Origin of the sequence: Acinetobacter schindleri CIP 107287 (assembly GCF_000368625.1) — a bacterium.
GTDB lineage: Bacteria > Pseudomonadota > Gammaproteobacteria > Pseudomonadales > Moraxellaceae > Acinetobacter > Acinetobacter schindleri.
On record NZ_KB849576.1, the window covers coordinates 229,466 to 287,136 of the forward strand.

The window sequence follows — 57,671 nt, forward strand, 5'->3', positions numbered from 1 at the left end:
GAAGGCCGTAACTTCACTAAACCAGTGAAAGGTTTCTATGCGATTGGTGAATGTTCTTGTGTATCTGTACATGGTGCAAACCGTCTAGGTACAAACTCACTGCTTGACTTGGTTGTATTTGGTAAGGCTGCCGGTCAGCACATCATCGATTATGTGACTAAACACCACGGTGATGAATATGAACCGCTTCCTACAACTGTACTTGAGCAAACTGTTGCACGTATTCGTAAACTTGACGAATCAACTACAGGTGAAAATGCTCAAGAAGTTGCTGATGCGATTCGTGACATCGTTCAAGACCACGCTGGTGTATTCCGTACATCTGCACTTCTTGAAGAAGGTGTGAAACAGATTCTTGCAATTGAACCGCGCGTGCGCAACATTCACTTGAAAGACAAATCTAAAGTATTCAACACAGCACGTATTGAAGCACTTGAAGTTGAAAACTTGTATGAAGTTGCTAAAGCGACTCTAATTTCAGCTGCAGCGCGTAAAGAATGCCGTGGTGCGCATACGGTAGTAGACTTTGAAGAGTCTCCTGACCATCCTGCATACCCATACGGTCGTCGTGATGATGAGTGGATGAAGCACACATTATGGTTCTCTGCGGACAACCGTCTTGAGTATAAGCCAGTGCGTTACCGTCCATTGTCGGTTGATGCGATTCCACCTAAACCACGTACATTCTAATTCGGAGAAGTAAGATGAGTAGAGGTACTCGTACATTTAATATCTACCGCTACGATCCTGATAAGGATGCAGCACCGTACATGCAAACTTTTAAACTGGAATTGACTGACAAGCACCGTATGTTGCTTGATGCACTTCTGGCATTAAAAGTACAAGACGAATCTTTAACGTTCCGTCGCTCATGTCGTGAAGGTATTTGTGGTTCTGATGGTGTAAACATCAATGGTAAAAACGGTCTTGCATGTCTGTGGAACCTGAATGATTTACCAGAAACAATCACAATCCGTCCACTGCCAGGTCTTCCAGTAGTTAAAGACCTTGTTGTAGACATGAATCAGTTCTACGATCAGTACAACAAGATTCATCCGTTCTTGATCAACAATCAGCCTGCACCGCCTAAAGAACGTCTGCAGTCTCCTGAAGAACGTGAACATCTTGATGGTCTGTATGAATGTATTCTTTGTGCATGCTGTTCAACTTCATGTCCGTCATTCTGGTGGAACCCTGATAAATTCTTGGGTCCTTCAGCATTGTTGAATGCTTATCGCTTCATCATTGACTCACGTGATACAGCAACTCAAGAGCGTTTGGCTCGTCTTGACGACCCATTCTCGCTGTTCCGTTGTAAAGGCATCATGAACTGTGTATCTGTATGTCCTAAAGGCTTGAACCCTACGAAAGCAATCGGTCACATCCGTAACATGCTTCTAGATATGGCTGGCTAATTCAGACTGCGAATAACAGTTTGTCAAAAAAGCACACCACTTGGTGTGCTTTTTGCTTTATAGGGGCGCTGAAAAGGGTAAGACTAGTTGAAAAGCAGAAGTTATCAGCAGGAGCTCTGGTGCAATCATAAAAGGTGATGAATTATTTCAGAGCATTTTGCTCAGGTTTGTGCACTAATATGATGTAGTTCGATTTATTTATGATTTTTAGATGTAAAACTGACCTGAAAAAGATTCCCGATAATGTTATTATATAACGCAAGATTGCAAAGGGAGTGGATTGGAAGATTTACTCTCTTTTTGTTTATCAGTGGGATGGTAGTTGGATGTAGGACTTTAGTCTACGGAGATTGTGTTTTTCATTTAAAGCTCCCTATGTTAGAGTAATTTCTGGTTGATGTATTTGACTAAAAAACACACATTTCTCGTCAAAAAAATCAATTGATTAGTCGAGATCGTGATAGCATTTAGCATAAGACTATATCCAAAAAATGTAAGGATTAATGTACACTTTTTAAACACGGAAAAACCTACGACTGGTATATAAAGGTAAGTCAGAGTCGCTTTAGAAAAAATACAGCTTAAGCCTTTGTTTTTTCTAAGTCGATTTGCAAAAAATTGCTCGGTTTTTATCGGGTATTCGATGAGTGATGATGCCGCTGAGGGGCGTTATTGTTCATTAAACATATCAAGAGTTGCTCTTGGTGTGGTGATAGCGCCTCATGGCTTATGCCTTATGGGGGACTAATGTCATCTTACCAATTTGACATTACTAATCCTGGGTTTTGCTTAAAAAGCATCCTGAAAATGTTTTTGCAATAGGAAATGGGTCCACAAATGCAAGAAGTTGCTGACGCTCTGCGTCTTGACACTGAACTTAGCGCTGATAGTGCAGCGTATATTGAAGAACTTTATGAGCAGTATCTGACCGCTCCAGACTCAGTGGGTGCTGACTGGCAGGAATACTTCGGTAAGTTCCCTAAAGGTGACCAACCACACAGCAATGTACGTGAGCAATTCCTACTGTTAGGTCGTAATTCAAGCCGTGTTCAGCCTGTCATTCAAGCGACAGTAAGTTCTGATCACGAGCGTCGTCAAATTGGCGTATTACAACTCATTGCGGCTTATCGTAACCGTGGTCACCAGAAAGCCAAATTAGATCCATTAGGTCTTGCAAAACGCGAACAAGCATTTGACTTAGAACTGGATGCACATGGTTTAACCAAGTCTGATTTAGACACAGTATTCAATACTGGTAATCTTGCAATCGGTAAAGAAGAAGCAACGCTTGCTGAAATTCTTGCTGCATTAGAGTCTACATACTGCGGTACTGTTGGTTCAGAATATATGCATATCGTTGACACCAAGGAAAAACGATGGATTCAACAACGTCTTGAAGGTGCACGTGGCCAGTTTGGTTTCAACACACAACAGAAAAAACATGTACTTGAGCGTTTGACTGCAGCGGAAGGCTTGGAAAAATACTTAGGTAATAAATTCGTTGGTGCAAAACGTTTCGGTGTTGAAGGCGGTGAGTCTTTCATCCCGATGGTTGATGCATTGATTCAACGTGCAGGTTCTGTTGGCTGTAAAGAAGTTGTAATCGGTATGCCACACCGTGGCCGTCTGAACCTTCTGGTTAACATCATGGGTAAAAACCCGGCTGACCTGTTTGGCGAATTCGAAGGTAAGTCTCTTCATAAGAAAGGTTCTGGTGACGTTAAGTATCACCAAGGTTTCTCGTCTAACGTGATGACTCCAGGTGGCGAAGTACACTTGGCATTGGCGTTTAACCCATCACATCTTGAAATCGTTGGGCCCGTAGTTGAAGGTTCGGTACGTGCTCGTCAGGTACGTCGTAAAGACATCGGTGGTGATGACGTATTACCAATCATCGTTCATGGTGATGCAGCATTTGCAGGTCAAGGTGTCAACCAGGAAACCTTCCAGATGTCACAAACGCGTGGTTACACCGTTGGTGGTACAGTGCACATTGTTGTGAACAACCAGGTTGGTTTCACCACTTCTGATCCACGTGATGCACGTTCTACAGAATACTGTACTGACATCGCGAAAATGATTCAGGCACCGATCTTCCATGTCAATGGTGATGATCCGGAAGCTGTATTGTTTGTTGCTCAGCTTGCACATGATTTCCGTCATACTTTCCGTAAAGACGTGGTTATCGACATGTTCTGTTACCGTCGTCGTGGTCACAACGAAGCGGATGAACCGGCTGCAACTCAGCCAATGATGTACCAAGTAATCAACAAGAAAGCGACGACTCGTACTTTGTATGCTGACAAACTTGTTCAAGAAGGCATCCTTGACCGCGCAACTGCAGATCAAATGGTTGAAAACTATCGTTCAGACCTTGAAGCAGGTAAACACGTTGCCAATGCCTTGGTATTAGAGCCGAACAAGAAAATGTTCGTAGACTGGTCTCCGTACTTAGGTCACGACTACACAGACGAGTGGGATACAACTTGTGATCTAGAACGTCTTAAAGAACTTGGTCGTAAAATGCGTGAGCTTCCAGAAGGCTTCGTCATGCAGCGTCAGGTTTCTAAAGTGATTGATGACCGTCTGAAAATGCAGACTGGTGAAATGCCACTGAACTGGGGTGCTGCTGAAACTCTAGCCTATGCATCGCTTCTAGATGATGGTTATCTGGTTCGCTTAACTGGCGAAGACGTGGGTCGTGGTACATTCTCACACCGTCATGCAAAACTGCATAACCAGGTAGATGGCTCAACTTACATTCCACTTTGCCATATCAAAGAAAACCAGCCACGCGTTGCGATCTATGACTCATTATTGTCTGAAATGGCAGTGCTGGCATTTGAATACGGCTATGCGACGACTCTTCCTAAGAGCTTGATCATCTGGGAAGCTCAGTTTGGTGACTTCGCGAACTGTGCACAGGTCGTGATCGACCAGTTTATCTCATCTGGTGAAACCAAATGGGAGCGTGTATGTGGTCTGACTATGCTTCTGCCACACGGCTTCGAAGGTCAAGGTCCAGAGCATTCATCTGCACGTCTTGAGCGCTTCCTGCAGTTATGTGCAGAAGACAACATGCAAGTGATGACTCCAACTACACCTGCACAGATCTTCCATGCATTACGTCGTCAGGCAATCCGCCCAATCCGTAAGCCAATGATCATCATGTCGCCGAAATCATTACTGCGTCACAAGTTAGCTGTGTCTAACCTTGATGAACTTGCAAGCGGTACATTCCAGACTGTGATCGATGAAGTAGATAACATTAACAAGTCGGACGTAACCCGTTTGGTACTTTGTGGTGGTAAGGTTTACTACGACCTAGTTGAAAAACGTCGTGAAAAAGAATTGAACAATACTGCGATCGTTCGTATTGAACAATTGTATCCGTACCCAGAAGCACGTCTTGCTGAAGTTCTTGCTCAGTATCCAAACCTGAAAGAGCTGGTTTGGGCTCAAGAAGAACCGAAGAACCAAGGTGCTTGGCTGTTCATCGCGCCACGTCTGTATGACGACGTGATGAAGTCTGGTAAACAGGTTCGTATTAGCTACGCTGGCCGTGAAGCTTCTGCTGCACCGGCGTGTGGTTCACCATATTTGCATGCAAAACAACAAGCTCAGCTCGTTAACGACGCTCTAGCGATCGATGCTGAATAATCCAGGAGATTCTAAGTAATGGCAACCGAAATTAAAGCACCGGTATTTCCAGAGTCAGTTGCGGACGGTACGATCGCAACTTGGCACAAACAACCAGGTGAAGCAGTATCACGTGATGAAGTGATCTGTGATATTGAGACTGATAAAGTTGTTTTAGAAGTTGTTGCTCCTGCTGACGGTACAATTGCATCAATCATCAAAAATGAAGGCGACACAGTGCTTTCTGCTGAAGTGATTGCTCAATTTGAAGAAGGTGCTGTTTCTGGCGCTACACAAACTCAAGCAGTTCAATCTGAAGAGAAAGTTGAGCAAGCTGCTGCACAAACTGAAGCGGGTAATTCGCCGATCGTTGAGCGTACTCAAGTTGCTGACCAGGCACCTGCAGTACGTAAAGCTTTAACTGAATCTGGTATTGCTGCATCTGACGTATCTGGTACAGGTCGTGGCGGTCGCATCACCAAAGAAGATGTTGCGAACCATCAAGCGAAACCAGCAGCACCTGCTGCTGCACCATTAAGCGTTGCAGTTGGTGAGCGTATTGAAAAACGTGTACCTATGACTCGTCTGCGTAAACGTGTTGCTGAACGTCTGCTTGCTGCAACTCAAGAAACAGCAATGCTGACGACGTTCAACGAAGTCAACATGAAACCAATCATGGAAATGCGTAACCAGTACAAAGATGCGTTTGAAAAACGTCATGGTGCGCGTCTAGGCTTCATGTCATTCTTCGTTAAAGCGGCGACTGAAGCGCTTAAACGCTACCCAGCGGTGAATGCGTCTATCGATGGCGACGACATCGTTTATCACGGTTACTATGACATCGGTGTAGCGGTTTCTTCTGATCGTGGTCTGGTGGTTCCTGTACTTCGTGATACAGACCGCATGAACTACGCTGAAGTTGAAAATGGTATCCGTGCATACGCTGGCAAGGCACGTGAAGGTAAACTTGCAATTGAAGACATGACTGGTGGTACTTTCACAATTACCAACGGTGGTACTTTCGGTTCATTGCTTTCAACTCCAATCTTGAACACGCCTCAAACTGCGATTCTGGGTATGCATAAAATCCAGGAACGTCCTATGGCAGTGAATGGTCAAGTTGAAATCTTGCCAATGATGTACCTAGCGCTTTCTTATGACCACCGTCTAATCGATGGTAAAGAAGCTGTAGGTTTCCTTGTAACAATCAAAGAATTGTTAGAAGAGCCAGCACGTCTTATCCTTGATCTATAATTTTAGTTTTTAAGAATAATCAAAGCGAGTTCGAAGCGATCCTTTGAACTCGTTTTTGGAGATACAAATGTCTCAGTTTGATTTAGTTGTAATCGGTGGTGGTCCAGGCGGCTATGAAGCTGCTATTCGTGCAGCTCAACTTGGTTTTAAAGTTGCGTGTATCGAAAAACGTATTCATAAAGGTAAACCTTCTCTAGGCGGCACTTGCTTAAACGTAGGTTGTATCCCTTCTAAGGCACTTCTGGATTCTTCTCATCGTTATGAAGATACTGTTCATCACTTAGATGATCACGGTATTACGACTGGTGAAGTCGCATTTGATTTGTCTAAAATGCTTGCGCGTAAAGATAAAATCGTAAACCAATTGACCATGGGTATCGACGGTCTGCTTAAAGGCAATGGCGTTGAATGGTTAAAAGGTACTGGTAAATTACTTGCTGGTAAAAAAGTTGAGTTTGTTTCACATGAAGGCGAAACTCAAGTTTTAGAACCTAAATACGTGATTCTTGCAACTGGTTCTGTGCCGGTAAATATTCCTGTTGCTCCTGTAGATCAAGACATTATTGTTGACTCTACTGGCGCGCTTGAATTCCAGGAAGTGCCTAAGCGTTTAGGTGTAATTGGTGCAGGTGTAATCGGTCTTGAACTTGGTTCGGTATGGCGTCGTCTGGGTGCTGAAGTTGTTGTATTTGAAGCAATGGATGCATTCTTACCAATGGCTGATAAAGCATTGGCAAAAGATTACCAAAAAGTATTGACGAAGCAAGGTCTGGATATCCGTGTTGGTGCGAAAGTATCTGGTACTGAAGTTAACGGCCGTGAAGTTACTGTTCAGTACACTCAAGGTGGCGAAGACAAAACTCAAACTTTCGACAAGTTGATCGTTTGTGTAGGTCGTCGTGCTTATGCTGAAGGTCTATTGGCTGAAGATTCAGGCATTAAATTGACTGAACGTGGTTTAGTTGAAGTAAACGATTGGTGTGCAACTTCTGTTGAAGGCGTATACGCGATTGGTGACTTGGTACGTGGTCCAATGCTTGCACATAAAGCAATGGAAGAAGGCGTAATGGCAGTTGAACGTATTCACGGTCACGCTGCACAAGTCAACTACGACACGATCATTTCTGTAATTTACACACACCCAGAAGCGGCGTGGGTAGGTTTAACAGAAGAGCAAGCGAAAGAAAAAGGCATTGAGGTAAAAACTGGTCAATTCGGTTTCGCTGCGAACGGCCGTGCAATGGCTGCTGGCGAAAATGCTGGTTTCGTGAAGTTTGTTGCTGATGCGAAAACAGACCGTCTACTTGGTATGCACGTGATTGGACCTGCTGCGTCTGACATCGTTCACCAAGGTATGATCGCACTTGAATTTGTATCTTCAGTAGAAGACCTACAGTTGATGACTTTCGGTCACCCAACTTTCTCTGAAGTCGTACATGAAGCTGCTCTGGCAGTGGATGGTCGTGCAATTCACGCGATCCAGCGTAAGCGTAAATAATCTAAAAAAGAGCGGCTCCGGCCGCTCTTTTACATTTGGTGGTTGTTTTTGTATGAATAATCATCTAAAAATAAAGATAAGAATCAAAACATCGTTTTAATAAATTCCAATATCGATGTTGCAGCGCCACAGGATATTGGACGCAGTAATAACAAAGTGAAAAAGTAGTAAAAGGTCAATCAATGAATTTACATGAGTATCAAGCAAAAGCGTTATTAAAAAAATATGGCATGCCAGTTCAGGAAGGTATTCTTGCGACAAATGCTGAAGAAACCGTGCAGGCTTTTCAACAGCTGGGCGGAAAATTTGCCGTATTAAAAGCCCAGGTGCATGCCGGGGGGCGTGGTAAGGCGGGTGGGGTAAAGGTAGTTAAATCTGCCGACGAAGCCGCTGAATATGCCAATCAAATTATTGGCTCACGTTTAGTGACTTATCAAACCGATGCCAATGGTCAACCAGTCAACAGTATTCTGGTCTCTGAAGATGTTTATCCGGTAGAGCGTGAACTTTATCTGGGTGCTGTGGTAGACCGTTCAACTCGCCGTATTACCTTTATGGCATCGACTGAAGGCGGTGTTGAAATTGAAAAAGTGGCAGAAGAAACGCCTGAAAAAATTATTAAAGTTGAAGTTGATCCACTCGTTGGTTTATTGCCGTTCCAGGCACGTGAAGTCGCATTTGCTTTAAACCTTAAAGATGGACAAATCAATCAATTTGTTAAAGTCATGACTGCAGCTTATCAAGCCTTTGTGGAAAATGATTTTGCCCTGTTTGAAATCAATCCGCTATCAGTCCGTGAAAATGGCGACATTCTTTGTGTCGATGCCAAAGTAGGGATCGATTCGAACGCGCTGTATCGTTTGCCTGAAGTGGCGGCACTACGCGATAAATCACAAGAGAATGAGCGTGAGCTAAAAGCCTCTGAATTTGATCTGAACTATGTTGCCTTGGAAGGTAATATTGGTTGTATGGTCAATGGTGCAGGTCTTGCGATGGCCACCATGGATATTATCAAGCTTTATGGTGGTCAGCCAGCTAACTTCCTCGATGTCGGTGGTGGTGCAACCAAAGAGCGGGTGATTGAGGCGTTCAAAATTATTTTGGCAGATACTTCTGTACAAGGTGTGTTGATTAATATTTTTGGTGGAATTGTACGTTGCGACATGATCGCTGAAGCAATTATTGCAGCAGTTCAAGAAGTAAATGTCACTGTGCCGGTTGTGGTTCGCCTTGAAGGGAACAATGCTGAGCTTGGTGCCAAATTACTGGATGAATCTGGTTTGAAATTAATTTCTGCAAATGGCCTGGCCGATGCTGCAGAAAAAATTGTTGCTGCAGTGAAAGCTTAAGGAGTATCACAATGAGCGTATTAATTAATAAAGACACCAAAGTTTTAGTTCAGGGCTTTACTGGTAAAAACGGAACTTTTCATTCCGAGCAGGCAATTGCTTACGGTACTAAAGTGGTCGGTGGGGTAACACCGGGCAAAGGTGGTCAATCACATCTGGATCTGCCAGTATTTAATACCATGCGTGAAGCGGTAAAAGAAACCCAGGCTGATGCTTCTGTAATTTATGTACCTGCACCATTTGTATTAGACTCTATTGTGGAAGCGGTTGACTCAGGTATTGAGCTGATTGTAGTGATTACTGAAGGTGTACCAACACTGGACATGCTAAAAGCCAAGCGCTATCTGGAAACCAATGGTAATGGCACGCGTCTGATTGGCCCAAACTGTCCGGGTATTATTACGCCTGAAGAATGCAAGATCGGAATTATGCCAGGCCATATCCATAAGAAAGGCAAGATCGGGATTATCTCTCGTTCAGGTACCCTGACTTATGAGGCTGTATCGCAAACGACTAAATTGGGTTTAGGTCAATCGACTTGTATCGGTATTGGTGGTGATCCAATTCCAGGTATGAACCAGATTGACTGCTTGAAACTGTTTGAAGAAGACCCTGAAACAGAAGCTATTATCATGATCGGTGAGATTGGTGGTACAGCTGAAGAAGAAGCTGCTGAATATATCCAGTCTAATGTAACTAAGCCTGTGGTGGGTTATATTGCGGGTGTGACAGCACCGAAAGGAAAACGTATGGGGCATGCAGGTGCGATTATTTCAGGTGGCAAAGGCACCGCGGAAGAAAAATTTGCAGCCTTTGAACGTGCTGGCATGGCTTATACCCGTAGTCCTGCTGAGCTTGGTTCGACCATGTATCAGTTGCTGAAGGATAAAGGGTTAATCTAAACAATAAAAATCCAACATAAAGCCCTCTTATTGAGGGCTTTTTTTAGAAGAAATACATAATAGTTTGGTCTGACAGGATGAAATTGTGAGCTAAATCGCACTTTGTTATAATGTTTGTATAAATAAAATACATAACAAGACAAATGCCAATGCTAAACAACAATAACTATTACTCAATCGCCTATGTGTTGCTTGCCACAGGAATCAGCTTGAATCCTTTATATGCAGCTATTACAGACACGCAAAGGCATCAGGTGGTCAAGCAAATTAAGTCTGGGGATACCCAAAAAGGTCTTAAAATACTCGCAGAAATGGTACGCAAAGATCCTGCGAACATGAACCTGCTGGCTGACTTTATTTTGTTAAGCCGACAATATAATTCCCCCCTAATTCAGCAAGATTACAATCTGAATCACTTAAAAATTTCAATATATCCAGTCTATGGGCAACTGCCTCTGGTGATGTTATTGCGTGATCAGGGTAAATTTTTGCTGGCTGAACAATATGCAGCAAAATTTCAGAAAAACAGCACAAGTGATATTCCATGGGATTTATACCGTGGCATGTTGCTCGCAGAAAGTGGTCAATTGGAGCAGGCAGAGCAACAAATCAGAAAAGTTGACCAGAAACAGTTGAATGCTGATCAGCTGGTACAATTGGCTTATACCTATCGCTTATTAAGACAACCTATACAGGCACTGAATACCGCAACTCGCGCTTTATCGATGAGTCGTTCGGAAAGCGTGCAGGAACAGTATGTGCTGGCTTTGGCAGCCAGTGCTGATTATGACAGTGCAAACCGTTATTTACAGCAGCAGGGTAAAGGGCAAAGTCGTCTCAAGCATGAAGTACAGCTGATCAAGTTTAGTCAACATATTCGTAATGCCATTGATTTCTATAAAGTACAAAGTGAAAAGGATCAGGGCAAGATTGCCTATACAGAGCTGGATCAGGTGATTTCGGAAATGCAGGCTTATGAAAATGAGCTAGCCCAATATCCCGAGTTACGTCAAAGATTTTATTATGAATATATTTTTGCCTTAAGTGCACGGCAACGTTCTACTGAAGCTTTGGGCCAACTGGCTAAAATCAATCAGCCGGTAGAACAGATGCCTGCCTATACCAGACATGCACTAGCTGATAGTTATTTGCGCAACCATAAACCAAAGCAGGCGGAAATATTGTACCGCAGTCTGTTTAAAGAAAAGAATTATGTAGACTATGACGTTTACGCAGGTCTGTACTATAGCTTGATTGAACAAGAAAAATTTAAAGCCGCTGATGAAGTAATTAAGGAAATGGATCAGCGCTTACCAATCTTCTTCTATAGTCAGGCTAAAGGTGTAGACCGTACGATTCATATGGACCGTGATGAGTATGTGATCTTAAGAGGTCTTCATTATAGTTATAAAAACCAGCTGGATAAGGCAGAACTGTATTTTCAGGACCTGGTAAATAAATCTCCAGGAAATCGTAATTACATCAATTATCTTGCGACTATACAGCGTTGGCGTGAAAAACCTTTGCAAGCACAAGCAACGGTTTCCTTACTCAATGGTACAGAGCCATCAACACAAGCCACCCGAATTAATAGCATGCAAAATGCACAAGCTGTCTTTGATGTGCAGACATGGCGTAGTAGCAATACTGATCTTTTAGAGCGGGCAGGAACTGATACCGGGGTAGTACGTAGTCATAAGGAGCTCAAAGATCGTGAGCGGTTTACCATTTCACATAATAGTCTTTATGCGAAAAGTGAAACGGATGATCAAGATCTGGTCAATAATCTGAATGGTTCTCGTGAGAAACAAAGCTGGACGCGACTCAATACCCCATGGTTTTCAGATTATTACCGGGCCTTTGTGGAGCATCAGTACCGTAGTGGAGAGTATGAAGAAGGTAAGCGAGATGATCAACGGATCGGTGTAGGACTGGAATGGGTCGATAACCGTAAGTATGCCACTGTAGCACTTTCACAAGCGACCGAGGGTGATCGCTTTGGTGTGAATATAACCTGGAATCATTGGTTAAGTGATCACTGGAATTATGGTCTGGCTTATAACAGCCAGGCAGAGATTCCATTGCAGATACAGGATGAACATGAAGGGCAGTCTTATCGTTTCGACTTAAACTGGCAACAGCATGAATCTACAAAGGCTGGATTGAGCTATCAGCTTACTGATATTGATGACGGAAATGAGCGTCAGGAACTAGGTACCTATTTCAAGCAACGTATTTTCCAGGCTCCACATCATTTAACCCATCTGAACTTATATGGATTTTGGGCATCGAATAAAGATGATGTAGAAACTTCCTATTTCAATCCATCTTCAAGTTGGAGTGCAGAAGCAGGTCTGGAACATGATTGGGTAACCTGGCGTAGTTATGATCAGTCGTTGACTCAACGTTTTTCATTAAATCTTGGTGTATTTGACCAGGAAGATTATGACTCAGGCCTGATTTATTTGGCGAAATATCAACACCTCTGGCAAATCACCAGAACTTGGTCCCTGAATTATGGGGTGTCCTATGGGCAACACCCTTATGACAGTGAAGATGAAAATAGACTCGAAGCAAGTTTTGGATTTGAAGGGAGATTCTAATGAAAACAATAAAAAATACACTCGCTCTATTAGGATGCTTAACTCTTTTTATGGCATATAGTCATGCTGAAAATAAAGCGATGGATCTGCCTGAAAACCAGTTCGTAACACTCACTTTTCATGATGTCAGGAATGATGTAGCACGTCAGGGTGATCGTGATCAATATGCAATTAGTACTGAATATTTGGCGCAATATTTTGCTTGGTTAAAACGTGAAGGTTGGAAAACTATTTCTTTGGAAGATATCCGCCGTGCCCGTGAGAAAAAAATTCCATTACCAGAAAAATCGGTACTTTTGACCTTCGATGATGGGGCGCTAAGCGGATATACCCAAGTATTTCCTTTATTAAAGCAATATAAATTACATGCCGTTTTTGCTATTCCAACCAGCTGGATTGGTACCAAGCATAAAGATGCCATAGAGTCCTATGGGGCAAATAATCTGATGAATTGGGACCAGATGCGGGAAATGCAAAATAGTGGCTTAGTCGAGTTTGTATCGCATTCACATAATTTGCATCGTGGAGTTATTTCGAATCCACAAAGAAATATGCAGCCTGCTGCAACTGCACGTATATATGATTTGACAAAGGCACGTTATGAATCTGACCTTGCTTATAGGCAGCGTGTGCTGGAAGACTTAAAGCGTTCTAAAGCCATTCTGGAACAGGAATTGTCAGTACCGACTCATGCTATTTTCTGGCCCTATGGTGCTGTAACAGCAGAAACAGAAGATATTGCTAAGCAGGCAGGACTAAGCATGTCTTTTAGCCTCGGGACTATGGCGCCATTGGCTGATTCAGTAAAAACCTATCAGCGTGCCTTGATTATGAATAACCCGAACCTGGCAGAAATTAAAGAGGCAATGTCTGAGTTTTTGTATCACACCAAGCAACCCTATCTGGAGCAGAAGAGCTTTATTCAGTTTAATTTGAAAGATCTTGCGCAGCCCAGTATAAAACAGGCTGATGAAAAACTCGGTCAGTTCCTCAACCAGTTAGATGCGCTGAAAACCAATCAGCTGATCTTGAAACCTGTTGCCGATCTCGATGGTAATGGCACGGTCGATGTGGCTTACTTCCCGAACAGCCAGTTAAAAATGCAACAGGATTTACTGAACCGTACTTTATGGCAAGCACGTACCCGTACGTATCAGCGTGTTTATGCAGAGTTACCGCTCAGTATGATGAATCAGGGCTATAATATGGTCCAGCTGGTTGAAGATATATTCAAATATAACAGCAATCTGGAAGGCTTGGTGATAGACGCTGGCCAAGAGTTAAATTGTGCTGTAGAGAGTACACAGTGGTCGGCTGAATGTAAGAAACAGATTGAGCGAGTCATTAACTTAAAACAAAATACGAGTCGACGTGCCAAATACTATGCCAATATCAGTAATGTCTATTTGGCAGTACTGAAAATAAATACCCATAAAACTATGGGGCTGAAGGCCTTATTTGAAACCCTGGCAGATGATTCAGACTATATCTATCTGGTTTTGGATCAAAAAACCAGCAAAGCTGAGCATAACCAGTTGCTCAAAAATATTCAGCAATTGACCTCCGTACAAAAACAACGTTTGATGATCGGTTTTGATCTGTCAGGTCAATCAGAACAAGATCAATGGATTACTAATAGTATTGCGAATTTACGTAGACAAGGTATCCAGAAAATTTCGCTTGAAAATTATAATTTTAAAAATGCCGGGCAGGTTCAACAAAGACTTTATGCATCGATTAGCTTAAACAGTAATCCTTTCGTTTATCGTGATCCCTTTCAGGCTCAGCAGGGAGAACGTAAATGATTAATAGTATCAGTTTACATGATGTCATCTTTGGCTTTGCTTTTTTCTATCCATTGTTTATGGCGTGGATGTGGATTGCTGGCGGAATCTGGTTTTTTATAAAACGCGAACTGAATCAGAAAGCATTACCTGAACCCAAAGAAGCAGGTTGTAGTATTTTAATTCCCTGTTTTAATGAGGCTGAACAGGTCAAGCAGACCATTCGCTATGCCATGCAAAGTCAGTATCCAAAATTTGAAGTGATTGCGATTAATGATGGCAGTTCGGATCAGACAGGAGAGATTCTGGATGAACTGGCAGAAAAATATCCAAAATTACGTGTAGTACATTTGGCCGAGAACCAGGGTAAAGCGTATGCACTACGTGCAGGCGCAATGGTAAGTGGTTATGAGTACCTGATCTGTATTGATGGCGATGCGTTAATGCATCCACATTGTGTACTCTGGATGATGCATCATTTAACCATGTTCCCGCGTGTCGGAGCGGTAACGGGTAACCCGCGAATTATCAATCGCTCCAGCATACTAGGCAAAGTTCAGGTTGGAGAATTTTCTTCTATTATCGGATTGATTAAGCGGGCACAACGTACTTATGGTCGCATTTTCACTGTCTCTGGTGTCTGTGCCGGATTTAGAAAAACTGCTCTGGATCGTATTGGTTACTGGCGTGATGACATGATTACTGAGGATATTGATGTGTCATGGCGTTTGCAGTTTGATCATTGGGATGTGCAGTATGTCCCTCAAGCACTCACCTATATTTATATGCCCGAAACTTTTAAAGGGTTGTGGCAGCAGCGATTACGCTGGGCACAAGGTGGTATTGAAGTACTCTTTGCGTATATTCCTAAAATATTTAAATGGCGTTTGCGCCGCATGTGGCCGATTGCACTGGAATCTGTAATTAGCGTGTTATGGGCATATACCATGTTTGGTGTATTCGTCTTGTTCTTTTATGGTTTGTTCTTTCCTGTGGCCCCAGAGTGGTATATCAATTCTCTGTTGCCGCAGTGGTATGGTGTGATTCTCGGCGCAAGCTGTTTGATTCAGTTCATGGTCAGTCTATGGATTGACCGTAGATATGATAAAGGTCGAATGTTCAGAAGTTATTTCTGGGTAATCTGGTACCCACTATTTTTCTGGATTTTAACCATGTTAACGACCGTTGTATCGTTGCCGAAGACCATTTTTAAAACCCAAACCCGTGCACGGTGGATCAGTCCAGACCGAGGCTTCCGTGGTGAAACAGAGGTAAAATAAGGTGAAAAACAATAAAAATATTCCTGCCAAGCCGCAGGTTAAAATTGCCGAGTATATGGAGCTCCCAACAACTGTTGAACTTTCTGAACTCAGTGTCGCAGCAACTGTTAAAGAATCTAAACTCGATATTCCGGAGTATATCGATGTTCCAGAATATGTAAGTGGTCGAACGAGTGGTTATAGTCTGATGGCAATAGGCTGGATGGCATGGATATGGTTATTTATGCCATTGGCCTCCCTGGGTTTATGGTGGTTTGAATCGAGTCTGATTGTTGATCATGTGTTAATAGACCATAAACCTTATCAGGGAATGACGCTATTTGAGCTGGCCCTACTGATTATTATTGCTTTTTCAAGCTTGTTGTTATGGGCATGTTATAACTGGATCCGATTCAATCGAGTAGATCGACGTTCGGCACCTAGACCGGTTGAACTTCAGGAGATTGCTTATAGCTTTGAGGTTGAAAAGCATGCTCTACTGGAAATGGTACAGGCCAAACAATTGACCCTGTACTATAATCAGGAGGGGAGATTAGAGCAATACGATATACAAGGCAGGCCTATGAAAATTTCTTTGGCTTAAAAATCGTTGCATGTGGGTGTGGCATAAAAGGATCTTCTGGATAATAGCCAATATGCTGCACTCCTTGTTCTTTTAATAGATGTACAGTTTCTAATAACTCCTCATTTGAAAGTTTGTGCTGTGTATTCCAGTCTATGGTTTGAATTTCAAAAATGGTCCGAGATAGAGTAGGGTCATACTGCCGTGCTTTTTCTACCAAATTAAGATAGAACTTGGAATGGTCTGGGGCTTTTTCCATATAAGGCATAGCCATAACAGCATTATAATCATAATGCTGTAGAGTACTTGAGGTTGATTGTGCAAACCATTTCTCGCTTTCAGGATTTAACATCACAGGCGCATAAGAGTTTCGGGCAAATTTGAGTGATGGATTGGTGATTTTAAGCTTATTACTCAATTTTAAAGCAAGATTATCTAAATAGGCGGTTTTAGCTTTAGCAAACTTCATTTGTTCTGGATGTTGAGGATGACGTAATATTTTTTCAGCATCTTTAAATCCCCAATATTTATATACTTGCATGGCAGAGGGGGAACTATCCTCATAGTCATTCAAGGTAATATCATCATGATACAAAATACCGTCCACAGTTATTTTATCTGTTAATGCTTTATAGATATCATAGACATAATCAAAGTTTTTTGGATCAAATGGCGACAGGCGAATATAACCTTTTATGTTCGAGTTTGTAGTTTCTACATAATTTGCCCGGTAGTGCTTTGGCAGTTCCCAGGCCCACATGGGTAACCAGGCATAGATTTTTTTAACAGTTGTACGATTTCGAATCTGTTCAGTGACTTTTTTAAATAAATCTTCCCTGACAGGCATATGGGGATTAGGGAAATACACTTCATTCGCTGAACCATTAGCATCCTCATCAGCATAAGCCTGTAAAAAAATTGTATTAGGCTGGACAGTCTCTATACGCTTGATTAACTGGTTAATATTACGTGTCATCTGACGTGGATCAGGGTCATAAATATAGTCTAAATCAAGATGCATAATTGACATCTCTAATTGTTGGTTCTTCTGGTACCTTTCAATTAATGATGAAAAAGATAAAGGTTTGGTCAGTGCATTTGATGAGCTAGAAAAGGTGCTAAGTAAACTTAAAGAGGTAATTAAACCTAAGCTTAAAGTTATATTGAGTGCAGATTTTCTGGAGTAAGTTGTATTTTTCATTATGCTATCCAGTAATTATCATTGTTATAAATTTTCTTATCTTAATAATCCATCATGAGAATGATGCTTATTCGCTTTCTTTACTGATAGCATGTTTATTTGGAAATATATGTGTAATTTTTGAAAAAAGCTTCCATCTTGGAAGCTTCTTTGTTTTTAAATTTTAGCGATAAATTTTTAGGTTTTCGTTTTTAGACTTTGTGTCATCCCATTAATATCACCACCCTGAATGCCTAACTCACTCATCAGACTGTCAATGAGCGGAGCTTGACTGCGGTAGCGCAGGGCACTATTTACAACTTGGTCAGAGAGAGCAACATTACTACTTTCATGATGGGCATCTGCCTGACAAGAACCTGTATGTGCTCCGTGAAGGCCATTTACCTGAAGAATCTTTATATCATCAATGTTTTCCATTGGCTTGACACTTTCACGGATAATTTCAGGTAAGTATTTGAGCATAGCCAGACGGATCTGCATTTCTACCTGCTCTGAAGACAGTACATTGTTAGCTTCATTCACTGCACGGGTACCTTCAGCATCGACCTGATACTGTTTTTCCATTGCCTGAGCGAGGAGAACTTTAGCATCTGCTTCCCCCTTGGCTTTTAAACGAACTTTTTCAGCTTCTGCTTCAGCGGCAATACGAATCGCTTCTGCATCATCAGCCGCTGCCTGTTTACCTGCTTCAGCAGCCACGGTAATCGCAATTGCATCTTTCTCAGCCTGTTCTTTAGCAGCCACCAGTTCAACTGCTTTTTGACGTTCTGCCTGCTGAATCTGACGTACTGTCACGACTTCTTCTTCAGCTTTTACTGCTTGAGCACGGGCAAGATCTGCTTGTGCTTTGGCCTCAGATTCGGCACGAGATTTTTCAGCAATCGCAATTGCACGATCCTGTTCAGCCAGTTCAATGGTTTTCTTTTGTTCAACCTGAGCTTTTTGAATAATCTGTGCTTTCTGGATATTTTCATTTTCGACATCACGGGCAGCCAGAATGCGTTTTAATTCAACTTCGCGTTCAGCCGCAATACGTGCTTCCTCTGCTTCACGTTTTTTAGCAGCTTCTTGGGCTGCAATCTCAGCCAGCTGTTCAGCGCGACGAATCGAAATTTCACGTTCCTGTTGCAGTTTGGCGTATTCTTCTTCACGAATAATCTGTAAGCGTGCCTGTTCAGCTTCAAGATTCTTGGTTTTAATTGCCAGATCGGTATCCTGTTCAATATGGTTGCGTTTACGGCGACGGTCTTCAATGGTTTCAGTAAGTTTAGTCAGACCTTCAGCATCGAAAGCATTTTGTGGATTGAAATATTTGAAGCCAGTCTGATCCAGACCTGTTAAAGAAACAGTTTCGAGTTCAAGACCATTTTTATGCAGATCTTCCGACACGACTTGCTGTACTTTTTGTACAAAGTCGACACGCTTTTCATGCAGCTCTTCCATCGCCATTTCAGCAGCTACAGCACGTAACGAGTCCACGAATTTGCCCTCTACCAGATTTTTCAGCTCGTTCGGTGACATGGTTTTTTGACCAAGGGTTTGTGCTGCCGTTGCAATTGAATCTGCGGTTGGTTTAACCCGGACATAGAATTCAGCCATAACATCGACACGCATACGGTCGCGGGTAATCAGTGCCTGATCATCAGCACGGCGAACTTCCAGACGCAGGGTATTCATATTTACCGGTATAATTTCATGCAATACCGGCAGAACTAGCGCACCACCGCCTAGAATGACTTTCTCTCCGCCAAAACCGGTACGGACAAAAGAAATTTCCTTACTTGAACGACGGTAAAGGCGAGCAATGATCAGACCAAAGGTGATCAGGCCGGCGAAAATAACCCCAGTAATGATTAAAATGTTATATAAATCAAAATTTAGCATTGTTGTTTGTTCTCTGTTTTAGCGTATTTGAAAATATAATTTTGGATTAAATAATAAATATAAAGTAAGAGAGAATAAGTATTTAGACTTTCATGGCCTGGAAGCCATTACGGGTTTTATCCATTAAAATTACAGATTGGCCCTGTTTCAGGATTTCACCATTGGCAGGTTCGACCAGCACATAATGGGTATGGCCATACTGATCCTGAACTTTGGCTTGTGCTGGTGAGTTGGCACGAGCATCGCCGAGGATAATGATTGCAGTTCGGCCAATCAGTTCTTCGATATGAATCGCAGTGGTTTCATCTTTTGGCAGGATCTTTTCAGCTATTTTGGCATTAAAACGGACCAAGGGCATGCACAGGAACAGGCAGGCGGGAGAAATGATCCAGCCATTAATTAAATGGCCAGTAAAACGTTCAAATATACCTTGAATCAAAAGACCGCTTAAGCCATAGGTGGTCAGGAAAATGATCAGCCAAATAAAAAGAGGAAGTTGTCCCAGATACAACCAGTCAAATACCTTGCTAAAGATATTAGGGTTATTGGCGGGATGAAAGTCTACATGATGCGAGTCTTCAGGTAAGAGTTGGTCAAAAACACTTTGTGAACCACCACCCAGAAACAGCAATATACATTCCAGCGCTGCAAACATCAGCATCAGGCCAAGACTAATGCTGAAAACAACATTTGACGGTTCGGTAAAAAGCTCCCACATTCCTTCGGGTCTCTATCTATAATTATGTTTGGCAAAATGAGTAAGAATAATTCTTGCTTATAAAAAGATAACATTGATTATACATTTTGCAATCTAAATACACAAAAGTAGCGGATATGAAACTTGAATAATTTTAAATATTTGGAAATTAGATTGAATTCTTGTATGAGTTATCAAATTAATATTTTAGAAAACAATAGCTTCAAAAAGATGACAGTATCTTAATAAATTTATGAATAAATGGATAAAAAATTAACGTGGTCACAGTTTTGTTGAAGCTGAAATTCGAATGAAACAGGCATTTAGGTCAGTGACAATGACTTTATTTGATCGAAGGATATCTTAATAAGCACTTTCTAGTATCGGATAGGAGGTAGGTAGTAATGAATGCGAGAAAGCGCAACATTAAACATTTTTAATGTTTATCTTTCTTTTTAAAAAGTATATGTCTGTTATGCTGATCTGAAAACAATTGATTTATATAAATATCTCAACCTGAAGATTGCCGAAAGAAGGCTAAATTGAATTGAGCTGATCGCATGTGTATCGACTCTACGATTAATTCAATTAGCCTAAGTAGAATTACAACAATGACGTCTGAATACGTACTTTCATATCTAAAGCTTGCTGAAGAATATACGCTTTCATCCATTGTACCTGTTCACCCATTGGATTAGTTTTTACCGCCGTATTCAGGAAATCCAATTCGGGCTTGCTAAACAGCTGATCTTCAAGTTCCTGTTCAAGTGTCTGGCTATTCGCGGCTAAAGGTAGGGCAACCAGATAAAATGCTTTAGGGTAGTTATAAAAAGCATATAAAAGGTTGAAGGCCTTCTGGTCACCTTTCAGATTACCTGCACCAATCTCATATTTCGGATTCTGGTTACTATGCGTCAGGCCGATAACGTATTCAGCATTATTGTCTTGCAGGCGCACTCCGAACTGTAGACCAATCTGATCTGCAGTCAGTTCATGCTGTATATAGACATTTAAAGTATTACCATCATCAGAAAAGGGGCCTTGTAAAATCAGCATGTGTTGTTGATGCTGATAGATATAGCCAGCCAGGTTGGCCCGTTCAAGACGGGTTTTTAACGTTTCTAGGGTATATTGAGTAAATGGCATGTCTAAATTTAGATCCATAGGTACTAGGATTACTCTAGGTGGTTTTGCTACCGTTGGGAACAGGTACTTTAGATGATTTATCTATGAAGTTATTGCTAAAAAATAGTAGGTTTAAAAAGCTAAATAGAAGAAAATACTAAAATTCAAAGCATTAAAAATCACTAGATTGAATAAAACTAATAATACTTATCAGTGAAGTTTTATATGATGTTTTGATATATGGATAGCACAAAACAAGAAAACGTTATGAAAACTTAATCACTATAATGAATATAAATTTTATAAAGTGTAATAAGTACACGTGTAATACGCAGGTTGTCCATGTCATTAAATGAGGAAAGACTTACTCATCTTAAACAGCTTGAAGCTGAGAGTATTCACATCATTCGCGAAGTTGCTGCCGAGTTTGAAAACCCAGTCATGCTTTATTCGATTGGTAAAGATTCCGCAGTAATGCTGCATCTAGCATTAAAAGCGTTTTACCCTGCAAAACTTCCATTCCCGCTACTTCATGTAGACACGGGCTGGAAATTCAAAGACATGATTGCCTTCCGTGACAACATGGCAAAAACTCATGGCTTTGATCTGATCGTGCATCAGAACAAAGAAGGCCGTGATGCGGGTATTAACCCATTCGATCACGGTAGCTCAAAATACACCGACATCATGAAGACTCAAGGGCTAAAACAGGCACTTGATAAATATGGTTTCGATGCTGCCTTCGGTGGTGCACGCCGTGACGAAGAAAAATCTCGTGCCAAGGAGCGAGTATACTCATTCCGTGACTCGAAACACCGTTGGGATCCTAAAAACCAGCGTCCAGAACTTTGGAACCTTTACAACGGTAAAGTCAACAAAGGCGAAAGTATTCGTGTATTCCCATTATCAAACTGGACTGAGCTTGATATCTGGCAATACATCTATCTTGAAAGTATTCCATTGGTTCCACTATATCTTGCTGCTGAACGCCCAGTCGTTGAGCGCAGCGGTACACTGATTATGGTGGACGATGAGCGTATGCCTTTAAAAGAAGGTGAAGTTCCACAAATGAAATCGGTACGTTTCCGTACTTTAGGTTGTTACCCATTAACGGGTGCAGTTGAATCCACTGCCAACACCTTGCCGGAAATTATCCAGGAAATGTTGCTTGCAACCAGCTCTGAGCGTCAAGGCCGTATGATTGACCATGATGAGGCAGGTTCAATGGAGAAGAAGAAGCAGGAAGGCTACTTCTAAGCATCTTCAAATCTTCCCCTAACCCCTTCTTTAATAAAGAAGGGGAACTCCCAACGGAACGGAGCCAAGTCTCCCTTTACCAAAGGGAGACTTAGAGGGATTCAAGATTAAACCGATTTCTTAAGCATTTGTGGAGTTTGAGCGATGTCTCATCAATCTGAATTAATCAGCCAGGATATCCTGAGCTATTTAAAACAACATGAAAATAAAGACTTACTGCGTTTCTTAACTTGCGGTAACGTTGATGATGGTAAATCTACTTTAATCGGTCGTTTGCTTTACGATTCAAAACTGATTTATGAAGATCAGTTGCAAGCTGTGACGCGTGATTCTAAAAAAGTCGGTACGACTGGCGATGCACCTGACTTGGCTTTGCTGGTAGATGGTCTGCAAGCGGAACGTGAGCAGGGGATTACCATTGATGTCGCTTACCGTTATTTCTCTACTGAAAAACGTAAGTTCATCATCGCGGATACTCCGGGACATGAGCAATATACCCGTAACATGGCGACAGGTGCGTCTACTGCAGATCTTGCAATTATCCTGATTGACGCACGTTATGGCGTACAGACTCAGACTCGCCGTCATAGCTTTATTGCCAGCCTGCTGGGTATTAAGAACATTATTGTTGCGATCAACAAAATGGACCTAGTGGAGTTCTCTGAAGCTCGCTTCAACGAGATCAAGGCAGACTATACTAACTTCGTGAACCAGTTAGGTGACCGTACGCCAGCGAATATTATCTTCACACCGATTTCTGCCCTGAATGGCGATAACGTGGTGAACAAGTCTGAAAATACGCCGTGGTATACAGGCCAGACCCTGATGGGTACTCTGGAAACTGTTGAAATTACCCACAGCGCAGATAAGGAAGAATTCCGTTTCCCGGTTCAGTATGTTAACCGTCCTAACCTCGACTTCCGTGGTTTCTGCGGTACTATAGCGCTGGGTGAAGTGGCTGTAGGCGATGAGATTGTTGCTTTACCATCAGGCAAGAAATCTACAGTTAAGGAAATTGTAACTTTTGACGGCAATTTGCAACGTGCATTTGCAGGTCAGGCAGTGACTTTAACCTTGAACGATGAGATTGATATTTCTCGCGGCAATATGCTGGTTAAAGCGGGTGATCAGCCTTTAGCTTCACGTTCGGTTCGTGCTTCTGTGGTATGGATGAATGACCAGCCATTGGTTAAAGGTAAGTTGTATAACGTTAAGCTAGGTACGCAAACGGTTCCTGCAAAAGTTGCAGAGATCAACTACCGTGTAAACGTCAATACACTTGAGAAAACTCAGGTAGAGCAGCTGGATCTGAACGCAATTGCTGATGTTCAAATCGAGTTTGATGCGCCAGTGGTATTCGACCGTTACCGTGAAAGCCGTCATACTGGTTCGTTTATCTTCATTGACCGTTTAAGCAACGTCACTGTTGGTGCGGGCATGATTGAAGATGCAATCGAATGGACTGCACATACCAATCCTGTGACTGCTGAAGATCGTGCTGCACGTTTGGGTCAAAAACCAGCTGCGGTATCTGTATCTGCTAAAGCGCTTGAAAATGCTCAAGCACTTGAAAGCCTGTTAATTCAGCAAGGTGTGGTTGCGATTGCAAAAGTCGGTCTTTCAGCTGATCAAGTTGCGCTGGTTCGTGAAACTGGTGTGGTTGTGGTGACTGAGGTAACTGAAGGTACAGATGTGACTTTTGCTCAGGAATCTGCTGAAGAACTTGCTGAGAAAATTGTGGAACTGGTTCGTCTATAAGACTGGACTGGTTTTAGAGAAACCCGCTGTAAGGCGGGTTTTTTATTGCCTAAATTTGTTTGCATGAAAATCATTCGATTAGTCAAAATGTGATCTTTCAATTTATTAGTTACTAAATACAATTCTCCCTAGATGGGGGATTTATGAAAAAATTATTATTGCTGGCTGGCTTGTGTATGACTTTTGGAGTTGAAGCCAAACAGAGTAGCCAAAGCGTTGAAGCAATCAAGCAGAAGATTATTAAAGAATCAATTGAGAGTTATCCGGGTAATTGCCCATGTCCTTATAATACAGCGAGTAATGGTAGTCGTTGTGGTAAGCGTAGTGCTTATAACCGAGCGGGTGGATATGCGCCACTTTGTTATCCGGAGGATATAAGTGACCGGATGGTAAGGGAATATAAACGTTAAAATTCTAATGTGTGAGATTATCAATCATCCACATTTAAGCATTCATATAAGGCGGTAACAATACACATTATGGGTTTTCCATTAATTTTTCAATATTGATCTTAACTAGGAATGAGCCTGTATATTGATGTTCTTCAAAAAACATTTTTTGTCGAATTTCTTTATCTTTAAATCTGACTTTTATCGCTTTGCTTAAGTATGGTAAGATATATCTTAATTAATTTTAAGATATATCTTTGCTATGTCTATAATTCCTAATTCTGTCCTAACAGAAGAACAAGAGAACTCTCCAAAAACTCGCAAACGTCTGTTTGAAGCAGGTGAAATGAAATTGCTGGTGCTGCATTTTATTGCCCAAGCACCCAAATTTAGCTACGACATTATTAAAGAAGTGGCTGCTTTAGTGGGTGGGAACTATAAGCCGAGCACCGGCACAATCTGTCCAACCATTAGTTATCTTGAAGAACAGCAATATACGCAAATGACTATGAGTGCTGATGAGCGCAAGCAGTATCACATTACTGACAAAGGTCAGGCACATCTCAAAGAACATCAGCAAACCTTACAAAAGGTACTAGACCGTTTTAATACGCGCAAACAAATTCAATTGAATGAACAATATGTCGATATTAAGCATGCGATGGAAAATTTAAAAACCTCACTGCGTTTAAAGATTCAACATAGCGAACTTAATGAAATCCAAATACATGAAATTGCAGAACAGATTAATCAAGCAGCCATAAACATCACACGTCTGTAATCCGATTCACGATTTAAAAATCAGGTAAAATGATGAAAAAAATAGTTCCCAAATTTCATGTCAAACATTTGAATTGGCTCATGCCTTTGATCCTTTCCGGCATTATGAGTGGTGCAATTTCCTGCTTTAACATGCTACTCAATAAGGGCTGGAGTGATCAGTTTATTTCATTATGGCTGCATGCCTGGAGCATGTCATGGCTGATGGCATTTCCATTAATTTTGGTGATGCTGCCCTTAGTACGTCGTACCCTAATGAAATTCGTGGATGTGCCTAAAGGAAATCTTTAAATGAAAACACCCAATTTGTGAATTGGGTGTTTTGCTTATAAAACTATTATTGGATAGTGACAGTTACAGGTTCTGCATACAGGGTGTATGTATAGTTTGGAGCGATTGTATAGTCATAACGCGGCATAACATAAGCTGTGCCTTTCTCTGCAAATGTTACACTCTGACCATTTTGCGTATATTTAGCCGAGCCAGGCAGAACCAGCATATTTTTAAAGATATAAGAGGATTTACTGCCAACTTGTGTCTGAATCTCACCCGGAATTTCCAGAGCTTGACCTGCTGTAGCATTGAGCTGTTTTGGCGTATTCAGTTTTACCACAAAATTAGATGCATCATGTGCATAATCTGTGGTGAGACCATGTGTTCCTTGGACATACATACGATTAAAATCATCTTTGTTTAAACGGAACGTCCACGGCCAGAAAGTGACTCCGCGCTGGGAGGCAGTACGCATTAAATTCGCACTCAAGCCGCTAAAAGACGGATTGAAAGTGGATGAATACTGTTGAGTCGCATCCAGAATTCGCCGTGTATTGACCAAATCGCTTTGTGCGGCTGGAGTACTGGTAAGGAAACCGGTTGATACACCTGGAAGCACATTCTTCATTTGTAAAATCTGGTCGCCACTAAAACTGATCACAATAGCTTGATCATAGGCATCATGTTTATCTAGCAGTGCTTTGATCTTTGGTACGATCTCGGGCTTGTAGCTTTTAATTTCAATAAAGTTGGTGACATGTGGGTACTTTTTCACCTCAGCCAGCACTTCATCCATGGTAGGAATCTGACGGTTATAGTTCAGCGTTCGGAGCTCACGTACTTCTGCCAGTGTCATGTCCTCAATATTGCGATTGACACCAGTCGTGCGTAGCACAGAGGTATCATGCATAAGAATGACATGGTCATCTTTAGTCAGATACACGTCGTATTCCACTGCATCAGCTCCTACAGTGATCGCTTTGAGAGTGCCCTCCAGTGTGTTTTCATCGTCTTGCGCCGGGATACCGCGATGTCCGGTAATCAGCGGCTTACGCAACAGGGTGTTGGGTGCCATGCGCTGCATAATTTCTTTATATAGGTCAGGATGGTTGCTATAAATTCCATTAACACCTGTAGCTAGAATTTTTGCTGCGTCCAAGACCTGTGTACTGTCACTCTTGGCCCAAGGTGTAATCAATAAACGTTGTAGATGACTAACTGCTTCACGTGTTAGTAATTGTGGTGGCAAGATGACGATTTTGGATAGCGATACATTGGTATTGTGGGCGATGGTCACGATATCTTTGCTGTTATAACCCAGCCCGGTCTGCTTGGAATAATCCAGAGCTGTTCGGAGCATCGGTAAATCAATACGGGCCTGACGCAGTAAATCTACATTATCGGAAATGAGGGTGATATCAGCCAGATCATAATCTTCTGTCAATCCTTTCAGTGCCTGAATGGTTGCTGAATTTTGGAGAGTGAGTAAAGGTAAAGTTCGACGCTGAGTATCTTTAAGATAATCAGTCAGGTGGCTTACTTTCTGATTGTTGCTTAGTAAATTAAGATCTGCATCAAGCTGATAAGCAACATGGGTAGCCGCGGTCGAGACTGGGCCATTAAGCGGTGCAGCCTGGGCTAAAGTCGGTGCCATTGAAACCGGGAGTTGCTGGTCAATAATGTCAGTGACTTTATTGGATTCAGGCAAGGCATCGAGTTGTTCAGTGACTTTGAGGTGGCTTACTTTCATCAATAAGCCGGCACTAGATAAACCAATGCTGCCTTGAGCCAGGTTATAAGGCAAGGTGCTATCCAATACCAGTTGATCATCCAGATAATGCCGTACACGATTTCCATACACTACAACGCTGGCCTTGTGAGTTTTCTGAAGGCCAATATCTTCGCTATGAGCAGATTTCTGAAGCACATTCCAACTATTGGTCGGCATGCGTAAAGATAGTTCCAGACCACTAGCACTGGTGGTAGCAACCCGCATGGCAAACTGGTAATAGGGGGTAAAAGACGGATCAGCGAACTGATCTGCGCCTCGGTAGATGATACTGCCCCAGCGGGCTTCATTGAGTGCTTCTTCAAATGAAAATTCCATATCGATACGGTAATTGCGTAATTGCTGGAATTTCTCTGGCAGAAGCAGGGTTGTCATTTGTGTGCTATGGGCACGACCATCGATATACAAATCGCCATTTTCAAGATATACCTGGCCTGCGTTATTTTTAGGTTGTATCCAGTCACCAGAAAGAGCCGTCCATTTATCAAAATTTTCATCCAGCAGAACTTCTGGAATGGGAACTTCTTCATCAGGAATATTGGGCTCAGGAACTGGCTGATCTGGCTGGGTTACCGGTGGCTGAGAGGAGCCTGAATTCTTGTCGTCATCGTCCGAACATGCGGTGAGGCCCAAGGACAGCAAAATAGAGAGGTAGAGATGAGCAGGTTTCATACTTTTAATATTCTCAAGTCATTTATATTTGAATTTGAGAAATTAAAAGCAGAACATGACATTTATATGGATTTGTCATAAATGAAAATAATTCTTACAGATTAAAATTTCTTTTTTTAAAGAATAAGGTGAGATCTCGATGCCATACATTTTTCTTAATGATGGCTAGGTCTTCGACATAAGTCCGACTTGGCTTTAAAGCGGGAATTATCTATGTTCAAATAGGGTTAGGAAACAGTTAATACATGCGGAACGATCTATGTCACAAAAAACTATGCAACACGTCATCATTACAGAACCGGGTGGAGTGGATAAACTTGCTTATGAAACGGTTGTCATTCCTGAACCGAAGGCCGATGAGGTGCTGGTCAAGGTTCATGCCTTTGGAATTAACCGTCCGGATATCTTGCAGCGTCAGGGCTTGTACCCAATGCCAAAAGGGGTGACACCTGTTCCAGGTCTGGAAGTAGCCGGTGAAGTGGTTGCAGTTGGAAGTGACGTAAATCAGTTTAAAGTTGGTGACAAGGTGTGTGGCCTGACCAATGGTGGGGGCTATGCAGAATATTGCGTCGTACCTGAAAGCCAGACTTTAAATATTCCTGAAGGCGTGAGCTTTGTACAGGCTGCTGCGATTCCTGAAACCTTCTTTACGGTGTGGGCAAATGTGTTCCAGATGGGTAAAGCCAAGGCGGGAGAAACGGTATTGGTGCATGGCGGAACTAGTGGGATTGGAACCACGGCACTCATGCTATGTAAATCCTTGGGTATTAAAACCTTTGCCACAGCAGGTAGTGACGAAAAAATCCAGTCGATTTCACATCTGACCACAGGAATCAATTACAAGACTCAGGACTTTGAGCAGGTCATTAATGAAGCAACGGATAATGCGGGTGTAGATGTGATTCTGGATATGGTCGGTGCGCCATATTTAGAGCGTAACTTGAATTTGCTCCGTCGTGATGGCCGTCTGGTATATATCGCATTTTTGGGTGGTGCCAAGGCTAAAGAAGTGAAACTGGGTCAGATCATGATGAAACGTCTGACGATTACCGGTTCAACCATGCGTGCACGTAGCACGGCTGAAAAAGCCGAAATTACACAAGGTTTGAAAACGCATGTGGTACCCTTATGGGCAAAAGGCGAATGTCTGCCAATGATTTATCAGACCTTTAAGTTTGACCAGATTCAGGAGGCGCATACAGCCATGGATACGGGTGAACATATCGGGAAAATTGTGGTAGAAGTGATCTAGTTCACATATTATTAAAATACTTAAAGGAGAGGGATCTATTGGTTTCCCTCCCTTTTTTTGTGCAAAAAATGACAAGGTATGTCAGTTTTTAGCAATATAATAACAGCTGAAATTTATAGCATTTAAACTTGAAAGAAAACATACTTATTTATGTGAAAATTTTCTCACAGTCCTTTTTTATAAAAATATATAAATAACAAATATTTAGATTTTTTATTTGAGAGCTATTTTATTAATTCCGATGAACGGTAGTTATGTTTTTGAACTTTAAGTAAAAAATGGTCAGGTTTTTGCAATCCTTATAGAGACTGTTTATCCAATAGTCACCTTGTTCTCCTTTATCCAAGAGAGTAATAGCGATGATGATTGCAAAAGGACCATTTAAACGGATCCATCAAACTCGAGCACTAACACAAGTGATTCAAGCCAGATTATTTAACCGGGTTACGACACAGCAGGCTAAAATTTTCTATTTGGCATTATTAAATCTTGAAAGTTATATGACCAAATTGTCTAAGCCTAAACGCAAACGTCGTTAAGCCGATTCAAGCTATCTTAGCCTCGCAGAAGGCAAATCTATTTTATTGATTTCGGCTGTAAATAGATTTCACTAAATTTCAGGCATAAAAAAACCAGCTTTCGCTGGGTTCTTTATTTGCACCATCTTCAGTAGTAGAAGAATGGTGCCCGAGGCCAGACTCGAACTGGCACGCTTTGTGGGCGGGGGATTTTAAATCCCCTGTGTCTACCGATTTCACCACTCGGGCTTTAACAAGATGGAGGCGGAGGTCGGAATCGAACCGGCGTCCACGGAGTTGCAGTCCGCTGCATGACCACTCTGCCACCCCGCCGCGTCTTGTTGATGCGTATATTATCAAGCTCTCAAAAAAAAACAATAGTGTATTCATTCATATGCGCATAAAAGCAGCATATGGCGGAAAATATTGAGAATTATCATGTAGAATGTGCAAAATTGATTCATATCAACACTTGGGAGAAGTGCCGTGGCATTAGTTCTAGACGGTCGTGCATTGGCGAAGCAAATTGAAGCTGACTTGTTAACTCGCGTGGAAGCGCTGAAAGCAAAATCAGGTCGTACTCCAATTCTTGCGACTATTTTGGTAGGTGACGATGGTGCATCTGCAACTTATGTTCGTATGAAAGGTAATGCTTGCCATCGTGTCGGTATGGATTCATTGAAAGTTGAGCTTCCAAAAGAAACCACAACTGAACAACTTCTTGCAGAAATTGAAAAACTCAATGCAAATCCTGATGTTCACGGTATTTTGTTGCAACACCCAGTGCCTGTGCAAATTGATGAGCGTGCTTGTTTCGATGCCATCTCGCTGGAAAAAGATGTGGACGGTGTAACTTGCCTTGGCTATGGCCGTATGGCGATGGGTGAAGCGGCATATGGTTCTGCAACACCTGCTGGTATCATGACCATTCTGAAAGAAAACAATATTGAAATTGCAGGTAAACACGCTGTTGTTGTTGGCCGTTCTGCAATTTTGGGCAAACCAATGGCAGCGATGCTGCTTGAAGCGAATGCCACTGTGACGATTTGCCACTCACGTACTCAAAACCTGCCGGAATTTGTGAAACAAGCGGATATCATTGTTGGTGCGGTAGGTAAAGCTGAACTGATTCAAAAAGACTGGATCAAACCAGGTGCAGTAGTGGTTGATGCTGGCTTCCATCCACGTGATGGCGGTGGTGTAGGTGATATCCAGTTAGTTGGTATCGAAGAAATTGCTTCTGCTTACACGCCAGTTCCAGGTGGTGTAGGCCCAATGACGATCACAACATTGATTCGTCAAACAGTTGAAGCTGCTGAGAAAGCTTTAGGTTAATTGAGATTAAAAGTAGTTGCGGTGGAGTCTTACCGTTGTGACTACAGATTTAAGAAGCTCGATCGTTACTTTTGTTTCGGCAAAAGTAACCAAAACCATTTGTCATTCGCAGAACTCGTCTTATTCCTTTAGCGATGAATAAGTCGCAGAAACAGAGCGAATCAAATTTTAGGTGGCCTCGGACAGCTGCGAATGACATGGTCATGTATTCTGGTTAATTTATAAATTCCAATAAAAGATTTTTTGCACCAAGGCTTTTATATGAGCTGTACTTTCCAATTTCCTAAAGCTCCTGAGCATCTTCTACAAGCCTTGCATGATGTGATTCCACATTGTGAACTGCATGCACAGCAATTGCCGGATACACCTATTTCACTTTGGCTAATTCCGCCAGTATTTCCAACTGATAAGCTGGATGATGAAGTCATCCGTCGTATCTGGAATGATACGCCGTATTGGATCTTTTGCTGGGCATCTGGTCTTGCGATGGCGCAGTGGCTGCTGGCAGAACCACATCATGTAAAAGATAAAGTCGTGTTGGATTTTGGTACAGGTTCAGGTGTCGTTGCAATTGCAGCAAAAATGGCAGGTGCTAAGCGTGTGATTTGCTGTGACATCGATCAAGTGAGTTTAGATGCATGTCATGCCAATGCTGAGTTGAATGGTGTTGAGCTTGAATACTTGAATGATCTGTATAAGGCAGAACAGGTGGATATCCTGTTAGCCGCCGACGTACTTTATGACCAATGCAACCGTTTCTTTCTGGATGAGTTTTTAAAATTTGCGCCTGAAGTGTGGGTTGCAGACAGTCGCGTGAAAAACTTTAGTCATCCCCAATACGAAAAACTGGATGAGCGTAGTGCTACGACTTGGCCGGATCTGGATGAATCTCCAGAATTCAGAAACGTCAGTTTCTATAAGACACTTTGAATCGGAAAATAAAAAAAGGGCATTAAGCCCTTTCTTATATTTCAAAGATTAAGAACAGGTAAATTGAATCACGCGTAATGTGCTTGGGCGGGCATTCAGGGCATCACGCGCGCCTGGATTTTCAGTATTGTACAGGTCAGGTGTGTTGCTTAAGCTGATTTGAGTACGGCTATTGCCGAGCTGGCGACCATACTGTTCATCTGGTAATGCAGTATTACTAATCTCATTACTGCTGAGTACGCTTACATTCCAGTTTTTAGAAGTACCAAGTGCCTGTCTGCAAGCAGCCTGCAATTTTCCTTCATCCTGACTGGTACGACCAGAAAGTGTATAGCGCAATGTTGCAGTATTTGCACTTTGCTCAATGACTTCGTAACCAGATTGACCGTTATAAGGTTGAGGTGTGCTTTGGCAGGCAGTAAGCACCAAAGTGCCGAAACCCAAACCTAGTAGAAAAACTGTTTTTTTCATCATGATGATTTCCCATTTTTTTATACAGCAAGTATGCCATAGCATTGAAAAGACAAAATGGCAGTAAACTTAAAAATCCAATAAAAAAGCTTTCTGAATGTTTCCACTCAGAAAGCTTAAACAGCTCAAGCATTAATTAGTCATCAGTAATCATGCTGTATTTTTTAGTGTCTTTCATGAAGATATAAGTCAGCAATATGCATAAATTCCCATAATCCATGCGCCAATCGGCGCATTAAAAAAACTAAGGTAAAACAGCAACAGCTTTACGGTGTCATCGTCCTTAGGGGAAACTTACGAAGCAAAATATAAAGTAAAGGCTGCATAAACATACCAGTCGTGCATTCGACCAGGTTTCCTGTGAAACCACCGAGAATAGAGTTGACACATGTTTTATCGAAGTAAAGTTAAATAATTACAGTGTCTTATGCTGATGTGGTTTTTAATTTTTTATAGAACTTGAGTCTTAATAAAACAAGAGAGATAGTTTTGATAATTCAAAACATTAAATTATTTAATTTTATATTAAATTATTGATTTTTAATATAATTTTTATTGATCAAATGTTGTTCTTGAATAATTTAAGAGGTATTAGAGAGATCTAATAACTACAGAAATTGGAAAAATGAAAGTACTTAAATTTAATGAATAACCAGCAATAAAAAAAGGCCGCTTATGCGACCTTTTTTAAATTAAACCAGCAATTATGCAGATTTAACAGCTTCCAGTAATTCAGCTTGGCGTTTTTTCAACGCTTCTGGCATACGGTCACCTAGTTTTTCGAACAATTCAGTATGGCTTTCAAGTTCTTTGATCCATTGATCTTTATCTTGAGAAGTTACAAGGTCAAACTGCTCTTTAGAGAAGTCGGTACCAGTCCAGTTCAACTGTTCGTAAGTTGGAACACGGCCAATTGGAGTGTCAACAGCAGTTGCACGACCTTCACAACGATCGATGATCCACTCAAGAACACGCATGTTTTGACCGAAACCAGGCCATACGAAGTTGCCTTCAGCATCACGACGGAACCAGTTCACGTTGTAGATACCTGGAAGCTTGTTACCAGCAGCAGCAGCTTTCTCGCCAACTTTCTCACCCATTTCTAACCAGTGAGTGAAGTAGTCAGCCATGTTGTAGCCAGCAAATGGAAGCATGGCGAATGGATCACGACGAACAATACCTTGTTGACCAACAGCAGCAGCAGTAGTTTCAGAGCCCATAGTTGCAGCTTTATAAACACCGTCTACCCAGTCAAATGCTTCTGAGATTAGAGGCACTGTGTCCGCACGGCGACCACCGAAGATGAACGCAGAAATTGGAACGCCTGCTGGATTTTCCCAGTCAGCGTCGATAGAAGGGCATTGACCCGCAGCAACGGTGAAGCGAGCATTCGGGTGAGCTGCTTTTTCTTCGCCAGTGTGTGGTTGACCTTTCCAGTTAGTCAGGTTTGCAGGCGCTTCTTTAGTCAGACCTTCCCACCATACTTCGCCGTTGTCAGTCACAGCAACGTTTGTATAGATCACGTCTTTATGAAGTGTCGCCATACAGTTCGGGTTAGTTTTGGTATTTGTACCAGGCGCTACACCGAAGAAACCAGCTTCAGGGTTAATTGCATATAGACGACCGTCTTCACCTGGTTTGATCCAGGCAATATCGTCACCTACAGTTTCAATCTTCCAGCCTTCGTAGCCCGCTGGTGGAATCAGCATCGCGAAGTTTGTTTTACCACACGCAGAAGGGAATGCAGCTGCGATGTAATGTTTTTCGCCTTGTGGATTCGTCACGCCAAGGATCAGCATGTGTTCAGCTAACCAACCTTGTTGACGACCCATGTAAGATGCAATACGTAAAGCTAGACATTTTTTACCTAGCAATGCGTTACCGCCGTAACCGGAACCGTAAGACCAGATTTCACGCGTTTCTGGATAATGTACGATCCATTTGTCTGGGTTACATGGCCAAGCAACGTCTTTTTGACCTTCTTCCAATGGTGCACCAACAGTGTGTACACATGGAACGAATTCGCCGTCAGTACCTAAAACGTCATAAACCGCTTTACCCATACGCGCCATTTTAGACATGCTAACAGCAACATAAGGAGAGTCAGTCAGTTCGATACCGATGTGTGCAATATGAGAACCTAAAGGACCCATAGAGAAAGGAACAACGTACAAAGTACGACCTTTCATTGAACCGTCAAATAAGCCATTTAGGCGGGCACGCATTTCAGCTGGAGCTTCCCAGTTATTTGTCGCGCCAGCGTCTTCTTTGTTTTCTGAACAGATATAAGTACGACCTTCAACACGAGCAACGTCAGAAGGATCAGAATTTGCAAGGTAAGAACCTGGATGAGTTTCCTGGTTAAGCGCTTGCATTGTGCCGTTAGCGATCATCAAGTCGATATAACGTTGATACTCTTCTGCGCTACCGTCACACCATTCAATTTTTGCTGGTTTTGTTAATTTAGCAATCTCTTCCACCCAAGCAATAAGCTTAGGGTGACGAACGAATTCTGGTGCGTTCACTTGGGTCATGGTGAGGCCTATCTCAAAAGTGTACAAAACTATGTACAAAGTATAGTCTGGGTGATGAAAACATCGCCCAGATGAAATATGAAAAAAAAGTGGCTGTATTAAAGCATAAAATGACAAAAAAAATAAGACCAAAGCAGGGTTAGAGTTAAATTGTCACATAATGCAATATTTTAAATAAGTATTTAAAAAACAGTAGTATATAAAATAACATTGCAGAGTAATCTTGTATTTATTTTAATTATGGTTAATATTTTTAATAAATATAATTATAAAAAACATTTACTTATTATTTTTCTAGGAATGACTCTTATCATTGATTAAATAAATGAGGGTAATTTGAATTTTGCATAGTACTGAATGACATCTGTTTAGCATTTAGACAGTTTGCCAGAAAAATAATCAATGCTGATGATTTTCCGAACTATTATAAACCATATATATCTAATTTCTATCACATAAAAGGCTGTGGTTATAGAATGTTGGAGTCATTTCTATTTAAGATCATGATTGAACTTTGCTATATAGCTTATTGTGATTTTAAATTTTTGATTTTAAAAATAAAATTTATAATTTCTGCTTTCTTAAAGCGCCTAAGAAAAACCACTTTAAGATTAATTTTTAATTGGTTAGTAACTTACGATTGGTAGGTATTAGAAAGTCAACCTTGATCTTTTAGGCTTAGCTCTATGAAGCCAATAACAGTATTCTCCAGGTAAGTATCTTCAACGAATGTGGGCATAGAAATGATCATCCTGTACAAGGCTGAAGCACTATATAAATAGTATTCATTATGTGGAAAAAATTATCTATATAACTAGGTCATTCCAAGAAATAGCTTTATATAGAAGATGAGTTTAAGGTGTTTGCACTGCTTATTTTAAATTATTTATCAGATAGGAAAGAGGAGTAGCGCTGTATCTACTGACTGTTCAAATATAAGCACTATTATACTTCACCACGTTCTTAAAGAAGCTTATAGAAAGATGAAAAATTCTGAAAACTGAAGGCTATGCTCTAATTTCAGACTGGCCTTGAAGAAAAAAGCAGCAAAAGTATATGCACATGATAAAAAAATAAAAAAAAATGAATTTTTTTTCAGTTTTACCCTTGAAGCGATTTATTCCATCTCCATAAAAGTGACATCTAAAAGTTTTGATGACGACCAGGGAATAACTAAGTCGTCATCAGTAATCAAAAAGACTTAGTCTGATGGAGTTAAAAATGAGCAACATTCGTCCATTACATGACCGCGTTGTTATTCGTCGTGTTGAAGAAGAAACTAAAACAGCTGGCGGTATTTTACTTCCAGGTTCTGCAGCAGAAAAACCAGCGCAAGGGGAAATTATTGCAGTTGGTAATGGTCAAATCACTGACAATGGCGTACGCGCGTTAGACGTTAAAGTTGGCGACAAAGTATTGTTCGGCACTTATGCAGGTACAACTGTAAAAGTAGACGGGGAAGAACTACTTATCATGAAAGAATCTGACATTTTAGCGGTTCTTGAAGGTTAATCTTCGCTAAAACAGTCTTACATATTCCATATCAGATTTTGTAAAGCTATTAAAAATACTCGGAGTCAAATATGTCAGCTAAAGACGTAAAATTTGGTGATTCAGCTCGTGCGAAAATGATCGCTGGTGTGAACATCCTTGCAGATGCTGTAAAAGTTACCCTTGGTCCTAAAGGCCGTAACGTTGTCATCGACCGTTCTTTCGGTGCACCACATATCACTAAAGATGGTGTAACTGTGGCGAAAGAAATTACTTTAAAAGACAAGTTCGAGAACATGGGTGCTCAACTTGTTCGCGAAGTATCTTCAAAAACCAATGACATCGCTGGTGACGGTACCACAACTGCGACTGTTCTTGCTCAAGCAATCTTAAATGAAGGTATCAAGTCAGTAACTGCGGGTATGAACCCAATGGATCTGAAACGTGGTATCGATATTGCAGTGAAAACTTTAGTTGCTGAAATCAAGGCGACTGCTCAGCCTGCTTCTGATTCTAAAGCAATTGAGCAAGTAGGTTCGATCTCTGCTAACTCTGACACTACTGTTGGTAAACTGATTGCGCAAGCAATGGAAAAAGTAGGTAAAGAGGGTGTGATCACTGTTGAAGAGGGTTCAGGCTTCGAAGATGCACTTGACGTTGTAGAGGGTATGCAGTTTGATCGTGGTTATATCTCTCCATACTTCGCAAACAAACAAGACACGCTAACTGCTGAACTTGAAAATCCATACATCCTATTGGTTGACAAGAAAATCAGTAACATCCGTGAATTGATCACTGTACTGGAAGCAGTTGCGAAAACTGGTAAACCACTTCTGATCATTGCTGAAGATGTTGAAGGCGAAGCGCTTGCAACTCTGGTTGTCAACAATATGCGCGGTATCATTAAAGTATGTGCTGTTAAAGCACCTGGCTTCGGTGACCGTCGTAAAGCAATGCTGCAGGACATCGCGATCCTGACTGGCGGTACTGTGATTTCTGAAGAAATCGGTATGCAGTTAGACCAAACGACTCTTGAACACTTGGGTACTGCGCACAAAGTAACAGTTTCTAAAGAAAACACAGTGATTGTGGATGGTGCTGGTAATGCAGCTCAGATCTCTGACCGTGTTCAACAGATCCGTGCGCAAATCGAAGAATCTACTTCTGAATACGACAAAGAAAAACTTCAAGAACGCGTAGCTAAATTGGCTGGCGGTGTTGCTGTTATCAAAATCGGTGCTGCAACTGAAGTTGAAATGAAAGAGAAGAAAGACCGTGTAGACGATGCACTTCACGCAACTCGCGCAGCGGTTGAAGAAGGTGTTGTTGCGGGTGGTGGTGTTGCACTGGTACGTGCTGCAGCTGCACTTGACGGTGTGAAGGGTGCAAATGATGACCAGAACGTAGGTATCAGCATTCTTCGTCGTGCAATTGAAGCGCCACTTCGTCAAATCGTATCTAATGCTGGTGATGAGCCTTCAGTTGTGATTAATGCAGTGAAAAATGGCCAAGGTAACTTTGGTTACAACGCTGCAACTGGCGAATACGGCGATATGCTTGAAATGGGTATTCTTGATCCAGCAAAAGTAACACGTTCTGCGCTTGAGCATGCTGCTTCTGTTGCTGCATTAATGTTGACAACTGAATGTATGATCACTGATATCCCAGAAGACAAACCTGCTATGCCTGATATGGGCGGTATGGGTGGTATGGGCGGCATGATGTAATTCATCAACCGGTCATTGATCTAAAAAATCCCCGCATTTGCGGGGATTTTTTTCATTCAGGTTAGCTTAAAAATATTAATGTTTGATTAATCTGTAATTCAGATTGCTGTTAATTTTCTCGCCAGTTTGAATATCTCGAGCTTCTAAGAAATTTTCACCGACAAAGAATTTACGATTTTCACCTTTTTCATCCAGTGTAATAATTGAAGTCATTTTAGGGTCAAAGCTAAAACTTCCTTTGGTTTTGGTTTCTGTGCTTTTGGTATCGGAAACATACTCTTCTTTCAACTCATAAGTTTTGTCAGGATGAAGTTCTAACTCAACTTTAATGGCTTCACAATCCGCACATGGGAAAGTTCCTTCGTATTCGCCCGCCCAGTCAAGAGAAGTTTCTGCAGTATCGCCTGCAGGTAAGCTGCGTGATGTCGCTGGCGTATTCATCTGAGCAGAATTTTCTGAATCCATATTTTCATTGCTAGAGGGTTCTTGGGTTTTAGAACAGGCACTTAAACCTAGCGTGATTGTGGTCATTGCGACGATAAGGAGAGACTTTTTCATTTTTATGCCCGTTTTGCATTTGCTAATATTCAACATAAAAATTTAAAAATCATAAGGGTAGTACAACTTTGTAAATGATGTATTGATTAAGTGAAATTCACTCTGCACGTGTGATGAGGTAAAGGAATTGCTAAAATAATAAAAAATAAAATCACTATCATCTCAAATAAATAGTGCTTTCACAGGTTTAAAAAAATAATAATGAGGGCAATGATGGATTTGGATAAAGAAAATAACATTATTGCGCATATCTATGATGCAGCACTGGATCCTCAGTTATGGACTCAGGTTATGCATGAGTTAGTGGAATACACACAAAGTAAGACAGCCATCTTTACTGCGATGGATCAGCTCAACCCAGCTTACAACTTTGTCCATACCTATAATATTCCTTATGAAGGTCTAGCAGCTTATCGGGATGAACGTATTCAAGTCATTGATATGAAGCTGCACTTGCCGCTATGGAATGAGATTGCAGTGGGAGAGGCTTTACAGATCAATTGTCAGCATTATCCTTCCATGAAAGGTTCAGAAGAGCATATCTTTTATGAAAAATGTTTAAAGCCTACCGGTATTTTACATCTTGCAGGTGTATTGCTGGATCGTGGTGATTTTAGTTGGGCGGTACTGGGAATTCACCGAGCACCTGAAGCCACCCCTTATGGTAAAGAGCAGCTGGATTTTCTGGAGCGTATCAGTATTCATTTAAGGCGAGCGCTACAGATTTATCGTCAGTTCAGTTTAGTTATTCAGGATAAGTACAATGCTTATCAGGCCATGAACGCTCTAAAGGTCGGGATTGTATTATTACTTGAGAATTTCGAGATACAGTTTGCCAATATTGAAGCAAAAAAAATGCTGAGGCAGAATCAGGAAATTGAAATAGATCAGTACAATTATCTGAAGCTTAATAGAGCCTATCATCTGCAACTAGAACAACTTATCAGAGGGTCTTTACAGCAGGGAAGTGGGGGAATAAGTAAAATCGGTGGAGTAATGGCTGTAGAGGATGCAACAGGTCATTGCATCATGCTGACAATCGTACCTTGGTCGAAACAGTCAATAACATCTATTGAAGAATCGAGACAATATCAAGTTGCAATATTTTTGACGGACCGAAATCAATACCATATCTTGTCACAAAGCTATTTAAGGCAGCATTATCAGTTGACATGTCGGGAGATCGCATTATGTGAATACCTGATCAATGGTTATAAACCTGAAGAGATTGCTGAACAGATGCAACTCAGTATTCAAACCATTAGAACTTATATGAAAAAGATTTATGAAAAGCTAGAAGTGAATAGCCAGATTGAGCTGATACATAAGTTGATGAACTGTACGTTACAGTTTCAGCATATTGCATAAAAAGCCAGGTTAATTACCTGGCTTTTTAAAGTTATACCAAGAGATATTACGTTGTTGGCTGTGGCTGTGGCTGTGGCTGTGGCTGTGGCTCAGGAGTGGGTTCTGGATCACGCTGGAAATCAGCCCGAGTGAAAGTGACAGCAGGTTCACCTGTTGGAGTTAATGTCATGGTAGTTGCATTAACTGTATAGGTTCCAAGAACGAATGGAGAGTTTTGACCATCATATAGACCACAACTTTCATTTGTATCGAACAAGTTATCGGTGACTGTGAGGGTGTTGTTCGAAGTAGTGTATTGACCATATTCAATACCCTCTGGGCCACAATCCTCTCCTCCTGTAGTATCAATCAGGAAGTAGTAGCCGTCGTTCAAGAATACCAGTACATGGGTATCATCCAGCTCCCACGTACCTACGAGGCCATTGGTTGAATTTTCTACTCGTGTAAGGGTAGAGGTATCATCTTCATCCAAACCAGTTTCAGTAAGAACTAAGTTTGTACCGTCAAAAGTTAGAGTGTAACCTTCGTCACCTTCTGAATCTGAAAGCCCCCATGATCCATTGGTGTCACCATTTTCATCAATCACAGGTGTGATAACACCACCTTTCCAGTTCCACTGAAGATTCCCAAGTTCATAACCTGGTTCTCCATCATCATCTGCATTATCAGCTTCGCCCAGTTTGTAACTACCATCGGTATAAACCACTAGAATGACTTTGTCCGATTTATCTGCAGAGCCTAATTGCCATGTGCCAGCAATATCTTTATAGAAAGCTTCTTGAATATTAGCTGCAGCTTCATCAGGAGTAACTGGAGTTACGTCGCTAAGCTGTAATTGGTCTTGAATAAGGGTTGTTATACTGTTATCAGAATCCTCTAGTGCTGTCTCGAATGTAGTTGCAGAGGTGAAAGCTGTGTTAATTCGATTAATGACATCTTGAGTAATTTGAATACCATTATCATGAGCATTGTAATCTGCGGGAGCACCTGTTGGCGGTGTAATATAATCTGCATCAATCGATTGCAGGAAGATTGTTAATGCTTCTTCTAATTCTTCATCTTCATTTCCAGGTATGTCCGGATCATTCTCATAAAGATCTGTCGGAGTAATCCGTGCTTGAGCTGGAACTCCATCCTGTTCACCTAGCTGAAGGTTTCCGATAAAGAATCTAATTGTATCACCTGTATTATAATTAAATTTACCTTCCGCATTGGTAGAGCCTTTTACACCACTTGATGTTTCATAGCGGACGTTTTCAATTGGGCCATCAGTCAAGATACCTTGCTGTGTTCCAGGTGGGTTGCCACCATTTCCTGGTGAGTGATGGTCATCGTCATCATCATTACATGCGGTTAATGCAAGGGTGGAAAGCATTACTGCGAGTATAGTTTTTTTCATCATTGACCCCATGGGTGGTTTATAATTGTCCACCTGAGTCTAGGGAAGCCAATGATTAAGGAATATCCCAATATTGGGAGGTTGATTGTATAAAAAGTGCATCAAATAATGTATTTACAATCGATTACAAAGCGAATTAAACTCTAATATTGGTACACTATCACATAATTTTTTATTTATTTTGCGATTGAATTGTGTTTGAAAATTTAGCTGAAAAAGCACTTAAATTGATGGGCTGGGAGACAGACAATCACTGGCCTGAAAACCTGAGCCAATGTGTCATGATTGCTGCGCCGCATACCAGTAATTGGGATGCATTATATGCACGGCTAGCGTTGAAGGCATTAGGTGTCAATGTGCGTATTACCATTAAAGACAGCTACATGCAGTTCCCATTGGGTCCTTTTGTACGTGCGATGGGGGGAATCGGAATTGATCGCCGTCCCAAGCAGGCAGGTGAGCCGCGTCCAAGTATGGTTCAGGTGATGACAGACCTGTTTAAGCAGCATCCTGAACTGGTCATGTTGGTTACACCTGAAGGAACACGTGCCCGTCAGGAGCAATGGAAAACCGGTTTTTATTATGTTGCGGTAAATGCTGGCGTCCCGATTGCATTGGCTTATATGGATTATGAACAAAAGAAGGCAGGTGTAGGAAAAATCATTCATCCCACAGGAAATTTTGAGGAAGATATGGCTGAGATCATGGATTTCTATGCAGGCATCCAGGCCAAATTTCCTAAAGAATTTAGTGTAGATCAGCGATATTACAAAGCGAGTTAAAATGAAAAAACAGGAGAATACTCCTGTTTTTTTAGCATTAAGATTTTATTTCATATTGCATTAAAGATCAGAATGCTTCTTTGGCTGGAATGCCCCCCAGATTTTGACAGGCTGATTTGTATAGTTCATATTGCTGATTCACGATTTCAGAGAGCGGGATTTCAAAAGATTCCTCGCCATTTTTATACTGTTCTATATAAGCCTCTGCTTTGCTTTTTGAGCTATACAGAGAATGCTCATAATATTGAGTCACACTATTATGCTGCATTTGCGAAGGTTCAATACCCTTACAGTGGAAGAGTTTTAAAATGTGTTCGGCTTTTTGGGCATCATGTGACATACAAGCTGTCAGTAGCAGAGTCAGGCTCAATACTGCTAAGGCTTTCATAGGGAGAAGTTAAACGGTTTTGAAAGGTCTCGATATTTTAAAAGGTATTTCGAGTTTCAAAACCGTTTTTTTTGAACAGTTGGTTAAAATGTGAGGTATCGTACAATCGGAGTCAGTATTGAACGATTCTATGATCATGTATCAAGATTGATTAACCTTTGACTAAGCCTCCATCTACAATCAGGTTTTGCCCCGTGACAGCGCGTGAATAAGGAGACAGGAACATCAAGATTGCCGACGCGAATTCTTCAGGGGTAATGACACGGCGTAATGGCGTTGACTGAGCAATCAGATCAAACACAAAATCAGGTGTGGCTTTGCTGGCATCTGTGGTTTGTAATAGGCCGCCTGAAAGCATATTTACATTAATTCCATATTGACCAAGATCCTGCGCAGTAGTACGGGTAAATGCCAGTAGCGCGGCTTTAGCAGTCGTATAGTCATGATAAGGCACCACCGGATTTTGAACTAGATTGGTACCGATATTCACAATCCGGCCAAAATGTGCCTGTTTCATATCTTCTAGCGCCGCCTGAGTCGTATTGAGGCAAGCCTGAACAGCACCACTGAATTGATGCGACATCATCTCCCAAGACAAATCTTCTACCTTGGGACGATTATCACCATTAAATTCAAACTGTACCAGGGCATTGTTCACAACCGAATGAATGCCTTCACCAAAATGTGCTTTGCTTGCGGTAAACAGGGCTTTGACCTGATCTGCTTGAGTAACATCTGCCTGATAGCTAAATACCTGATCGGGATACTGCTTCTGTAAAGCTTCAGCCTGCGTTTTACTACTAAGATAGTTCACCACTATACGTGCACCTTCTTCAATCAGAAGCTGGCTAATTGCCAGGCCAAGTCCACGTGCACCGCCAGTCACAAGTACAATTTGATCACGAATTTGCATAGCTCATTTCTACAGAAAAATCATTCAAGTTACCTTAGCAGTAAACTGGCTGAAAGCAAAGTAGGACAAGGCTTTGGCCTTTTTGGAACAGTTTAATGGATCAACTCTTTAAGCAGCAGGAAACATCCTGAACTGAAAAGTAGTCCAAGAACAATTTGCTTAAAGTGCAGTGCTGAAATGCGATGGAATAGGCGCGCACCCAAAATAGCGGGAATACTGACTGCAAGAATCAGTACAGCCATATAGGGCAAGTGACTCTGATTTAAATTGCCCTGATATAGATAGGCTGCCAAGGTAAACATCTGAATGGCGAAATTAAAATGACGTAAAATATAGCGCTGCTGATCTTTAGGGAGCTGTTTGAGCATTAACCAGGCAGAAGGTACGGAACCGCAAAACCCTCCCAAGCCACCTAAAATGCCACCTACCAAACCGATACTGGCATCTGCAGTTTTGCCTGAATGTTGAATCAGTCGGATCTGAGGATTCAACAACATGAGTGGACACCAGATAACGAGGAACATACCCAGTAAGATACGGAAAGTATGTGCCTCAATGATATTCAGTAACCAGGTGCCGAGCGGGACGCCGATCAGTCCGGCAATTAAATACGGTAAGTAAAGTGCTTTATACAAATGAACATGCTTTTTTATCATTCGATAATGAAATGACATGGCTCCAAATCGAAGCAAACACAAGGAGGGGGGCAGCAACTTGAGGACTGAGTACCCATACCCAAAATGACATGGCAATTAAAGCGAAGGCAAAACCGGTAAGACCTTGTACAAATCCTGCGATCATTGCGCCTAAAATAAATAACAGCCAAGTCATTCTGATCAGTCAATAAATAAAGCCAGCAGTATTCAAAAGATTGCTGAAAAAGCCAAGCTAATATTTAGCTGTATTTGTGCACAGCTTAGTCGAAGTTCAGATAAATAATTTATTTGAAGATAGTTGAATTATTTTAATGGTGAATAAAAGCAAACAAATCGGTACAGGAGACCAACAATGGCTGCGTGCACTCTCCATGAAATCGCTTGATACTGGCAGAGTGCAGAAAGGAAGAGGTGATGAAAATGAAAAAAATGATATTACTGTCATCTGTGCTGGCAGTGGCTTTAACCGGTTGTATGGTCGATCCTTGGGATGATGATTATCGTGGCCATCGAGACCGTAATGGACATTATGACCGTAACCATGGTGACCGGGACTGGAAAGATAGAGATCATCGTGATTGGAAACGTGATCGGGAAGACCGTGACTGGCGTGATCGCCGTTAAGAGATCAGCTATTTATAACTTACATTTCACAAAAAAGGATTCCATACAGGAATCCTTTTTTAATACTTATTGTGCAAATATTCATTTACTTTTTCTGATATAAGCCTGCACGTACTGTCCCAGCCTTGGTATTTTTAATCAGTTGCCAAGAAGAGGGGAGCTGCAAAGTATTTAAATCCCGATCTGCTTCGACATAAATCAGGCCTTCAGGCTTGATTAGCGGATCAGCAAGTGCAGCCAGAGAAGTCCATAAGTCCAAGCTGTAAGGCGGGTCTAAAAAGACCAGATCAAATTGATCTTTCAAAATTTGCAAAGCCTGCTGCGCCGTGGTTACTTTCAGTTGTGCACGTGCTTTGGTGACTTGAAGCAGTTCCAGATTCTGGCTCAGAAATTGTGCCTGAGTACGATCCGGTTCAATCATCACCACACTGGTTGCACCGCGGGAAAGTGCTTCAAAGGACAAAGCACCAGAACCGGTACAGATATCCAGCACCTTGGCATTCTGTACATCCCACATCAGCCAGTTAAACAGGGTTTCACGGACACGGTCCGGGGTGGGACGCAAACCGTCAATACTGGCAAAGGCTAGCTGACGGCGTTTCCAGTCACCACCAATAATTCGTAACTGATTTTTCATATATTAATCTCCTTCTACAGCTGGTGCAGAGTTTGCAGATGAGCTCGAACGAGATGTATTCGATGTTGCGTTTGAGGAAGTTTGTGATGCATCCGTGCTGTTAGGTGTTGCTGCAGCATCAGGGCTAAGAATACTTGCACCACTTGGAAGCTCGCCAGGTTTAATACCGGCAGTCATCAGTCCTCCACTTAATTGATGATTGAGTGGGCGTACCGGATTCTTATCTTTATGCAGTAACCAGTAATCAAAAATAGGACGAGCGAGTGCAGTGGCGGCACTACCGCCGCGGCCATTCTCCAGAATTACTGCAATGGCAATTTCAGGCTTTTCTGCAGGAGCAAAACCGACAAACAGACCATGGTCAAGCTGGCGATCAGTGAGCAGGGCTTCATTGTAACGTTTACCCTGGGCAATACTTTTTACCTGTGCTGTGCCAGTTTTACCGGCAATACTATATTGCAGGCCGCCTTTAATACCGCGACCCGTACCCGACTGAATCACATCAACCATGGCATCGCGCATTTTGAACCAGTCTTCTTCTTTACCATTAAAATCAATTTTACCATGGGTGCCATTATGGACTTTAAATGCTTTGGCGCCACGGCTTTCACGCAAGACATGCGGTACGACTTTATTGCCATGATTGGCAGTAATTGCTGTTGCCATCGCTAACTGCAATGGCGTTGCTGTAAAGGCACCCTGACCAATACTCACAGAAATCGTTTCACCACGTGACCATTTAGAGTTGCGGGTACGCATTTTCCATTCAGGACTTGGGTATAGACCAGAGCTTTCACTTGGCAGATCGACACCCGTTTTTTCACCAAAACCAAACTGCCGCATCCAGTCATTCATCTGTTCAATACCCATACGATAGGACATGACATAGAAATAGGTATCGCAGGAAACCACCTGGGCTTTATGCAGATTTACAGTGCCATGTCCAGTTTTCTTATGATCACGGAAACGGTGACTATCACCCGGCAAAGTGAAATAGCCGGGATCAGAAATCGCTGTATCCCAATCGACCAAGCCATAATGAAGGCCACCCAGGCCAAACATCGGTTTAATGGTCGAACCAGGAGGATAAGTTCCTTGCACCGCCCGGTTATACAGCGGCTGATCAAGGTTATCACGTAAGTAAGAATAATCTTTGGTACTGATTCCGGTTACAAACAGGTTCGGGTTGAAACTTGGGCTAGAAACCAGTGCTAAAATTTCCCCTGTACCTGGATCCATGGCAACAATAGCGCCACGACGTCCCGCCAGTTGCTCGGAAGCAACCATTTGCAGGCCATAATCTAAAGATAAAAACAGGTCATTCCCGCGTACCGGATCCTTACGTCCAAGATGACGCAGCACATTACCATGTGCATCTGCTTCGACTGATTCATTTCCTGGAACACCGTGGAGCAGCTCCTCATAGGATTTTTCGACCCCGATTTTCCCGATCAGGTTGGTACCTGCATAAAGGTCCTTATCAATACTTTTTAATTCTTTGTCATTAATACGGCCCACGTAACCAATCACATGTGCAAACAATTCACCATGTGGATAGTAACGGGTCATCTGGGTATCAATTTTTACCCCTGGGAACAGGTGCTTAATTTCACTAAAGCGGGCAATATCGGTTTCGGTCAGATTCAGTTTGATAGAAACACGTTCTGTTTTTTTTGCGGTTTTAATCCGGCTATTAAAACGCTCGATATCTTCTTCGTTCAGTTCCAGAATCGGGATCAGGCGCTTAATCGTATCATCAATATCCTCAACATCGGCACGACTTAAGGTCGCGGTAAATACCGGATAGTTATCTGCCAAAAGGACGCCGTTGCGGTCATAGATATAGCCACGTGCAGGCGCAAGTGGTTGCAGGCGGATACGGTTCTGGTCAGAAGCAGTGTTGAACTCATCGAAGCTGACAATCTGCAAATAGGCATAGCGGCTGATTAGTAGCAGCATGCAGATGATGACCAAGCCAATCGAGAAAAACACACGATTGCGATAAATGCGTTTTTCTTGCTGTACATTTTTTAATGGAAAATGCTGCTTCATACGAGATCGACTTAGACCTGAACACGGATAGGAATGAAAGTGCGTTATTCTAACCCAACTGACCTGGTTTGGATATTGAAATACGAGTGGGCTACCCATCTGCTAAACGTTGACTTTGCAGACATTAAAATTGTCTGCAGTTGTATACAACTGTGTTGATAATTCTGCTAAAGTCCAAATTGAATAAAAAAAGGACGATACCTTAAAACTATAATGAATCAAGGATATTGGTGAAAAGGAATGAATAAATTATACCCTTTGCTGGCATTTGCTTTCATCGCAAATACGGCTTATGCAGATGATTCTACGTATAGATCTGAAGCAAAACTGAGCGATAGTCAGGCAAGTACCTGGAATGTGGGGGCAGGATTTACCCGGAATATGATTCATCTGAATACTGAGTGGGTGAATCCGTATGGAATCGCATATGTCAAAGGTGGTGTTTTTCTGGACGATGACAAGCCATTTGGTGCACAAGTTGGCTTTCGGTACCCGGCACACCTCACAGGAAAAGATAAAAATGGGTATTATGTCGGGGCTTATGCCGGACATATCCAGAGTAAGAAGGTAGATGGAGAATATGAAGCACGTCTGGGGGGCGGGGTAGATTTATCCTATGTCATGCTGAGTTCAGAACGGATCAGTACCTTCAGTGTCGGAATCGGTGCTGGTGAAGAAATGAAAAGCCGAAGTGGACATGTTGTGGCCGAAATCGAACCTCAACTACAATTCTCCTATACTTTAAGTATCGGTTTATAGAGAAAATATTCGACTTGATAAGAAAATTGTATTCTGTGAACAAAGAATTAAATATGGAAGTTATACATGCTTGAGTACGTTAACGAGTTGTGGCAAGCCTTTCTGATGCGTCCAGATTTCTGGGCTGTGCTCAGTATCATTCCTGTCACTGCATTCGTTACCTGGGCACACGTATGGATGGCCCTGAAAATGGTGTTCTATCCAATCACGTTCTGGGGATTCCATATTGGTCCATTGCCTGTCGGCTGGCAGGGCATTGTGCCACGCAAAGCAGGAAGAATTTCAGGAATTATCACAGACAATACCTTGTCTAAACTAGGATCGATCCAGGAATTTCTCCAGGCGATGGACCCGGATGATATGGCACGCATCATCGGTGAACAGGTCGGTTTCGAACTTGAACATCTGATTGATGAGGTCATGATCGACCGTAATGCAGTTTTGTGGGAAAACTTGCCGTATTCCATCAAGCGCCGTATTTATTCTCAGGCACACAAGCAGTTGCCGGATGTGTTGCGCGAATTAGTGACTGAGCTGACCATGAACGTCGAGTCACTTGTGGATATGCGTGACATGGTGGTCAGTCAAATGGAGGGTGACCGCCGTCTGATGGTACGCATGTTCCTGAAGGTTGGACAGAAAGAAATTAACTTTATCTGGCATATCAGTGCTTTAATTGGTATGTTCTTTGGTCTGTTCCAGATGATCGTATGGTTCGTGGTGCCTTGGCACTGGACCGTACCATTCTGGGCAGCAATTTGGGGTTTCCTGACCAACTGGATTGCCATCTGGATGGTCTTCAATCCGATAGAACCACACTATGTGAAATACCCGCAGTTCTTCGCCCGCACGCAGAGCCGCAAGTTTCCATGGATCAAACCGGTTATTCCACGTATTGGCACCTATAACATACAAGGTGCTTTTATGAAACGTCAGGAAGAAGTCTCTGACGTCTTCGCAAGTGTAGTGACAGAAGATCTGATTACGTTAAAATCGATCATGACAGAAATGATGTATGGTGGTAAGAAAGAAAAAACCCGCCGGATCGTCAAGCGTCACATTAACGAAATTATGGAAACTCCATTGGTTCGCACCTCTTTACAGCTATCCTTGGGGCCAAGAGAGTATGCAAAACTCAAGACAGACTTGATCGATCGCTCAATTGAAATTACGATGGTGCCTGTATGCGACCCTGCGTTTAATGCGAGCCGTGCACAGAAAATCTATCAAATGTTTAGAGACCGCATACGCGAGTTAACACCGAAGGAGTTTCAGAATCTTTTACGACCTGCGTTTCAGGAAGATGAGTGGATTCTGATTGTATTGGGTGGAGTAACCGGTTTTGTTGCGGGTTTAATCCATTTGTTTGTGGCTTTCTTATAACGAGACGCTGAAATGCTGGATACCTTTGGGGATGTCCAGACATTTGGTGTCCTATACATTGTTAAAAAATGAGGATGTTTATATATGCGCATTATCTTACTCGGACCACCTGGAGCAGGTAAAGGTACACAAGCTCAGTTGATCTGTAAGCGCTACAATATCCCACAAATTTCAACCGGTGATATGCTCCGTGCTGCAATTCGTGAAGGAACTGAATTAGGTTTAAAAGCTAAAAGCGTCATGGACAATGGCGGTTTGGTTTCTGATGAGTTGATCATCGGTCTGGTTAAAGAACGTATTGCACAGCCTGACTGTGTAAATGGCTGCATCTTTGATGGCTTCCCGCGTACTATTCCACAAGCTGAAGCGCTTGAAAACGAAGGCATCAACATCGATCATGTGATTGAAATTGATGTACCGGACGAAGAAATCGTGCAACGTCTTTCTGGCCGCCGTCAGCACCCGGCTTCTGGTCGTGTTTACCACATTGTTTACAACCCACCAAAAGTGGAAGGTAAAGATGATGAAACTGGTGAAGATCTGGTTCAACGTCCTGATGACCAGGAAGAAACCATTCGTAAACGTTTAGGTTCTTACCATACTGAAACTGAACAGCTGGTTGGCTTCTATCAAGGCCGTGCTGCATCAGGTGAAAATGCACCGACTTATGACAAATTGAACGGTCTACGTCCAATTGAACAAGTTCAAGCGGATCTGTTCGCGATTCTGGATCAGTCAAAATAATCATTTCACGATAATTTTGACATTCAGGGAGCCCTAAGTCATATTAGGGCTCTTTTTATTTCTGCGTCTTTAAAGGAATTGCGACTGTGAAAATTGGTTTGTTATTGCTCATGGTGGTGTTCTTGGTTGTTCTAGCAGGCCTTCTGGTCATGAGCTACCGAATGCTAAACAAAGTGCAGAAACAGGAAAAAATCGAAAATAGGGGCAAAACCCCAGAGCGACAATTGCACCCGAAATTACAGACTGAATTAGAGCAGCGCAAAAAAATGCAACAGCAGTTAGAGGAAAAGCAAAAATAAGTATTCTCATTTGCTGAACGAGACAAAAAAAGCTGAACCAGAGTTCAGCTTTTTTATTTAAGGGATCAGTCAATATTTTTAACTGCAATTGGTTTCAATGCACCAAAGTCGAAACGGTCCGGCCAGTTACAGACATCAGCGACCACACATTCATGACATTTTGGTTTGCGTGCAATACAGCAATAACGCCCATGCAAAATCAGCCAATGATGCGAATCAATAATAAATTCTTTGGGAATCACCTTAACCAATCGATGTTCAACCTCAAGCACATTTTTACCCACAGCCAGGCCAGTGCGGTTACCCACTCGAAAAATATGGGTATCGACTGCCATCGTCGGTTGACCAAAGGCGGTATTCAGTACCACATTTGCAGTTTTACGACCTACGCCCGGTAAAGCTTCCAGATCAGCACGATTATCCGGTACCACGCTGTTATGTTTCTTGATCAGCATCTCACAAGCTTTAATCACGTTTTCTGCCTTGGAGTTATATAGCCCGATGGTTTTGATATATTCCTTCAGCCCATCCACGCCAAGGGCATAAATCGCTTCTGGCGTATTTGCAACAGGAAATAGCTTGTCAGTCGCCTTGTTGACGCTGACATCAGTTGCTTGTGCCGAGAGTGTCACTGCGACCAGTAATTCAAAAGGATTAGAATAATTCAGTTCAGTTTTTGGATTCGGACGTTGTTCACGTAAGCGTTCAAAAAAAGTTTGAATCTGTTTCTTGGTCATGTTCTTTACAGGTTTGCCGCTCATGCTTGTCATTATCTTATCCCTGTAAATCCTGTAATTGCTGCATTAGTTCGGCAAGCTGGGTGCGTTTACCTGTATCTTCGCGGACAGACAGCTGTTTCTCAAGTTTCTTGATCTGGGTACGCAGTTTGGCCAGCTCAATCGTAGTTTTGGCGTCTTGAATCAATCCATCCTCATTTGGCTTTTCCACCACTTCAATCACGGGTACATTTTGACTTTGTGCAGAGAACTCGGCAAATAGTTCGGTATTGATTTCAGCACGTACCACAGGACCTTTACGGTCAATGCGGCGTTTTTCCTCACGTTGGATATGTGCATAGTAACGTTGGCGCAGATCATTCTGTTCCTGCACATGCTGTTCATCTGACATGAGTGGATGGGTATCTTCTACCAGATCAATACAGTCGACCGGGCAGGGTGGAATACACAGTTCGCAGCCAGTACACAAATCTGTCAGTACCGTATGCATCAGTTTGCCTGAGCCAATAATGGCATCGACCGGGCAGGCACTAATGCATTTGGTACAGCCAATGCATTCATCTTCACGAATCACTGCCTTCATGCGCTGAGGACGCCCATCAGCCTGAATGGGCCAGACACTTGGCTCAGCACTAAGTTTAGGACGATTTAACAATTGGGCGAGGGCATCTGCCACCGGCTGTCCGCCGGGTACACATTTGTTGGCTTCTTCTCCCTCGGCAATGGACTGGGCATAGGGTAAGCAGCCATCACGATGACCACACAAACCGCATTGGGTCTGTGGCAATAACGCATCAATGGATTGGATGAGGGAAATCTGCGAATTCATGATATTTCAAAGCCGCTCACAGTGAGCATTTCAGGAGGTGAAACAAAATATGTCAGAATTACAAATTTTAGCATATTTTGATCGGCTTGTTTGTGCACAATTAAGGTAACCAATATGCATTATTATCATGCATAAATAAGAATTTAGACTTTGATTCCACTGATATTTTGCTATCCAAAAATTTAATTCATAATAAATATAAATAACTGTTATAAAATTAATTTTCATATTTTTTCAAAAAAACTATTGTGGATTGGTTACAAAAGATATTTAATATTTTGCGCCAAAATTTAACATTGATTGTAAATTTGACCAATTTTGATCCATTTTCTGCTGAGGATTAAGCGTTGAAATACAACACACTTAATGAGTTCCTAGATTACGTTAAAACACGTGATGCACATCAACCAGAATTTCTTCAAGCTGTAGAAGAAGTGATGACAAGCTTGTGGCCGTTCATTCAAAAGAACCCACAATATGCAGCTCACGGTTTACTAGAACGTCTAGTTGAACCAGAGCGTGCGATCCAGTTCCGCGTTTCTTGGGTAGATGACCAAGGTCAAACTCAAGTAAACCGTGCGTTCCGCGTACAGTACAACTCAGCGATTGGTCCATTTAAAGGTGGTATGCGTTTCCACCCATCTGTGAACCTTTCAATTCTGAAATTCCTGGGCTTTGAACAAACGTTTAAAAATGCTTTGACTACTTTGCCTATGGGCGGTGGTAAAGGTGGTTCTGACTTTGATCCTAAAGGCAAGTCAGAAGGCGAAATCATGCGTTTCTGCCAAGCGTTAATTATCGAGCTTTACCGTCACCTTGGTTCTAATACTGATATCCCTGCGGGTGACATTGGTGTAGGCGGCCGTGAAGTAGGTTACATGGCGGGTATGATGAAGAAGCTCAGCAATGACACTTCATGCGTATTCACTGGTAAAGGCCTGTCTTTCGGTGGTTCGTTGGCTCGTCCTGAAGCAACTGGTTACGGTACTGTGTATTTCGCTGAGGAAATGCTGAAAACTCGTGGTGATAGCTTCAAAGATAAAGTCGTGACTATTTCTGGTTCGGGTAACGTTGCGCAGTACGCTGCTGAAAAAGCAATGTTCTTAGGTGCTAAGGTCGTTTCTCTATCTGACTCTGCGGGAACTGTTTATGTTAAAGACGGTTTCACTGATGAGCTTCTTGCTGAAGTGATGGAACTGAAAAACGTTAAACGTGGCCGTATTTCTGAATTCGCGTCTAAACACGGTTTTGAATACCTTGAAGGTCAACGTCCTTGGGGCATTAAGTGTGATATCGCGCTTCCATGTGCAACTCAAAACGAACTAGATGCTGATGATGCTGTTAAACTTCTTGCAAACGGTGCAATCTGTGTTGCTGAAGGTGCAAACATGCCATCTACTTTAGGTGCTGTAGAGAAATTCGTTGAAGCGAAAATCCTTTACGCTCCAGGTAAAGCATCGAATGCAGGTGGTGTAGCAACTTCTGGTCTTGAAATGTCTCAAAACGCATTGCGTCTTGGCTGGACTTTCGAAGAAGTTGATGAACGTCTTCATGCAATCATGAAAGAAATTCACCGTAACTGTGTGAAATTCGGTACTAAAGAAGACGGTACTGTGAACTATGTTGACGGTGCAAACATTGCGGGCTTCGTAAAAGTTGCTGATGCAATGCTTGCTCAAGGCGTATTCTAAGTCTGACTTAGTTTAAGCTTTAAAAAAACCGAGGCCATAGCCTCGGTTTTTTGTCTCTGTTATAAAAATATTTTATAGCGAGCCTTTTACTGCTTCACGCTCGACGGCCATATCAAATATATAGGCATATTTAGACTGATCTGCTGCCGGATTCTTGATTTCAAAGCGTTTTATGCGAATTACCTGACGCTCATTTGGCGTATGCTGGAAGCCTTCGATTTGGTCATAGAAAAGGTTCCAATCTTTATCGACCTGAGTTTTTAAGCCCTGCTCATTGTATTTGACTTCGCGCACCTGAAGGCAGGTTTGCTGTGCTACACCGGTACAAGCTTTGGTTTCAGGAGAAATTTCCAGGAAAATGATATCAGCCTGACCATTATAACGGGCTTCTGGCGTCATCTTCCCTGTGAAGACGTAAGCCTTTCCGTTTACGGTCAGAGTCAAAACCGGATTTTGAGCATCACTGGTATTTAAGCTAAATGGAATACGGGCATCATTAAAAATTTCACCTGCCAGCTTTTCCTGTTGCATGGCATTGGTATCACAAGCTTTCATGGTTGAGATTAAGGTGCCCGTTTCCAGCTGACCCTCAGAGATTTTCCAGCTACCACCCAAGCTATTGCAGCTGGTAGTGACACTAAAACGATTCTCATCATGGAAGCTCAGTACCATATGTTCTTTTGCACCGGTATCAATGTGCCATTCATAAGCACTCAAAGTATTGGCGGCATTTTGTTGCTGTAATACGGACACGGCAAGATCTCCTAATTTTTGGACATCATTGGACTGACAAGCTGCAAGGGTTAAAGGGAATAATGCAATAAATAAGTATTTTAATTTCATTGATTGAATAGTCATGAAGCAAATAAATCAGACTTAAGCTTAAACGATTCATTTTTAAAAAATATGGATACATTCTGAAGCTTTAGGTAGCAAAATGTATCCATGAAAATTGCATGATGAGTAAAATAAGACAGGAAGATTTTCTTAGGCCTAAGAAAAAAGGCTCAGATAGAGCCTTTAAATCCTAATCAAAACGATAGATATCCATACCTAGTGAACCCATGCTAAAGCTGCTATGCACCAGACTGAAACGGGTACCAGTTCCCATTGCAAAGAAAATCGGTGCAAAGTGTTCCAGGGTCGGGTGATTACGTTCCAGGTAAGGAATACTTGGCCAATCCAATACGGCTTCATAGTCACTATGAGCGAGTTTGCTTACCACATAATTGCGGAAGGTCGAGGCCCATTCTGGAACAACATTGGATTGTCCACTACGATCCAGCTCTCGCAGGTTATGCGTGATACTGCCTGAACCAATCAATAGGACCTGCTGCTCACGCAGGTGTGCCAGCGTTTGACCAATTTTATAAATGTCATGTGCAGTCATGTTGATGGGCAGGGAAATTTCTACCACCGGAATATCTGCATCCGGATACATATGTAGCAGTGGCATCCACACGCCATGATCACGCGGGCGTGAATTATTGGCGTAGGCGCTAAAGCCAGCTTCAGATAGCAAGCCGAGAATCTGTTCAGCCAGTTCTGGTTGACCCGGCGCAGGATAACGTAGTTGATATAGTTGAGGTGGGAAGCCACGGAAATCATGCCAGGTTTCTGGACGAATACCGGTATTTACTTCCAGTGCATTACTTTCCCAGTGGGCAGACATTACAATGATTGCCTCTGGACGTGGCAAATTTACACTTAAACGCTCCAGTGCCGGACCTACCTGTTCAGGATTCAGGGCAAGCATTGGAGAGCCATGGGAGATAAACAGGCCGGGAAGCGTTTGTAAGTTCATAGTTCAAGCCACATCTGGAAGATGTCTTCAATAATGCATGAAAGCAAGCGAAGTAAGGAGGGGAGATTGTTCAACAATTCGTTGCGGAAATAGAACAATAACCAATTCTTACCTTAACCCGCACGGTGATAAGGGTGATTATGATTAATGCTCATGGCACGGTACAACTGTTCAATCAGCATGACACGAACCAAGGGATGCGGCAAGGTCAGTTTGGATAGTGACCAGTGCCATGCAGCTGCCTTACGTACCGCTTCAGAATGACCATCCGGCCCACCAATGGCTAAAGCCACATCATTACCTTCCAGCATCCAGCCTTTCATGGTTTCAGCCAGTTTTTCGGTACTGAATTCACGGCCGCCGACTTCCAGTGCGATCAGGGTTTCATTTGGCTTTAATGCATTCAGGATACTATCGCCTTCGATATTACGATATTTCAGGATGTCGGCTTCTGAATCATTCTTGCCACGTTTCGCCATCGGCAATTCAATGATTTGTGTTTGAACAAATGGCTGTATGCGCTTGAAATAATCTTCAAAACCAGTGAGCACCCAAGCTGGCATTTTTTGACCAATGGTCAGAATACGGATTTTCATACAGACATCGTGTAGTTCAGAAGTGCTCATTATAACGATGAAACAACATGAAGTTGAGTATAGAAACAAATTGAAATTGAATTAGAAAAAGCACTGCTGCATAAATATCCAGAGTTCAAGTTTCTGCTTGATCATGTCATGGAAATAATAACAAATGCGGATTGTAGCCATTTTAAGAAAAAGTTATCTGGGTTTGCTGATCAGTCTGTCTTTAATCTTCCCGAGTTGGGCCTGGGCCAATCCAGCCAGAAATGCTCAAGTCAAAAATCTCGAGCTTTACTTTAGCCAGATCCTGAATGTGGATGAATTTAGAAATCACAAGAATACGGCTGAACTGAACCGGGTATCCGGTTGGTTGAAAGAGCAAATGCGACACTTTGGTATCCCGTGTCAATTTCAAAGCTATATTGTGAATAGTCAGGGCTATCGCAATCTGGTTTGCCAGCTCAATGTAAAAGCCAAAGATAAAATCGTTATTGGTGCTCACTATGATGTTTTTGCCAATCATCTCGGTGCGAATAATAATGCTTCTGGCGTCGTAGGAGTGGTGGAAGCTGCACGATTGTTGGCCCTGCAAAAAAATAAACTGAAAAATAATATCGAGTTTGTTTTCTATGGTCTGGAAGAACCGCCGTATCTCAACACAGAGCATATGGGCAGTGCGATCCATGCCAAGTCATTGAGAAAACAAAAGCAGAAAATACGTGGCGTCTTTGTACTGGACTCTATTGGTTACTATGATGAAAATCTGGTACAGAGCTATCCGGCAACTCTAAAATGGTTTTATCCTCGGCATGCCAATTATATTGCCAGTATTGGACATCTAAGTTCAGTAGGACTTACAGGAAGGTTTTGCGAAGCTATGCAGACGCGTCAGCGTTTAGAGTGTGAACGTTTTATTATTCCTACTTTTATGCAGGGACTGGATTATTCGGGCTATCTCAGTTATGCCAAACAGAATTTTCCAACTGTACTGATCAGTGACACGGCTCATTACCGTTATCCTTATTACAACACTGAGCAGGACACTCTAGATAAACTGGATCTGAAAAAAATGACTTACGTGGTAGACGGATTGATGCA

The 57,671-nt window shown here is 42.1% G+C and carries 48 protein-coding genes, 2 tRNA genes and 3 pseudogenes (2 of these 53 running past the window's edge); 31 read left to right on the forward strand and 22 right to left on the reverse strand.

From position 1 onward, the window contains the following. The 11 genes and pseudogenes from F955_RS08650 to pgaD all read left to right on the forward strand — a co-directional run. Positions 1-690 carry the end of an FAD-binding protein gene (locus tag F955_RS08650; RefSeq protein ID WP_004810838.1) on the forward strand. Its footprint begins 1,209 nt before the window's first position, so 690 of the gene's 1,899 nt are visible here — the last part of the coding sequence; its start codon lies off the left edge, out of view; the stop codon is at positions 688-690. Positions 691-704: 14 nt separating this feature from the next. Then, a complete protein-coding gene (locus F955_RS08655; protein ID WP_004810837.1) occupies positions 705-1,415 on the forward strand; it encodes a succinate dehydrogenase iron-sulfur subunit in 711 nt (236 codons plus the stop codon). A gap of 837 nt (positions 1,416-2,252) precedes the next feature. Next, entirely contained in the window at positions 2,253-5,075 is a 2,823-nt protein-coding gene (locus tag F955_RS08660; RefSeq protein WP_004893504.1) for a 2-oxoglutarate dehydrogenase E1 component, read from the forward strand. 18 nt (positions 5,076-5,093) lie between these two features. Then, positions 5,094-6,308 carry a 2-oxoglutarate dehydrogenase complex dihydrolipoyllysine-residue succinyltransferase gene (odhB, locus tag F955_RS08665; RefSeq protein WP_004810833.1) on the forward strand — a complete coding sequence of 405 codons (1,215 nt, stop codon included), beginning with the start codon at positions 5,094-5,096 and terminating at the stop codon, positions 6,306-6,308. 67 nt (positions 6,309-6,375) lie between these two features. After that, the gene (lpdA, locus tag F955_RS08670; protein WP_004893506.1) at positions 6,376-7,806 is read left to right on the forward strand and encodes a dihydrolipoyl dehydrogenase; all 1,431 of its coding nucleotides are present in this window, start codon (positions 6,376-6,378) and stop codon (positions 7,804-7,806) included. A 179-nt stretch (positions 7,807-7,985) separates the two neighbouring features. Further along, positions 7,986-9,155 (forward strand): annotated as a pseudogene (sucC, locus tag F955_RS08675) (ADP-forming succinate--CoA ligase subunit beta); the annotation flags it as partial. A gap of 11 nt (positions 9,156-9,166) precedes the next feature. Further along, positions 9,167-10,057: a succinate--CoA ligase subunit alpha gene (gene sucD, locus F955_RS08680; RefSeq protein ID WP_004810828.1), complete on the forward strand. Its 891-nt coding sequence runs from the start codon at positions 9,167-9,169 to the stop codon at positions 10,055-10,057. A gap of 149 nt (positions 10,058-10,206) precedes the next feature. After that, the gene (locus tag F955_RS08685; RefSeq protein WP_004893512.1) at positions 10,207-12,660 is read left to right on the forward strand and encodes a PgaA family protein; all 2,454 of its coding nucleotides are present in this window, start codon (positions 10,207-10,209) and stop codon (positions 12,658-12,660) included. Next, on the forward strand, positions 12,660-14,465 hold the full coding sequence (gene pgaB / locus F955_RS08690; protein ID WP_004810824.1) for a poly-beta-1,6-N-acetyl-D-glucosamine N-deacetylase PgaB: 1,806 nt from the start codon (positions 12,660-12,662) through the stop codon (positions 14,463-14,465). The genes F955_RS08685 and pgaB (F955_RS08690) overlap by 1 nt, the downstream gene beginning before the upstream one ends. Next, entirely contained in the window at positions 14,462-15,724 is a 1,263-nt protein-coding gene (pgaC, locus tag F955_RS08695) for a poly-beta-1,6-N-acetyl-D-glucosamine synthase (protein ID WP_004810822.1), read from the forward strand. Before pgaB (F955_RS08690) ends, pgaC begins: the two co-directional genes overlap by 4 nt. A 1-nt stretch (position 15,725) precedes the next feature. Next, on the forward strand, positions 15,726-16,307 hold the full coding sequence (pgaD, locus tag F955_RS08700; RefSeq protein ID WP_004893516.1) for a poly-beta-1,6-N-acetyl-D-glucosamine biosynthesis protein PgaD: 582 nt from the start codon (positions 15,726-15,728) through the stop codon (positions 16,305-16,307). On the opposite strand, the gene pgaB (F955_RS08705) is transcribed toward pgaD, so the two are convergent. From pgaB (F955_RS08705) to F955_RS08720, 4 genes are all read right to left on the reverse strand, one after another. Further along, entirely contained in the window at positions 16,285-17,487 is a 1,203-nt protein-coding gene (gene pgaB, locus F955_RS08705; protein ID WP_004893518.1) for a poly-beta-1,6-N-acetyl-D-glucosamine N-deacetylase PgaB, read from the reverse strand. The two genes, pgaD and pgaB (F955_RS08705), sit on opposite strands and share 23 nt — an antisense overlap. A 177-nt stretch (positions 17,488-17,664) precedes the next feature. Next, the gene (locus F955_RS08710) at positions 17,665-19,371 is read right to left on the reverse strand and encodes a flotillin family protein (protein ID WP_004893520.1); all 1,707 of its coding nucleotides are present in this window, start codon (positions 19,369-19,371) and stop codon (positions 17,665-17,667) included. Between the two features lie 82 nt (positions 19,372-19,453). Then, a complete protein-coding gene (locus F955_RS08715) occupies positions 19,454-20,089 on the reverse strand; it encodes a YqiJ family protein (RefSeq protein WP_004893522.1) in 636 nt (211 codons plus the stop codon). 582 nt (positions 20,090-20,671) lie between these two features. Continuing rightward, the gene (locus F955_RS08720) at positions 20,672-21,214 is read right to left on the reverse strand and encodes a hypothetical protein (RefSeq protein ID WP_017401566.1); all 543 of its coding nucleotides are present in this window, start codon (positions 21,212-21,214) and stop codon (positions 20,672-20,674) included. A gap of 321 nt (positions 21,215-21,535) precedes the next feature. On the opposite strand from F955_RS08720, the gene cysD reads away from it, so the two are divergent. The 5 genes from cysD to F955_RS08745 all read left to right on the forward strand — a co-directional run bounded on the left by cysD (position 21,536) and on the right by F955_RS08745 (position 25,668). Then, entirely contained in the window at positions 21,536-22,450 is a 915-nt protein-coding gene (gene cysD, locus F955_RS08725; protein WP_004810809.1) for a sulfate adenylyltransferase subunit CysD, read from the forward strand. A 144-nt stretch (positions 22,451-22,594) separates the two neighbouring features. Beyond that, positions 22,595-24,208: a sulfate adenylyltransferase subunit CysN gene (cysN, locus tag F955_RS08730; protein ID WP_004893527.1), complete on the forward strand. Its 1,614-nt coding sequence runs from the start codon at positions 22,595-22,597 to the stop codon at positions 24,206-24,208. 143 nt (positions 24,209-24,351) lie between these two features. Continuing rightward, a complete protein-coding gene (locus F955_RS08735) occupies positions 24,352-24,618 on the forward strand; it encodes a hypothetical protein (RefSeq protein WP_004893528.1) in 267 nt (88 codons plus the stop codon). A gap of 241 nt (positions 24,619-24,859) precedes the next feature. Continuing rightward, positions 24,860-25,378 (forward strand): PadR family transcriptional regulator, encoded by a 519-nt coding sequence (locus F955_RS08740; protein WP_004893530.1) that lies wholly within the window; start codon positions 24,860-24,862, stop codon positions 25,376-25,378. Between the two features lie 32 nt (positions 25,379-25,410). Beyond that, on the forward strand, positions 25,411-25,668 hold the full coding sequence (locus tag F955_RS08745) for a DUF2798 domain-containing protein (RefSeq protein ID WP_004893532.1): 258 nt from the start codon (positions 25,411-25,413) through the stop codon (positions 25,666-25,668). 46 nt (positions 25,669-25,714) lie between these two features. On the opposite strand, the gene F955_RS08750 is transcribed toward F955_RS08745, so the two are convergent. Further along, positions 25,715-28,111, reverse strand: coding sequence for a glycerophosphodiester phosphodiesterase (locus tag F955_RS08750; RefSeq protein ID WP_004893535.1), 2,397 nt, complete (start codon positions 28,109-28,111; stop codon positions 25,715-25,717). Positions 28,112-28,370: 259 nt separating this feature from the next. Here F955_RS08750 and F955_RS08755 point away from each other — a divergent pair, with 259 nt between their 5' ends. Continuing rightward, the gene (locus F955_RS08755; RefSeq protein ID WP_004893538.1) at positions 28,371-29,363 is read left to right on the forward strand and encodes an NAD(P)H-quinone oxidoreductase; all 993 of its coding nucleotides are present in this window, start codon (positions 28,371-28,373) and stop codon (positions 29,361-29,363) included. Positions 29,364-29,722: 359 nt separating this feature from the next. Then, positions 29,723-29,902 carry a hypothetical protein gene (locus tag F955_RS08760; protein ID WP_004810797.1) on the forward strand — a complete coding sequence of 60 codons (180 nt, stop codon included), beginning with the start codon at positions 29,723-29,725 and terminating at the stop codon, positions 29,900-29,902. Between the two features lie 142 nt (positions 29,903-30,044). Here the strand turns inward: F955_RS08760 and F955_RS08765 are convergent. Together F955_RS08765 and F955_RS08770 are read right to left on the reverse strand one after the other, a co-directional pair. Then, a tRNA-Leu gene (locus F955_RS08765) sits at positions 30,045-30,130 on the reverse strand. A gap of 10 nt (positions 30,131-30,140) precedes the next feature. Next, a tRNA-Cys gene (locus tag F955_RS08770) sits at positions 30,141-30,214 on the reverse strand. 153 nt (positions 30,215-30,367) lie between these two features. Here F955_RS08770 and folD point away from each other — a divergent pair. Next, a complete protein-coding gene (gene folD / locus F955_RS08775; RefSeq protein ID WP_004893540.1) occupies positions 30,368-31,216 on the forward strand; it encodes a bifunctional methylenetetrahydrofolate dehydrogenase/methenyltetrahydrofolate cyclohydrolase FolD in 849 nt (282 codons plus the stop codon). Positions 31,217-31,477: 261 nt separating this feature from the next. Next, positions 31,478-32,146 carry a class I SAM-dependent methyltransferase gene (locus F955_RS08780; protein WP_004893542.1) on the forward strand — a complete coding sequence of 223 codons (669 nt, stop codon included), beginning with the start codon at positions 31,478-31,480 and terminating at the stop codon, positions 32,144-32,146. 48 nt (positions 32,147-32,194) lie between these two features. Here the strand turns inward: F955_RS08780 and F955_RS08785 are convergent, their stop codons facing one another. The 3 genes and pseudogenes from F955_RS08785 to F955_RS08790 form a co-directional block, all read right to left on the reverse strand. Beyond that, entirely contained in the window at positions 32,195-32,617 is a 423-nt protein-coding gene (locus F955_RS08785; protein WP_008301936.1) for a hypothetical protein, read from the reverse strand. A gap of 198 nt (positions 32,618-32,815) precedes the next feature. Further along, positions 32,816-33,012 (reverse strand): annotated as a pseudogene (locus F955_RS16850) (alpha-ketoglutarate permease); the annotation flags it as partial. A 309-nt stretch (positions 33,013-33,321) separates the two neighbouring features. Then, positions 33,322-35,151: a phosphoenolpyruvate carboxykinase (GTP) gene (locus F955_RS08790; protein ID WP_004893548.1), complete on the reverse strand. Its 1,830-nt coding sequence runs from the start codon at positions 35,149-35,151 to the stop codon at positions 33,322-33,324. Positions 35,152-36,372: 1,221 nt separating this feature from the next. Between F955_RS08790 and F955_RS08795 the strand changes: the two genes are divergently transcribed. Both F955_RS08795 and groL read left to right on the forward strand, forming a co-directional pair. Further along, entirely contained in the window at positions 36,373-36,663 is a 291-nt protein-coding gene (locus F955_RS08795; protein WP_004810787.1) for a co-chaperone GroES, read from the forward strand. Positions 36,664-36,734: 71 nt separating this feature from the next. Then, the gene (groL, locus tag F955_RS08800) at positions 36,735-38,369 is read left to right on the forward strand and encodes a chaperonin GroEL (protein ID WP_004810785.1); all 1,635 of its coding nucleotides are present in this window, start codon (positions 36,735-36,737) and stop codon (positions 38,367-38,369) included. A 75-nt stretch (positions 38,370-38,444) separates the two neighbouring features. Here groL and F955_RS08805 read toward each other — a convergent pair whose 3' ends face one another. Then, positions 38,445-38,927 (reverse strand): copper resistance protein NlpE, encoded by a 483-nt coding sequence (locus tag F955_RS08805; RefSeq protein WP_004810783.1) that lies wholly within the window; start codon positions 38,925-38,927, stop codon positions 38,445-38,447. 213 nt (positions 38,928-39,140) lie between these two features. Between F955_RS08805 and F955_RS08810 the strand changes: the two genes are divergently transcribed. Next, the gene (locus F955_RS08810) at positions 39,141-40,295 is read left to right on the forward strand and encodes a helix-turn-helix transcriptional regulator (RefSeq protein ID WP_004893554.1); all 1,155 of its coding nucleotides are present in this window, start codon (positions 39,141-39,143) and stop codon (positions 40,293-40,295) included. A 46-nt stretch (positions 40,296-40,341) separates the two neighbouring features. Here F955_RS08810 and F955_RS08815 read toward each other — a convergent pair whose 3' ends face one another. Then, a complete protein-coding gene (locus tag F955_RS08815) occupies positions 40,342-41,697 on the reverse strand; it encodes a hypothetical protein (RefSeq protein WP_004893557.1) in 1,356 nt (451 codons plus the stop codon). A gap of 191 nt (positions 41,698-41,888) precedes the next feature. On the opposite strand from F955_RS08815, the gene F955_RS08820 reads away from it, so the two are divergent. Continuing rightward, positions 41,889-42,476, forward strand: coding sequence for a 1-acyl-sn-glycerol-3-phosphate acyltransferase (locus F955_RS08820; protein ID WP_004893560.1), 588 nt, complete (start codon positions 41,889-41,891; stop codon positions 42,474-42,476). A gap of 67 nt (positions 42,477-42,543) precedes the next feature. Here F955_RS08820 and F955_RS08825 read toward each other — a convergent pair whose 3' ends face one another. The 3 genes and pseudogenes from F955_RS08825 to F955_RS08835 all read right to left on the reverse strand — a co-directional run bounded on the left by F955_RS08825 (position 42,544) and on the right by F955_RS08835 (position 44,608). Continuing rightward, entirely contained in the window at positions 42,544-42,864 is a 321-nt protein-coding gene (locus F955_RS08825) for a hypothetical protein (protein ID WP_004893562.1), read from the reverse strand. A 151-nt stretch (positions 42,865-43,015) separates the two neighbouring features. Then, a complete protein-coding gene (locus F955_RS08830; RefSeq protein WP_004893563.1) occupies positions 43,016-43,777 on the reverse strand; it encodes a 3-oxoacyl-ACP reductase in 762 nt (253 codons plus the stop codon). Positions 43,778-43,869: 92 nt separating this feature from the next. Continuing rightward, a pseudogene (locus F955_RS08835) lies at positions 43,870-44,608 on the reverse strand (sulfite exporter TauE/SafE family protein). A 245-nt stretch (positions 44,609-44,853) separates the two neighbouring features. On the opposite strand from F955_RS08835, the gene F955_RS08840 reads away from it, so the two are divergent. Beyond that, entirely contained in the window at positions 44,854-45,057 is a 204-nt protein-coding gene (locus tag F955_RS08840; RefSeq protein ID WP_004810769.1) for a hypothetical protein, read from the forward strand. A gap of 85 nt (positions 45,058-45,142) precedes the next feature. Here F955_RS08840 and rsmD read toward each other — a convergent pair whose 3' ends face one another. Both rsmD and mrdA read right to left on the reverse strand, forming a co-directional pair. Then, on the reverse strand, positions 45,143-45,694 hold the full coding sequence (gene rsmD / locus F955_RS08845) for a 16S rRNA (guanine(966)-N(2))-methyltransferase RsmD (protein WP_004893569.1): 552 nt from the start codon (positions 45,692-45,694) through the stop codon (positions 45,143-45,145). A 3-nt stretch (positions 45,695-45,697) separates the two neighbouring features. Next, positions 45,698-47,746 carry a penicillin-binding protein 2 gene (gene mrdA, locus F955_RS08850; protein ID WP_017401569.1) on the reverse strand — a complete coding sequence of 683 codons (2,049 nt, stop codon included), beginning with the start codon at positions 47,744-47,746 and terminating at the stop codon, positions 45,698-45,700. Between the two features lie 240 nt (positions 47,747-47,986). Here mrdA and F955_RS08855 point away from each other — a divergent pair, with 240 nt between their 5' ends. The 4 genes from F955_RS08855 (at position 47,987) to F955_RS08870 (ending at position 50,931) form a co-directional block, all read left to right on the forward strand. Continuing rightward, entirely contained in the window at positions 47,987-48,505 is a 519-nt protein-coding gene (locus F955_RS08855) for a hypothetical protein (protein WP_004893576.1), read from the forward strand. A gap of 66 nt (positions 48,506-48,571) precedes the next feature. Then, the gene (locus F955_RS08860; protein ID WP_004893578.1) at positions 48,572-49,888 is read left to right on the forward strand and encodes a DUF445 domain-containing protein; all 1,317 of its coding nucleotides are present in this window, start codon (positions 48,572-48,574) and stop codon (positions 49,886-49,888) included. 84 nt (positions 49,889-49,972) lie between these two features. Further along, the gene (adk, locus tag F955_RS08865) at positions 49,973-50,632 is read left to right on the forward strand and encodes an adenylate kinase (RefSeq protein ID WP_004810758.1); all 660 of its coding nucleotides are present in this window, start codon (positions 49,973-49,975) and stop codon (positions 50,630-50,632) included. Between the two features lie 86 nt (positions 50,633-50,718). After that, complete coding sequence (locus tag F955_RS08870) at positions 50,719-50,931, forward strand: hypothetical protein (protein ID WP_004893580.1); 213 nt, start codon at positions 50,719-50,721, stop codon at positions 50,929-50,931. Between the two features lie 65 nt (positions 50,932-50,996). On the opposite strand, the gene nth is transcribed toward F955_RS08870, so the two are convergent. Next, positions 50,997-51,701 (reverse strand): endonuclease III, encoded by a 705-nt coding sequence (gene nth, locus F955_RS08875; protein WP_004893584.1) that lies wholly within the window; start codon positions 51,699-51,701, stop codon positions 50,997-50,999. A gap of 4 nt (positions 51,702-51,705) precedes the next feature. Continuing rightward, a complete protein-coding gene (locus F955_RS08880) occupies positions 51,706-52,497 on the reverse strand; it encodes an RnfABCDGE type electron transport complex subunit B (protein WP_004893587.1) in 792 nt (263 codons plus the stop codon). Between the two features lie 347 nt (positions 52,498-52,844). Here F955_RS08880 and gdhA point away from each other — a divergent pair, with 347 nt between their 5' ends. Then, positions 52,845-54,188, forward strand: coding sequence for an NADP-specific glutamate dehydrogenase (gene gdhA / locus F955_RS08885; protein ID WP_004893590.1), 1,344 nt, complete (start codon positions 52,845-52,847; stop codon positions 54,186-54,188). A gap of 72 nt (positions 54,189-54,260) precedes the next feature. Here the strand turns inward: gdhA and F955_RS08890 are convergent, their stop codons facing one another. From F955_RS08890 to rlmH, 3 genes are all read right to left on the reverse strand, one after another. Beyond that, positions 54,261-55,031 (reverse strand): META and DUF4377 domain-containing protein, encoded by a 771-nt coding sequence (locus F955_RS08890; protein WP_034429752.1) that lies wholly within the window; start codon positions 55,029-55,031, stop codon positions 54,261-54,263. Positions 55,032-55,215: 184 nt separating this feature from the next. Then, on the reverse strand, positions 55,216-55,992 hold the full coding sequence (locus tag F955_RS08895) for a dioxygenase family protein (protein ID WP_004893595.1): 777 nt from the start codon (positions 55,990-55,992) through the stop codon (positions 55,216-55,218). A 113-nt stretch (positions 55,993-56,105) separates the two neighbouring features. Then, the gene (rlmH, locus tag F955_RS08900) at positions 56,106-56,588 is read right to left on the reverse strand and encodes a 23S rRNA (pseudouridine(1915)-N(3))-methyltransferase RlmH (protein ID WP_017401572.1); all 483 of its coding nucleotides are present in this window, start codon (positions 56,586-56,588) and stop codon (positions 56,106-56,108) included. A gap of 154 nt (positions 56,589-56,742) precedes the next feature. On the opposite strand from rlmH, the gene F955_RS08905 reads away from it, so the two are divergent. Further along, positions 56,743-57,671, forward strand: the 5' portion of a protein-coding gene (locus tag F955_RS08905) for a M28 family peptidase (RefSeq protein WP_004893601.1). Its footprint extends 19 nt past the window's final position; only the first 929 of its 948 coding nucleotides appear in the window; it begins with the start codon at positions 56,743-56,745; its stop codon lies off the right edge, out of view.

Excerpts from the sequence above, each read along its gene's own strand:
- F955_RS08660 (WP_004893504.1), top strand. The coding sequence starts at position 2,253 with ATGCAAGAAGTTGCTGACGCTCTGCGTCTTGACACTGAACTTAGCGCT.
- F955_RS08760 (WP_004810797.1), top strand. The coding sequence starts at position 29,723 with ATGATGATTGCAAAAGGACCATTTAAACGGATCCATCAAACTCGAGCA.
- pgaC (WP_004810822.1), top strand. The coding sequence starts at position 14,462 with ATGATTAATAGTATCAGTTTACATGATGTCATCTTTGGCTTTGCTTTT.
- nth (WP_004893584.1), bottom strand. The coding sequence starts at position 51,701 with ATGACAAGCATGAGCGGCAAACCTGTAAAGAACATGACCAAGAAACAG.
- F955_RS08830 (WP_004893563.1), bottom strand. The coding sequence starts at position 43,777 with ATGCAAATTCGTGATCAAATTGTACTTGTGACTGGCGGTGCACGTGGA.
- F955_RS08655 (WP_004810837.1), top strand. The coding sequence starts at position 705 with ATGAGTAGAGGTACTCGTACATTTAATATCTACCGCTACGATCCTGAT.
- F955_RS08790 (WP_004893548.1), bottom strand. The coding sequence starts at position 35,151 with ATGACCCAAGTGAACGCACCAGAATTCGTTCGTCACCCTAAGCTTATT.
- F955_RS08895 (WP_004893595.1), bottom strand. The coding sequence starts at position 55,992 with ATGAACTTACAAACGCTTCCCGGCCTGTTTATCTCCCATGGCTCTCCA.
- pgaB (WP_004810824.1), top strand. The coding sequence starts at position 12,660 with ATGAAAACAATAAAAAATACACTCGCTCTATTAGGATGCTTAACTCTT.
- F955_RS08795 (WP_004810787.1), top strand. The coding sequence starts at position 36,373 with ATGAGCAACATTCGTCCATTACATGACCGCGTTGTTATTCGTCGTGTT.
- F955_RS08855 (WP_004893576.1), top strand. The coding sequence starts at position 47,987 with ATGAATAAATTATACCCTTTGCTGGCATTTGCTTTCATCGCAAATACG.
- F955_RS08805 (WP_004810783.1), bottom strand. The coding sequence starts at position 38,927 with ATGAAAAAGTCTCTCCTTATCGTCGCAATGACCACAATCACGCTAGGT.
- F955_RS08750 (WP_004893535.1), bottom strand. The coding sequence starts at position 28,111 with ATGAAACCTGCTCATCTCTACCTCTCTATTTTGCTGTCCTTGGGCCTC.
- F955_RS08720 (WP_017401566.1), bottom strand. The coding sequence starts at position 21,214 with ATGCCATTTACTCAATATACCCTAGAAACGTTAAAAACCCGTCTTGAA.
- F955_RS08755 (WP_004893538.1), top strand. The coding sequence starts at position 28,371 with ATGTCACAAAAAACTATGCAACACGTCATCATTACAGAACCGGGTGGA.
- F955_RS08735 (WP_004893528.1), top strand. The coding sequence starts at position 24,352 with ATGAAAAAATTATTATTGCTGGCTGGCTTGTGTATGACTTTTGGAGTT.
- F955_RS08780 (WP_004893542.1), top strand. The coding sequence starts at position 31,478 with ATGAGCTGTACTTTCCAATTTCCTAAAGCTCCTGAGCATCTTCTACAA.
- cysD (WP_004810809.1), top strand. The coding sequence starts at position 21,536 with ATGTCATTAAATGAGGAAAGACTTACTCATCTTAAACAGCTTGAAGCT.
- F955_RS08710 (WP_004893520.1), bottom strand. The coding sequence starts at position 19,371 with ATGCTAAATTTTGATTTATATAACATTTTAATCATTACTGGGGTTATT.
- sucD (WP_004810828.1), top strand. The coding sequence starts at position 9,167 with ATGAGCGTATTAATTAATAAAGACACCAAAGTTTTAGTTCAGGGCTTT.
- F955_RS08810 (WP_004893554.1), top strand. The coding sequence starts at position 39,141 with ATGGATTTGGATAAAGAAAATAACATTATTGCGCATATCTATGATGCA.
- F955_RS08825 (WP_004893562.1), bottom strand. The coding sequence starts at position 42,864 with ATGAAAGCCTTAGCAGTATTGAGCCTGACTCTGCTACTGACAGCTTGT.
- rsmD (WP_004893569.1), bottom strand. The coding sequence starts at position 45,694 with ATGAAAAATCAGTTACGAATTATTGGTGGTGACTGGAAACGCCGTCAG.
- F955_RS08740 (WP_004893530.1), top strand. The coding sequence starts at position 24,860 with ATGTCTATAATTCCTAATTCTGTCCTAACAGAAGAACAAGAGAACTCT.
- odhB (WP_004810833.1), top strand. The coding sequence starts at position 5,094 with ATGGCAACCGAAATTAAAGCACCGGTATTTCCAGAGTCAGTTGCGGAC.
- cysN (WP_004893527.1), top strand. The coding sequence starts at position 22,595 with ATGTCTCATCAATCTGAATTAATCAGCCAGGATATCCTGAGCTATTTA.
- F955_RS08860 (WP_004893578.1), top strand. The coding sequence starts at position 48,572 with ATGCTTGAGTACGTTAACGAGTTGTGGCAAGCCTTTCTGATGCGTCCA.
- F955_RS08745 (WP_004893532.1), top strand. The coding sequence starts at position 25,411 with ATGAAAAAAATAGTTCCCAAATTTCATGTCAAACATTTGAATTGGCTC.
- F955_RS08815 (WP_004893557.1), bottom strand. The coding sequence starts at position 41,697 with ATGATGAAAAAAACTATACTCGCAGTAATGCTTTCCACCCTTGCATTA.
- groL (WP_004810785.1), top strand. The coding sequence starts at position 36,735 with ATGTCAGCTAAAGACGTAAAATTTGGTGATTCAGCTCGTGCGAAAATG.
- adk (WP_004810758.1), top strand. The coding sequence starts at position 49,973 with ATGCGCATTATCTTACTCGGACCACCTGGAGCAGGTAAAGGTACACAA.
- F955_RS08880 (WP_004893587.1), bottom strand. The coding sequence starts at position 52,497 with ATGAATTCGCAGATTTCCCTCATCCAATCCATTGATGCGTTATTGCCA.
- mrdA (WP_017401569.1), bottom strand. The coding sequence starts at position 47,746 with ATGAAGCAGCATTTTCCATTAAAAAATGTACAGCAAGAAAAACGCATT.
- F955_RS08685 (WP_004893512.1), top strand. The coding sequence starts at position 10,207 with ATGCTAAACAACAATAACTATTACTCAATCGCCTATGTGTTGCTTGCC.
- F955_RS08840 (WP_004810769.1), top strand. The coding sequence starts at position 44,854 with ATGAAAAAAATGATATTACTGTCATCTGTGCTGGCAGTGGCTTTAACC.
- pgaB (WP_004893518.1), bottom strand. The coding sequence starts at position 17,487 with ATGAAAAATACAACTTACTCCAGAAAATCTGCACTCAATATAACTTTA.
- F955_RS08715 (WP_004893522.1), bottom strand. The coding sequence starts at position 20,089 with ATGTGGGAGCTTTTTACCGAACCGTCAAATGTTGTTTTCAGCATTAGT.
- lpdA (WP_004893506.1), top strand. The coding sequence starts at position 6,376 with ATGTCTCAGTTTGATTTAGTTGTAATCGGTGGTGGTCCAGGCGGCTAT.
- F955_RS08785 (WP_008301936.1), bottom strand. The coding sequence starts at position 32,617 with ATGAAAAAAACAGTTTTTCTACTAGGTTTGGGTTTCGGCACTTTGGTG.
- F955_RS08890 (WP_034429752.1), bottom strand. The coding sequence starts at position 55,031 with ATGAAATTAAAATACTTATTTATTGCATTATTCCCTTTAACCCTTGCA.
- rlmH (WP_017401572.1), bottom strand. The coding sequence starts at position 56,588 with ATGAAAATCCGTATTCTGACCATTGGTCAAAAAATGCCAGCTTGGGTG.